At 46.9% G+C, this 42,781-nt stretch carries 41 protein-coding genes (1 of these 41 running past the window's edge); 34 read left to right on the top strand and 7 right to left on the bottom strand.

Annotated elements, in window-relative coordinates:
• Positions 1-78: the 5' portion of a Cys-tRNA(Pro) deacylase gene (gene ybaK, locus R7V76_RS11785; protein ID WP_318092656.1), read on the bottom strand. The gene continues 390 nt to the left of window position 1, outside the view; the window shows 78 of its 468 coding nt (coding positions 1-78); its start codon is at positions 76-78; its stop codon lies off the left edge, out of view.
• On the bottom strand, positions 38-1,420 hold the full coding sequence (locus R7V76_RS11790; protein ID WP_318092657.1) for an MATE family efflux transporter: 1,383 nt from the start codon (positions 1,418-1,420) through the stop codon (positions 38-40). The genes ybaK and R7V76_RS11790 overlap by 41 nt, the downstream gene beginning before the upstream one ends.
• A 197-nt stretch (positions 1,421-1,617) precedes the next feature.
• On the opposite strand from R7V76_RS11790, the gene R7V76_RS11795 reads away from it, so the two are divergent.
• Positions 1,618-2,391: an enoyl-CoA hydratase/isomerase family protein gene (locus R7V76_RS11795; protein ID WP_318092659.1), complete on the top strand. Its 774-nt coding sequence runs from the start codon at positions 1,618-1,620 to the stop codon at positions 2,389-2,391.
• Between the two features lie 59 nt (positions 2,392-2,450).
• Here the strand turns inward: R7V76_RS11795 and R7V76_RS11800 are convergent, their stop codons facing one another.
• Both R7V76_RS11800 and R7V76_RS11805 read right to left on the bottom strand, forming a co-directional pair.
• A complete protein-coding gene (locus R7V76_RS11800; protein WP_290830001.1) occupies positions 2,451-3,602 on the bottom strand; it encodes a cation:proton antiporter in 1,152 nt (383 codons plus the stop codon).
• Positions 3,603-3,718: 116 nt separating this feature from the next.
• Positions 3,719-5,506 (bottom strand): glycoside hydrolase family 13 protein, encoded by a 1,788-nt coding sequence (locus R7V76_RS11805; protein WP_290830003.1) that lies wholly within the window; start codon positions 5,504-5,506, stop codon positions 3,719-3,721.
• Positions 5,507-5,964: 458 nt separating this feature from the next.
• Between R7V76_RS11805 and R7V76_RS11810 the strand changes: the two genes are divergently transcribed.
• The 7 genes from R7V76_RS11810 (at position 5,965) to R7V76_RS11840 (ending at position 15,759) form a co-directional block, all read left to right on the top strand.
• Positions 5,965-7,224: an extracellular solute-binding protein gene (locus R7V76_RS11810; protein ID WP_318092688.1), complete on the top strand. Its 1,260-nt coding sequence runs from the start codon at positions 5,965-5,967 to the stop codon at positions 7,222-7,224.
• A 115-nt stretch (positions 7,225-7,339) separates the two neighbouring features.
• Positions 7,340-8,692 carry a carbohydrate ABC transporter permease gene (locus tag R7V76_RS11815; RefSeq protein ID WP_290830004.1) on the top strand — a complete coding sequence of 451 codons (1,353 nt, stop codon included), beginning with the start codon at positions 7,340-7,342 and terminating at the stop codon, positions 8,690-8,692.
• The gene (locus R7V76_RS11820) at positions 8,692-9,525 is read left to right on the top strand and encodes a sugar ABC transporter permease (RefSeq protein ID WP_012369657.1); all 834 of its coding nucleotides are present in this window, start codon (positions 8,692-8,694) and stop codon (positions 9,523-9,525) included. Before R7V76_RS11815 ends, R7V76_RS11820 begins: the two co-directional genes overlap by 1 nt.
• A gap of 23 nt (positions 9,526-9,548) precedes the next feature.
• Positions 9,549-11,078, top strand: coding sequence for an alpha-amylase family glycosyl hydrolase (locus R7V76_RS11825; protein ID WP_318092660.1), 1,530 nt, complete (start codon positions 9,549-9,551; stop codon positions 11,076-11,078).
• Positions 11,079-11,112: 34 nt separating this feature from the next.
• Positions 11,113-12,141, top strand: coding sequence for a LacI family DNA-binding transcriptional regulator (locus R7V76_RS11830; protein WP_318092662.1), 1,029 nt, complete (start codon positions 11,113-11,115; stop codon positions 12,139-12,141).
• Positions 12,142-12,387: 246 nt separating this feature from the next.
• Entirely contained in the window at positions 12,388-14,688 is a 2,301-nt protein-coding gene (locus R7V76_RS11835; protein ID WP_318092663.1) for a glycoside hydrolase family 65 protein, read from the top strand.
• Between the two features lie 201 nt (positions 14,689-14,889).
• Positions 14,890-15,759 carry a YitT family protein gene (locus R7V76_RS11840; RefSeq protein ID WP_114596456.1) on the top strand — a complete coding sequence of 290 codons (870 nt, stop codon included), beginning with the start codon at positions 14,890-14,892 and terminating at the stop codon, positions 15,757-15,759.
• Positions 15,760-15,821: 62 nt separating this feature from the next.
• Here R7V76_RS11840 and R7V76_RS11845 read toward each other — a convergent pair whose 3' ends face one another.
• The gene (locus tag R7V76_RS11845) at positions 15,822-16,631 is read right to left on the bottom strand and encodes a Cof-type HAD-IIB family hydrolase (protein ID WP_318092665.1); all 810 of its coding nucleotides are present in this window, start codon (positions 16,629-16,631) and stop codon (positions 15,822-15,824) included.
• 193 nt (positions 16,632-16,824) lie between these two features.
• On the opposite strand from R7V76_RS11845, the gene R7V76_RS11850 reads away from it, so the two are divergent.
• From R7V76_RS11850 to R7V76_RS11920, 15 genes are all read left to right on the top strand, one after another.
• A complete protein-coding gene (locus R7V76_RS11850; protein WP_012369663.1) occupies positions 16,825-17,019 on the top strand; it encodes a YjzD family protein in 195 nt (64 codons plus the stop codon).
• A 63-nt stretch (positions 17,020-17,082) separates the two neighbouring features.
• On the top strand, positions 17,083-18,216 hold the full coding sequence (iadA, locus tag R7V76_RS11855; RefSeq protein WP_318092666.1) for a beta-aspartyl-peptidase: 1,134 nt from the start codon (positions 17,083-17,085) through the stop codon (positions 18,214-18,216).
• A gap of 33 nt (positions 18,217-18,249) precedes the next feature.
• Positions 18,250-18,720: a thioredoxin family protein gene (locus R7V76_RS11860; RefSeq protein ID WP_318092667.1), complete on the top strand. Its 471-nt coding sequence runs from the start codon at positions 18,250-18,252 to the stop codon at positions 18,718-18,720.
• Positions 18,713-19,492, top strand: a complete 780-nt coding sequence (locus R7V76_RS11865; RefSeq protein WP_318092669.1) for a phosphatidylserine decarboxylase — start codon at positions 18,713-18,715, stop codon at positions 19,490-19,492. Before R7V76_RS11860 ends, R7V76_RS11865 begins: the two co-directional genes overlap by 8 nt.
• Before the next feature lie 56 nt (positions 19,493-19,548).
• Positions 19,549-20,898 (top strand): ArsB/NhaD family transporter, encoded by a 1,350-nt coding sequence (locus R7V76_RS11870; protein ID WP_318092670.1) that lies wholly within the window; start codon positions 19,549-19,551, stop codon positions 20,896-20,898.
• Positions 20,899-21,049: 151 nt separating this feature from the next.
• Positions 21,050-21,634 carry a YqeG family HAD IIIA-type phosphatase gene (locus R7V76_RS11875; RefSeq protein ID WP_026829034.1) on the top strand — a complete coding sequence of 195 codons (585 nt, stop codon included), beginning with the start codon at positions 21,050-21,052 and terminating at the stop codon, positions 21,632-21,634.
• A gap of 140 nt (positions 21,635-21,774) precedes the next feature.
• Positions 21,775-22,881: a ribosome biogenesis GTPase YqeH gene (gene yqeH / locus R7V76_RS11880; RefSeq protein WP_318092689.1), complete on the top strand. Its 1,107-nt coding sequence runs from the start codon at positions 21,775-21,777 to the stop codon at positions 22,879-22,881.
• A complete protein-coding gene (aroE, locus tag R7V76_RS11885) occupies positions 22,881-23,666 on the top strand; it encodes a shikimate dehydrogenase (RefSeq protein WP_318092671.1) in 786 nt (261 codons plus the stop codon). The genes yqeH and aroE overlap by 1 nt, the downstream gene beginning before the upstream one ends.
• 1 nt (position 23,667) lies before the next feature.
• A complete protein-coding gene (gene yhbY, locus R7V76_RS11890) occupies positions 23,668-23,961 on the top strand; it encodes a ribosome assembly RNA-binding protein YhbY (protein WP_012369671.1) in 294 nt (97 codons plus the stop codon).
• On the top strand, positions 23,958-24,527 hold the full coding sequence (nadD, locus tag R7V76_RS11895; protein WP_318092672.1) for a nicotinate-nucleotide adenylyltransferase: 570 nt from the start codon (positions 23,958-23,960) through the stop codon (positions 24,525-24,527). Before yhbY ends, nadD begins: the two co-directional genes overlap by 4 nt.
• On the top strand, positions 24,517-25,092 hold the full coding sequence (yqeK, locus tag R7V76_RS11900; RefSeq protein WP_318092674.1) for a bis(5'-nucleosyl)-tetraphosphatase (symmetrical) YqeK: 576 nt from the start codon (positions 24,517-24,519) through the stop codon (positions 25,090-25,092). The genes nadD and yqeK overlap by 11 nt, the downstream gene beginning before the upstream one ends.
• The gene (gene rsfS, locus R7V76_RS11905; RefSeq protein WP_012369674.1) at positions 25,089-25,436 is read left to right on the top strand and encodes a ribosome silencing factor; all 348 of its coding nucleotides are present in this window, start codon (positions 25,089-25,091) and stop codon (positions 25,434-25,436) included. The genes yqeK and rsfS overlap by 4 nt, the downstream gene beginning before the upstream one ends.
• Entirely contained in the window at positions 25,436-26,164 is a 729-nt protein-coding gene (locus R7V76_RS11910) for a class I SAM-dependent DNA methyltransferase (RefSeq protein ID WP_318092675.1), read from the top strand. Before rsfS ends, R7V76_RS11910 begins: the two co-directional genes overlap by 1 nt.
• Positions 26,165-26,352: 188 nt before the next feature.
• Positions 26,353-26,970: a helix-hairpin-helix domain-containing protein gene (locus R7V76_RS11915; RefSeq protein ID WP_318092676.1), complete on the top strand. Its 618-nt coding sequence runs from the start codon at positions 26,353-26,355 to the stop codon at positions 26,968-26,970.
• Positions 26,971-26,993: 23 nt separating this feature from the next.
• Positions 26,994-29,129, top strand: a complete 2,136-nt coding sequence (locus R7V76_RS11920) for a DNA internalization-related competence protein ComEC/Rec2 (protein ID WP_318092677.1) — start codon at positions 26,994-26,996, stop codon at positions 29,127-29,129.
• A 35-nt stretch (positions 29,130-29,164) separates the two neighbouring features.
• On the opposite strand, the gene R7V76_RS11925 is transcribed toward R7V76_RS11920, so the two are convergent.
• Positions 29,165-29,326, bottom strand: coding sequence for a YqzM family protein (locus R7V76_RS11925; protein WP_012369678.1), 162 nt, complete (start codon positions 29,324-29,326; stop codon positions 29,165-29,167).
• 102 nt (positions 29,327-29,428) lie between these two features.
• Here R7V76_RS11925 and holA point away from each other — a divergent pair, with 102 nt between their 5' ends.
• Positions 29,429-30,430 (top strand): DNA polymerase III subunit delta, encoded by a 1,002-nt coding sequence (gene holA / locus R7V76_RS11930; protein ID WP_318092678.1) that lies wholly within the window; start codon positions 29,429-29,431, stop codon positions 30,428-30,430.
• A 13-nt stretch (positions 30,431-30,443) separates the two neighbouring features.
• Positions 30,444-30,875 carry a GNAT family N-acetyltransferase gene (locus R7V76_RS11935; RefSeq protein ID WP_318092679.1) on the top strand — a complete coding sequence of 144 codons (432 nt, stop codon included), beginning with the start codon at positions 30,444-30,446 and terminating at the stop codon, positions 30,873-30,875.
• A 112-nt stretch (positions 30,876-30,987) separates the two neighbouring features.
• On the opposite strand, the gene rpsT is transcribed toward R7V76_RS11935, so the two are convergent.
• Positions 30,988-31,248 (bottom strand): 30S ribosomal protein S20, encoded by a 261-nt coding sequence (rpsT, locus tag R7V76_RS11940; RefSeq protein ID WP_012369681.1) that lies wholly within the window; start codon positions 31,246-31,248, stop codon positions 30,988-30,990.
• A 233-nt stretch (positions 31,249-31,481) separates the two neighbouring features.
• Between rpsT and lepA the strand changes: the two genes are divergently transcribed.
• The 9 genes from lepA to mtaB all read left to right on the top strand — a co-directional run bounded on the left by lepA (position 31,482) and on the right by mtaB (position 42,639).
• Positions 31,482-33,305, top strand: a complete 1,824-nt coding sequence (gene lepA / locus R7V76_RS11945; protein WP_318092680.1) for a translation elongation factor 4 — start codon at positions 31,482-31,484, stop codon at positions 33,303-33,305.
• A gap of 67 nt (positions 33,306-33,372) precedes the next feature.
• Positions 33,373-34,518, top strand: coding sequence for a radical SAM family heme chaperone HemW (gene hemW / locus R7V76_RS11950; protein ID WP_318092681.1), 1,146 nt, complete (start codon positions 33,373-33,375; stop codon positions 34,516-34,518).
• A gap of 308 nt (positions 34,519-34,826) precedes the next feature.
• The gene (hrcA, locus tag R7V76_RS11955; RefSeq protein ID WP_214765997.1) at positions 34,827-35,864 is read left to right on the top strand and encodes a heat-inducible transcriptional repressor HrcA; all 1,038 of its coding nucleotides are present in this window, start codon (positions 34,827-34,829) and stop codon (positions 35,862-35,864) included.
• 24 nt (positions 35,865-35,888) lie between these two features.
• Complete coding sequence (gene grpE, locus R7V76_RS11960) at positions 35,889-36,455, top strand: nucleotide exchange factor GrpE (protein WP_318092682.1); 567 nt, start codon at positions 35,889-35,891, stop codon at positions 36,453-36,455.
• Between the two features lie 55 nt (positions 36,456-36,510).
• Positions 36,511-38,337 carry a molecular chaperone DnaK gene (gene dnaK, locus R7V76_RS11965; protein ID WP_012369686.1) on the top strand — a complete coding sequence of 609 codons (1,827 nt, stop codon included), beginning with the start codon at positions 36,511-36,513 and terminating at the stop codon, positions 38,335-38,337.
• A gap of 133 nt (positions 38,338-38,470) precedes the next feature.
• Entirely contained in the window at positions 38,471-39,577 is a 1,107-nt protein-coding gene (gene dnaJ / locus R7V76_RS11970; protein WP_318092683.1) for a molecular chaperone DnaJ, read from the top strand.
• Positions 39,578-39,600: 23 nt separating this feature from the next.
• Positions 39,601-40,548, top strand: coding sequence for a 50S ribosomal protein L11 methyltransferase (prmA, locus tag R7V76_RS11975; RefSeq protein ID WP_290830050.1), 948 nt, complete (start codon positions 39,601-39,603; stop codon positions 40,546-40,548).
• A gap of 4 nt (positions 40,549-40,552) precedes the next feature.
• The gene (locus tag R7V76_RS11980; RefSeq protein ID WP_318092684.1) at positions 40,553-41,299 is read left to right on the top strand and encodes a 16S rRNA (uracil(1498)-N(3))-methyltransferase; all 747 of its coding nucleotides are present in this window, start codon (positions 40,553-40,555) and stop codon (positions 41,297-41,299) included.
• Between the two features lie 5 nt (positions 41,300-41,304).
• On the top strand, positions 41,305-42,639 hold the full coding sequence (mtaB, locus tag R7V76_RS11985) for a tRNA (N(6)-L-threonylcarbamoyladenosine(37)-C(2))-methylthiotransferase MtaB (protein ID WP_318092686.1): 1,335 nt from the start codon (positions 41,305-41,307) through the stop codon (positions 42,637-42,639).
• Positions 42,640-42,781 lie beyond the last annotated feature (142 nt).

Below are 42,781 nucleotides of genomic sequence, written 5' to 3' on the forward strand. Positions count from 1 at the left end.
TTCATCAACAGGATAGGAAAGCAAGTCGAACGGGATGTCAGACTGCTTTAGAAGTCTCGCGACGTTCGTTGTGGTCATGTTGTTCTCCTTTGACGACAGCATATTGAGCCCACTTCCGACTGTTCCAACGTTTTAAGGCAAAGATGCCGCGGAACCACTCGTCGGCAGAGAAGGCGATCCAGATACCAAGTAATCCGAGTCCGTATTGCAAGCCGAGTGTATAACTGAGCACAACTGCGATTCCCCACATCGAGAGAATACCGATGGCGACAGGGAAACGGACATCCCCGGCTGATTTTAATGTTCCCATCAGAACGATATTCATGGCACGGCCCGGTTCAAGAATGACACTCGCCCATAACAACGGAATACCGATGGCGATGATTTCCGGACTTGATGTGAACATGGACAGAATGGATGTCCCGACAGAGGCCAGTGCAACAGCAGAGGCGAAGCTGGCAAAAACAGCGATTTTCAGTGTTTTTATAGCACGAGCATGTGCTGCTTCGAATTGCTGAGCTCCGACTTGGCGGGCGACTAATAATTGTGTCCCTTGTGCGATGGCTAATGTGAACAAGAAACAAAGCATCGTGATGTTTGAGACATAAACGCGTGCAGAGAGAGCTGACTCTCCGATAGTTGCAATGAAGCCGGTAATGATCAGTTGAGAAAACTGATACGATACACCTTCTCCGGCAGAAGGAATGCCGATGTTCATGATACTTTTAATATCGCGTCGGTTAATTTGCACCAAATCTTTTAATTTAAAGCGTAAAGATAGTTTCCGGTAAACAACGAAAAAGAGTAAAACGACGGCGACAGACCGTGCAATGACGATGGACCAAGCGACTCCGGCGACTCCAAGGACAGGAATACCAAACAATCCGAGGACGGCAATAACATTACCGAAGGCACTGACGAAGTTCATCAGTAACGTGACGTACATAGCATTTTTTGTGAAACCGTGACTGCGTAAGATGGCACCGAGTGTAAGAGAGATGGCTTCCAAGAATAAGAAGAGACCAACAATCTTTAAGAACGTTTCGCCATATACGAGTGTTTCTCCTTCTAAAGAGAAGAATCCGAGTAGTTGTTTTCCGAACAAGGCAACAAGAACGGAAATGATTAAACCGATGTATAGGTTAATCGAAAAAGCAGATCGTGCGGTTTGGCGGGCATCCTGAACCCGTTTCGCGCCTAAATATTGACCAATGATGATGGTTGCTCCAACGGATGTGATGTTAAACAGGATGATGAAAATGTTCAGTACCTGATTGGAAACACCGACAGCAGCTGCTGCACTGTCAGAATAATAACTGAGAATCAATGTAGCGATGATTCCGAGGCTCATATGAAGCGCAATTTCAATGAATAGCGGCCATGTAATTTGGAATAATGATTGTTGTTTAACTGTTTTCATAAATTTAATTCCCCTTTAAGTCCTTAAAACGTATTGTCTTTCTGTATCTTTTGGAAACTATACGCCTTCGATTTTCATAATGAAAGAGCAAAAGGTGAGCTTTCATAAAAAAAGAGAGTATTTAAAAGGATTTTCATAAAACATCACGAATACATCATAATGAATGGATGTTCATTTTTGAAATGGAGGGGAATGGAATGAAAACTGAAATCACTTATGCTGTTGAAGAGCAGGTTGCGACCATCACGTTATCACGTCCAGAACGGCTGAATGCGCTCACATCAGCACTTTTAACCGAACTGGCGGAGTCAATCGAAGAGGCGAATCAAGATGATACTGTTCGGGTCATCGTTTTGACGGGGGCCGGGCGCGGATTTTGTGCGGGGCAGGATTTAAAAACCGTACAACCCGGTATGGACCACGGGGACTACTTAAAACAATATTACCATCCTGTCGTTCGGGCATTGGCAACGACGAAAAAGCCGACCATCGCTGCCATTAATGGAGTGGCTGCAGGGGCGGGACTCTCGCTTACATTAGCCTGTGATTTCCGGATTGTACGCGATGATGCGAAATTATCACTTGGCTTCATCAATATCGGATTGGTTCCGGATGCCGGTGCTCCGTACTTCTTACCCCGGTTGATCGGGTCAGCTAAAGCACTCGAGCTTGCCTTATTAGGTGAAACAATTACCGCGCAACAAGCCTATGACTATCATTTAGTGACAAAAAGTGTGGACGCCGGACAGTATGAACAAGAAGTAGCTGCTTTTGCTAAACTTCTTGCGAGCCGACCGACGAAAGTCATCGGATATATCAAACAGTTGCAATCAGCAAGTTCCGAATCGACACTCGAGGATATGCTGGCTCAGGAGATTATTTATCAATCCCGTGCCGGAAAGACAGAAGATCACCAGCAAGCGGTTCAAGCATTTTTAGAAAAAAAAGCGCCCGTTTTCAGCGGTCGCTGATGACAGAGGGAACGATCAATAGGACCTTCCGGCAATCTGCCGGAAGGTCCTATTATGATTCACTTGATTTTTTGTTTGATCTTTTGAGCAGTCGCATGAGTACGATCCGTCAGGCCGGTTGAGATTCGAAATAGCATGATTCCAAGAAAAGCGGAAACAAAAATGTACAATCCGGTCAATGTGACAAAAGCTCCGCTCGCAAGCGTAATGAATAAAATAGAGAATTCTCCGCGTGGTCCTAAACAGAAGCCGGACTCAATCGCATGGTAGTTGGAAAGACCAAACGCTCGTCCCCCTAAAAAACCGACCAGGAATTTAGAAAGAAGTCCCCAAACGACAAGGGCAACGAAAAACCAATCCAAGGGGAGTCCTTCCGTCAATTCAAACGACATGCCGAACGAGATGAAAAACAAGGGTAAAAGTAAATCTTGGAAAGGCGTTACCAGTCTTTTTAAATAACGTGTCTCTTTAATTTCCGTTAATAAAATCCCGACGATAAACGCACCCAGGACTTCGGATAAACCAAACATGATCCCGATTCCTGAAAAAGTCAAAATTAAGCCGATGATTCCGATGCCGGCATCCGGGTGACGGTAAAGAGAATCGACGACTCTCGATTTTTGACGGATGAAGACCGTTAAAAAAATCAGAGCACTGAATAAGAAAATAAATCCAAGAAAAATCGTTCCGACTTTTACGAAGGTGAACTCTTGTGTTCCGAGAACAAACGGGGCACTTGTTAATAAGAGAGGCGCCGCTAAATCTTCGAAGATAAGTAACGAGAGGACAAACCGATTCACGTCTTTGTGTTTATCCGGTTCACGGTCGAGCAGGCGGGCCGAAATCGACGAACTTGTCGCATACAGAACACAGCCAATTAAAAATGCCTCGGGTACCGAAAATCCGAAGGCCAAAGTCAAGAGGAAGGTACCGCCAAACGATAACAGAAGATCAATCAGTCCCGCTTTCCAGATGTTGCGAAACTGGATTAATAAATCAGCGACCGAAAACTTTAGACCGAGCAGGAAAAACAAGACAATGATGCCTGCTTCTCCGCCGAGTTTCAATTCTTCCGGCAAATCATAATAAAGACCAAGTATGATTCCAATCAGGATAAAGGCAAGAATGCTCGGGAGGTGAAACCGTTCACTGAGATAACTGACGACGAACAAGCCGATCAGAATCAATCCCGCATAAAGAAATATTTCCATAAGAGAGTTTTCCCTCCTTTCTTTTTCCTTTACCCTAAATCAAATACCTTAACGGGTTTGTCATAGAAATGAAAAAAGACAGACTTTTGCTGAGGAGCAAAAAGTCTGTCTGAAAATCAAATCACTTGAATGATTGTTCCCGTATACGGAGCGAGCGTCACTTCTAATGAAGGAAGCGGTGTGTTTGAAAAGAGATCCATTCCTTGGCCGGACTGAGGAGCCGGGATCGTCGCCTGATGATTCGAGTTATTGAAATAGACGTAATACGTCCCATCCTGACTCATGCGGCGCATGACGATGGTGTTGGTTTCATCGTCGGCATGGACGAATGAAATCTGTCCGTGATTGGCAAGTGTCTTGTGCTGCTTTCGCAACTGAAGCAGATGTTTTGTGTACATCAACAGATTCAAATCCTGCTCTTCCGGATTCCACGGCATACATTTCCGGCAACCCGGATCCTGATCACCGTCGAGTCCGATTTCATCTCCGTAATAGATGACCGGACTTCCGGAGAAGGTCAGCATGGATAACAGCAACAGGCGCATCTTGTTTTTGTCATTCCCCGCACGGGTCAAAGCCCGTGGCGTATCGTGTGAACCGATTAAGTTAAACGATACTTCGTTGACGTTGACCGTGTTCGAGAATAAGACATGCGACATGTCATTGGCATAGGTGGAAGCAGATGTTTTGTCGAGTGCAAAAAAATTAAGCGCAGCATTCGTGAACGGATAGTTCATGACGGCATCAAATTGGTCACCGAGCAACCATTCCTGTGAATCGTGCCAAATTTCACCGAGAATATACGTCTCCGGATCCGCTTCCTTGACGACAGAACGGAAGTCACGCCAGAAGGCATGATCGACTTCGTTGGCAACATCAAGCCGCCAGCCGTCGATTCCGAATTCTTCGACCCAGTAACGGGCGACATGAAGTAAGTATGCTTTTACTTCCGGATTTTCCGTATTGAACTTCGGCATTTCCGGAACAAACGCAAACGTGTCATAGTTCGGCATCGGTTCGGTTACGAGCGGGAAGTTCCGGAGGTGGAACCAATCCCGGTAAGAAGAATTGCTGCCGTGTTCCCGAATGTCGGCGAATGCTTTATGGTGGAAACCGGCATGATTAAAGACGGCATCCAGCATGATGCGAATCCCATTTGCATGCAGTAAATCAACCATTTCCTTAAACTTTTCTTTAGTTCCGAACTGCGGATCAATTTCCAAATAATCAATCGTGTCGTATTTATGATTCGATTTGGCTTCGAAAATTGGACAGAAGTAAATGCCTGTGATGCCGAGATCCACTAAGTAATCGATTTTATCAATGACGCCTTGAAAATCACCGCCGAACAGATTTGTCGTTGTAGGTGCCGTACTGTTCCATGGAAGGGTACCGGCCGGATCATTCGTCGAATCTCCATTAGCAAAGCGGTCGGGGAAGATTTGATACCAGACTGTATCCTTCACCCAGTCCGGAGCATGGAACACATCAACTTTGTTTAAAAAAGGAACACAGAAGTAGTATCCGGTATCATCTAGCGGCTTTTCATCAAACCAGCCACGTTCGGTAAAGACTTGACTCGAATGTCCGTCGTGAAGCCGGAATCCGTAACGAAGTCGGCGGAAAGGAGGAACGACATCGATGAACCAATAATCGAACAACTCATCTGACCCGCTCCGTTTCATAGGGGTTTCGAAAGTATTCCAATAGTTTGATTTGGACGGATCAAAGTTCCAATCGGCATCATCCGGGTTTTCGGTATGCCAGTCGTACGGATCTCCCCAAATAAGATCGACGTGATCGACATCATTTTTTTTCGTCTGCAGTCGAACATGAATGGTTTTGTCATCATACTTATAGACGAACGGTGACATCGCGCGGTGGAAAACAGCTTCTTTCAGCATTTTGGTCACTCCCTATGTGCAATCGCTTGCATTCTAATATAATTGTCCTCGACCTAAGAATAGTGAAGCGCTTTCTTAAAGTCAATTGGAATTCCAGAAAAAAACAAGAGGAGACAAGGAATCCTTCTATAATAGCGCAATCGATTGCACTTAGTTGTGCAAATCAGATAAATGTAAACGTTTTCTTTTTAAAATCATTTAACTAATGCGCCCGAACGATTTTTAAGAATACTTTTCGAAAATCTTTTTTGAATGTAAGGAAATATTTAAAGAAAAGGACTTGTCAAAAGGATTTTAGATTGTATAATAAAAATGTAAAGGTGATGCAAACGTTTTCATAAAACGCTTACAACCGCTCGGTTGTTATCATAAGAAAATGGTTGTGCCTTTATGCAAACGTTGTGCATCAGAACTTATCATTCGTACGTTAACTTGGGGAGGAATTTTCGAACATGGAAATCAAAAAATTAGTAGCAGGTCTTTCAGTATCTGTCATGGCAATCGGTGCTCTTGCAGCATGTGGCGGCGGAACAGATTCAGGTTCTTCTGATACAAGTTCAGAAGGCGGTAAAAAACCAACGAAAATCGTTATCTGGGAAGATACAGAAAAAGCGGAAACAACTAAAGCCGCTGCTAAAGCATTTGAGGAAAAAGAAGGCGTCAAAGTTGAAGTCAAAGAAGTGAAGATGACAGATCAACAAAAGAAAGTCGCTCTTGACGGTCCTGCAGGAAAAGGTCCGGATATCATTCTTCTTCCACATGACCAAATCGGAACAGTTGTTGACCAAGGGTTGATTGCTGAACTCAAAGACGGTGAAAAAGCACTCGAACCTTTCATCGATACAGCTAAATCAGCTGTTACGTTCGACGGTAAAGTTTACGGTTATCCTAAAGCAGTTGAAACACCGATCCTTCTTTTCAACAAAGATGAGTTAAAAGAAGCACCGGCTTCAATGGATGACCTCTACAAAATCTCAACAGAACAGAAAAAAGACGGTAAATACGGTTTCCTCGCACTTTGGGATAACTTCTACTTCGCACACGGTCCAATCGGTGGATACGGCGGATACGTCTTTAAAGATAACGATGGAAAACTCGATCCTTCAGACATCGGTCTCAACAACAAAGGTGCAGTTGAAGGAATGGATTACATCGGTAAATGGTATAAAGAGGGTCTCTTCCCGAAAGGTTTGATTGGCGGTGGCGGTGGTCAAGCAATGGATCAGTTGTTCGGCGACAAGAAAGCAGTCGCAGTCATGAACGGACCATGGGCAGTCGCAAGCTATAAAGAAAAAGGCATTAACTTAGGTGCTTCAGCACTTCCAAAGCTTCCAAACGGTGAAGCAATCAAAACATTCGTAGGCGTGAAGACGTATGCTGTTTCAGCTTACTCGGAAAACCAAGAATGGGCAGAAAAATTCCTTGCGTCGTTAACGGGTGAAGAAAACGCGAAAGCGATGTTTGAGAAATACAACGAGATCCCACCGGTCACTTCGCTTCAAGAAGATGCAACGATCAAAGACAACGAAGTGGCAGCAGCTGTCTTCGCACAGTCTAAAGACGGTGTACCAATGCCGAACATCGCTGAGATGGGTCAAGTTTGGGAGCCGATGGCAGCAGCGCTTCAACTTGTTGCAACAAACAAACAAGATGCACAAAAATCAGCTGATGACGCTGTAAAACAAATCAAGCAACAAATCGAAGCAAACAATCAATAATCAACTGAATGACTGACACAGAATTAAAGAAAGGGGGATCTTGGATTCCCCCTTATCTTTATGGTTGGAAGAGAAGCCTGAGGTCAGACATGACCTTTGGAAAGGAGAACAGACGATGGCGGCCATTGCGACACCACAACCCACGAAAACACCAAAGCCCAAAACGAATCATCGGACGATTGCAGCAGCGATATCGATTGTTCCAGGGATGGGACAACTGTACAACAAACAATTTTTAAAGGGTGCGACATTTTTTATCGTCGTCCTATCGTATTTTTTAGTTAACTTCGAACTGTTTTTTAAAGGTGCTGGGAACGGTCCCGGAGATCGCGGAGCGATCTGGGGATTGATTACACTCGGTGAGGTAGCAGGCGTAAGGGGGGATCACTCGATCTTCTTGATGGTCGAGGGAATCATTGCATTGATTCTGCTTGTGTTTGGTATCGCCATTTACGTCTGGAACTTTATCGATGCGTATCGAATCGGTAAGCTCCGTGACTTGGAATTAGAAGTTCCTTCTTTGAAAATGCAGTTGCGGAACTTCCGAGATAACGGATTCCCGTACGCGATGCTGATTCCATCGTTGGTTCTCCTTGTCTTCACGGTCGTCTTACCTTTGATTTTCACGTTTTTAATTGCCTTTACGAACTATAAATTCAATAATTCACCACCGGCGAAACTCGTTGACTGGATCGGAATTCAAAACTTCCTGAACATCTTTACGGTCGACATCTTCCGCGACACGTTCGTCAGCGTACTCGGATGGACACTCGTTTGGACGGTCGCTTCGACAACAGGTGTCATCGCAATCGGGATTGGTCTTGCGGTCTTGTTGAATCAAAAAGGACTAAAAGGAAAACGTTTCTTCCGTTCGATTTTGATTTTATCTTGGGCTGTACCGGCATTCATCACAATCCTCATCTTCCGCTCAATGTTCAATGAGACGTTTGGTGTCTTTAATACGACACTATTACCGGCAATCGGTCTTGACAGCGGTGTCGAGTGGATGACAGATCCGACTTACACGCGTTTAGCTTTAATCGGTATTCAATGGTGGCTCGGTTTCCCGTATATCATGACATTGACGACGGGGATTCTGCAGTCGATTCCAGAAGATTTGTATGAAGCAGCAACGATTGACGGTGCGACGTCAGGTGAAAAATTCCGCCTGATTACATTACCGATGATCTTGTTTGCGACAGCACCGATCTTGATTACGCAATATACGTTTAACTTCAATAACTTCAATATCATCTATCTCTTTAACAACGGGGGTCCGGCTGTTCCGGGTCAATCGGCCGGCGGAACAGACATCCTGATCTCCTGGATCTACAAACTGTCGCTTGGTTCGAATCCGCAATACGGATTTGCTGCCGCGATTACGCTGGTGCTGTCGTTCTTCATCATGACGATTGCCGTCATTCAGTTTAAACGTTCAAAATCATTCAAAGATGAGGATATGATCTAATGAGAAAACAAAACCGAATCAATATGGCGTTGTCATACCTCATTTTGACGATCGCCTCGATAATTATCGTGTATCCGCTCCTTTGGGTTGTCGGCACATCGCTTAACCCGGGGAAAAGTATTACTTCGGACATCTTCCCGAGCAATCCGACATTGATTCATTACTTTGATTTATTTGATGCGACACAAACGGATTATGGTATGTGGTATTTGAATACCATCAAAATCGCTGTCATTACGATGGTCGTTTCCGTCGCACTGATTACGTTGACAGGTTATATCTTCTCACGTTACCGGTTCGTCGGACGTAAGAATTCACTGATCCTGTTCCTCGTGTTGCAGATGGTTCCGCAATTCGTTGCCATCATCGCGATTTACGTTCTGTTGAACATGTTGCAATTGTTTGATACGCATTTGGCATTGATTCTTCTGTATGCCGGGGGAGCGATTCCGATGAACACGTATCTTGCGAAAGGATATTTTGATACAATACCAAAAGAACTGGATGAAGCGGCGCGGATGGATGGAGCAGGACATCTTCGGATTTTCTGGCAGATCATTCTTCCACTTGCAAAACCGATGGTAGCTGTTATCGCTTTGTTCAATTTCATGGCACCGTTCAACGATTTCATCCTGGCGTCACTTGTTCTCCGCTCGCCGGAGAAACAGACACTCGCTGTTGGACTGTACAACATGGTTTCAGAGCAATTCGATAATAACTTTACATTGTTTGCGGCAGGTGCCGTATTATCAGCAGTACCAATCGTTCTTCTGTTCTTCGCTTTCCAGCGTTTCTTCGTATCTGGACTGACGGCAGGCGGAACAAAAGGTTAATCAATCAAGGGGGAATCAGCGGCATGAGACGAGGCGTGATGCTTCTCCTCTTGCCGCTTCTCTTGTCTATCGGAATGTTTCCACAGACAAGCGAAGCTGCAGGATGGGAAAAAGAACGAATGTATTTCATCATGGTCGACCGGTTTGAGAACGGTGACAAAAGTAATGACTTGGAAGCAAATCCCGATGATCCAAAAGCGTTTCAAGGCGGGGATCTGGCAGGTGTCACAAAGCGTCTGGATTATATCAAGGATCAAGGTTTTACATCGATTTGGCTGACACCGATTTTTAAGAACCGGCCAAACGGTTATCATGGATATTGGACGGACGATTATTATGAGGTTGATCCCCATTTCGGAACAAAAGAAGAATTTAAAACGTTAGTAAAAGAAGCGCATGAACGGGACCTGAAAGTGGTGCTTGATTTAGTCGTCAATCACCTCGGGCCGAACCATCCACTCGTAAAAGAAAAACCGGACTGGTTTCATAAAGAACAGACGATCATGAACTGGAATAATCAGGCGGAAGTCGAAAACAATTGGCTGTTTGATTTACCGGATTTTAATACGGAAAATAAAGAAGTCGTCAACTATTTGATTGACGTTGCGAACTACTGGGTGGATGAAACCGGAATCGACGGTTACCGACTCGATACCGTCCGCCATGTTCCACCGGCTTTTTGGAAAACATTCATCCCGGCTGTCAAAAAAGAGCATCCGGATCTCTTTTTATTAGGTGAAGTATTTGACGGTGATCCGCGTAAGATTGCGACCTATTCGAAACTGGGATTTGATTCCGTGACGAACTTCCCGTTTTACTATGGAATCAAGGATCAGTTCGCCCGAAAAAATGGTTCAGCGGAAGAATTAGATTCGGTTTATAATCGAGATACTACGTTTAATCCGAAAGCAATGTCCTTAGCGAACTTCATTGATAATCATGATCTGAAACGCTTTATTACGGAAGCGAAAATCGGTGGAGCTGTTGATGAGGAACGACAACTGCGTTTAGCTTTATTCGCTTTATATGCAGCACCCGGCATGCCGATCGTCTATCAAGGAACAGAAGTCGCGATGCCTGGTGGAGAAGATCCGGGAAACCGGATGATGATGGAATTCGATAAAAACGATAAGATGCAGGAATATGTGCAGACGTTAAACAAGATGCGCAAGAACTATCCTGCTTTTGAGACCGGGAAACAGCGCTTGGTGGCTAAAACGGATCATATGGCGGTCTTCGAACGAAAAGTCAAAGATCAGTCTGTCCTATATGCCATCAATTTAGGGGAAAAGAAAACGACATTGCGCGTGAAAGCATCAGAAATCGGTGACGATCAACGTCTGCGGGGGCTGTTGTTCTCTGACGTCGTACGTCAAGACGGAGATGCCTATGAAGTAACGCTCGATGCGGGCAGTGCCAATGGATATGTCGTGGAACGTTCGCAGGTCAACTGGATGTCGCTCGTTGCGATCGGCTCAATCGCTCCGATCCTTGCCTTAATCATTTTATTCGTCCATCGACGACGGATCAATCGGACAAAGGAAACACACTAAAATACATTTGTAGGGAAATGATGAGGTGAAAGGGATGCAAGTAACAATCAAGGATGTCGCAAGAGAAGCGAACGTTGCACCATCTACGGTCTCACGTGTAATTGCCAACAGTCCGCGCATCAGTCAAAAAACAAAAGAACGTGTCCGTCAGGCAATGGAGGAGCTCGGCTACTATCCGAACGTCCATGCCCGGAGTCTTGCCAATCGAACGACTCAGGCCATCGGTCTTGTCATGCCCAGTGCAGCAACAAAAACACTACAAAATCCATTTTTCTCGGAAGTGATTCGCGGGATCAGCACAAAAGCACATCAAAACGGTTATTCGTTGTATATGACGACAGGGGTTTCGGAAGAAGAAGTCTACGAAGGTGTCGTCTCGATGGTTCAGGGTCGTCGGGTCGACGGTGTCGTAGTCTTGTATTCCCGGACAGATGATAAGGTCGTTCAGTTTTTACAGGACTCAAAGTTTCCGTTCGTCGTTGTCGGGAAACCATTCAGTGACTCCTCACATGTCACTTATGTCGATACCGACAACTATCTTGCGGGGCGTGAAGTCACGAAATATTTACATCAACTTGGACATGAGTGCATCGCGTTTGTCGGGGGATCCCAGGATTTAGCCGTCACTCAGGAACGGGTCGGTGGATACAAGACAGCTTTGATGGAGGAAGGTCTTCCAATTAACGAATCATACATCGTCAGTGCACCGTTCATGACGACCGGAGGAGCAGACGCCGTCAAACGATTGATGTCGCTTGAGCACCCGCCGACGGCTGTCGTCGTCAGTGATGATATGATGGCGCTTGGTGTCATGAGTACGTTGAATGAGATGGAAATCAGCGTACCCGATCAGATGGCTGTCGTCAGTTTCAACAATCTGTTCATCGCGGAATTTTCCAGTCCGCCGTTGACCTCCGTTGAAATTAACATCTTCGGTTTAGGATTTGAAGCAACAAACTGTCTGATCGAACAAATGAACGAAGAGGCGACACCCTATGGAAAACGTGTCATCGTCCCTCATTATTTAGTTGTTCGTCAATCTTGTGGAGGCACCGTAAAATAAATGAATGCTGTCCAGGAAAACATCACTTGTCCGTTCGCGGCAGGTGGTGTTTTCTTGTGCGGAAAAAGCACGGGAAAGCTCTCCATCATCCGAAAAGACCGGGCGGATGGAAAAAGATTTTTATTTTCGTGCAAACGATTGCATTAACGATGATTATGTGTAGAATAAAGAATGTAGAGAAAATTAAAACGCTTACAAAAAGATGCCTAAGCATCTATGTGATTAAGAATAAGGGAGCGACTAATCATGAAACGATTGTTTGATATTAATGAGTGGAAAATTACGGAACAGGGTTTTCATCCGGAAGACAACCGGCTTGCTGAATCGATGACAGCGATCGGAAACGGTCATATGGGAATGCGCGGAAATTTTGAAGAAGACTACTCGGGAGACACGCATCAAGGGATGTACGTCGCGGGCGTCTACTACCCGGATAAAACACGGGTCGGCTGGTGGAAAAATGGCTATCCGGAATATTTCGCCAAAGTCTTGAACGCCGTCAACATCATGGGACTTCGTGTTTCGATCAATGGAAAAAATGTCGATTTGAACGAATGGGAAGTTGTCGATTTCAAACGTGAACTCGACATGCAACATGGTATTTTGACACGAACGATGCTGATCCGAAACGGTGTGGAAGAGACGAAGGTTGAATCAACACGTTTCTTCTCGATCGTGGATAAAGAACTGGCTGCACTCCGATATACGGTCACACCCGTTAACTTTGATGCGGAAGTGGTCATTGAATCCTATCTTGACGCGGACGTCGAAAACGAAGACTCCAACTATGATGAAAAATTCTGGCTTCCGGTAGAGCATGGAGCGGAAGAACGATTTGCTTATGTGACATCGAAAACAAAAAAACTGGATTGGCATGTCACAGCGGCCATGATTACCGATGTCGAGGGTGCGAGATGTGAAGTGCTTGAAAGTACATTACAGTATGTCGCAAATCGTTTCACGAAACAGGTACCGGCAGGTGAAGCGGTGACAGCTGAAAAATTAGTAGCGCTCGTTACAAATCGTGACTATGAAATTGAAGACTTATTGGCGCAGGCGATGAAACGTGTCAACAACGCGTTTGATACCGGATTTGATGGCGTACTTGCTGCACATGAAGCAGCTTGGTTGAAGCACTGGGAAGAAGCGGATGTGAAGATTGAAGGCGATGTTGAAGCCCAACAAGGGATTCGTTTTAACATCTTCCATATGTTCCAAACGTATACAGGTGAAGATTCCCGACTGAACATTGGACCAAAAGGCTTTACCGGAGAAAAATACGGTGGTGCGACTTATTGGGATACAGAAGCATACTGCCTAAACTTCTATCTTGCGACATCGAAGCCCGACGTGGCTTGGAACTTATTGAAGTACCGTCATAACCAATTGCCGCAAGCGAAAGAAAATGCGGATAAAAATGTCGGGATGAAGGGTGCGTTATACCCGATGGTGACGATGAACGGGGAAGAGTGTCACAATGAGTGGGAAATCACACATGAAGAAATCCACCGGAATGGTGCGATTGCCCATGCGATTTATAACTATACGAACTACACAGGAGATACTTCCTACCTCGGACAATACGGATTTGAAGTACTTGTTGAAATCGCACGTTACTGGGCAAGTCGCGTCAACTACGTCCCGCATAAAGATGTCTATATGATTCTTGGTGTCACGGGACCAAATGAGTACGAAAATAATGTCAACAACAACTGGTATACGAATTTGATGGCTGCCTGGTGTCTCGAGTACGCTCAGACGGTCTATCGTCACCTGGAGCAGGAAGAACCGGCACGCCTTGAGGAATTAATTCATCAATTAGCTATCACAGATGAAGAATTAGCTCACTGGGCCGAGATTGATCAAAAAATGTATTATCCGAAAGACGATTCGGTTCCAGATGTGTTCATGCAGCAAGATGGTTTCATGGATAAGGAACAGATTATGGTCGCGGACCTTGATGCAAAACACCTCCCGTTAAACCAAAATTGGTCATGGGACCGTGTTCTGCGTTCTGTCTTCATCAAACAGGCCGATGTTTTGCAAGGACTCTATTTCCTGACAGACCGTTTCTCAATTGAAGAGAAGAAGAAAAACTTTGATTTTTATGAGCCGCGGACGGTCCATGAATCATCACTTTCACCGTGTATCTACTCGATTATCGCGGCAGAAGTCGGTTATGAAGAAAAAGCAATGGAACTTTATCAACGTTCGGCACGGCTCGATCTTGATAACTACAACAACGATACAGAAGATGGTCTCCACATCACATCGATGGTCGGATCGTGGATGTCGATCGTTCACGGATTTGCCGGACTTCGTGTCGAGCAGGGGACACTGTCCTTCAAGCCAATGTTGCCGAAAGGCTGGACCAGTTATTCGTTCCGCATGCAATGGCGCGGACATCACATTCTCGTTCAGGTCAAACAGAACGAAGTGTGCATTGAACAAAACGCAGGTGAAGCCTTTACGTTACAGCTTCATGGCGAACCGGTTGAAGTCCCGGCAGAAGGTGCGGTTACCATTCCAGCTTCGATGACTGTTTAAGAAAACTAAAAAAAGACTAATCTTTACTGGGTATGAAACGAGGTGGCGGATGTCAAATCTGCCGCCTTTTTTCGTCTGAGGAAGAATGTGTTCAACTTCTGAAAATGAGAGCGTTACCAAAAAAAGAAATACAATTCTTTCATCATCTTGACTATCCGGACACATTTGTTATGTGCTAAAGTGTTCCAAGATAGTTTACGAATGAGAGGAGAACAAGGTGTGACAGCGGTTGTAAAGGAAAGTATGTTAAAAGTGATTGTTGCCTCGATTGGCGGATTCGTCATCGCAGTAGCGATGAACTGGTTCTTGATTCCAAGTGGTGTTTACTCGACAGGATTTACGGGACTTGCCCAGATTTTAACGCAGGTGTTACAAGGAACGGCGTTTGCTTTCGGGGAAAACGTCTGGTTCTTAGTTTTGAATCTGCCATTGATTGTTTTAGCATGGATTATGCTCGGACGCAGTTTTACCATCATTACATTGATTTCCGTTTTGGCGACAACGATTTTTATCGGACTTATTCCTCAGTATGCTGTCATTCCGGGTGATCAAACACTCAATGCCGTATTTGGCGGGGTCTTACTGGCAATCGGAACCGGAATTACGATTAAATTCGGTGCATCTACGGGTGGCTTTGATATCGTGGCATTGATTTTTGCCCGTTTCTCCGACCGGAGTGTGGGGTTATACCTGTTTGTATTGAACTTTTTGATTGCAATCCTTGCAGGTGCATTGTTTGGTTGGTCGACGGCACTGTATACGATTGTCTTCATTTATGTCACGTCGAAAGTCGTCGATGAAATTCATACAAGCAATCAACGGTTGACGATTTTCATCATTACGAATCATGCCGACGATATCACGACGGCACTTCATCAACACATCATTCGAGGAATTACGCAGATGCCGGCCATCGGGACCTACTCACGAGCTGAGAAGTCGACGCTGATGATGGTCATCGAACGGCATGAGTTGCGCGATATTGAACGGATTTGCCGCGATGCGGACGAAACGGTGTTCATCAACGTCGTCGCGACAGACTCTGTCGTCGGTTACTTCCGTAAAGGGTAAGGTGAAACAACAAAGCCGGCTTTTCTGTCTGATAGACAGAAAAGCCGGCTTTGTTCATGAGATTAAATCAGACCGAGCACATGTTTCAGGTAATAAGCGATCCCGTCTTCCTGGTTCGATTTCGTCGTACCGTTAGCAACCAGTTTTAGTGCTCCGATGGCGTTGCCCATCGCGACACCATGCCCGACATACTCGAGCATTTCCAAGTCATTTTCTTCATCGCCAAAAGCAATGATCTGTTTTTGTTCGATTCCGAGATGACGTGAAATTTGGTGTAAGCCGATTGCTTTACTCGTACCTTTTCGCATGACCTCGACCATATATTCCGGTTTGACCCATTGACGGTTCAAGACCGTTTCCGCATGAATGCTTGAAAGTTCGGACCGGATGTCCTGGACATGTTCACCTTTCGCATGAATCAGAAGCGATGTCGGTTCGTGTTGCAGAACTTTTCGTAAATCACCGGTCGTTACGGATAAAGCGTGATCTGTATAGAATTCATAAATTCCGACCGGATCGTTTTGGAAGTACACATGATCGGTCACCTCACACACGATATTTTGTGTTTTCGAGTCCGATACCGACTCCAGGATGTGCTGGACGGTTTTCAGCGGGATTGGATGATGGCTGACTTCAAAATGTGAATCATGCGGATGGTGAACCAGTCCGCCGTTAAAATTGACGATCGGTGTCGTCAATCCGAGTTCATCGTAATAGCGTTTCGCGTGCCGGAAAGGACGTCCGGTGGCGATGACGACTTCGTGGCCGTTCTCGCGTGCCGTTCTCAACGCGTGTAAGTTGGTCTGACTGATGGTTTTGTCGTCGCGTAATAATGTGCCGTCCAAATCGACGGCGATCAGATGACGTTGCATGGGATACTCACTCCACTCTGGATTCATTACGCTTACTGTAGCATAATCAATCGAAAAATATCTAAAATTGTCTGCTTTTTGAATTGAGGAAAGCGTTTAAAAAAATTGGAGAAAAGCTGTCTGTTCCCTTAAAAAATGATATACTACGAAACGTAGGACATTAAAAAGTAAGCTAAGAAATGGAGGGGGAAGAATGCGTTTTCTCGTTACATTCTTCTGGTCGTTCTTACTCGTGAACACAGCTGTGTTCATCGTATCAGCGGTCGATGCAGTCACGTATAACTTCGGATTCGCGACAGCTATGTCAGTCGTGACTTCACTTGTCGTCTTCGCACTTGATGCAGTCAACGAAGATCTTGGTCTTGGTCAAGGGACAAAGGCAGAATAAGATGAAAGCGAGCTGTCGTCATTTGGACGACCGGCTCGCTTTTTATGATTTAGGAGGCAAGTGATGATAGTACTTAAAAATGTGACAGTGGCCGGTGAAGCGACGGATGTACTGGTTGGTGCGGGAAAAATTCTTGCCATCGGTTCCTATGTAGTGGATGAACGGCTGATTACGCAGACGATTGACGGGACGGGCAAACAACTGATTCCTGGTCTGCTCGATGGACACGTCCATCCGATTGGTGGGGGCGGAGAAGGTGGTTTTGCAACACGGACACCGCCGCTTTCGGCGACTGATTTTCTCGAAGCAGGTGTCACGACCGTCGTCGGATTGCTTGGAACAGATGGCTGGACACGAACCGGAATCGATTTGCTCGCACACTTGCGCGGCTATACGAGCCAAGGAATCCGTTCTTTTCTCTTGTCAGGCAGTTACGCGGTCCCGCCGGTTTCGATTACGCCGTCGATTGCGGAAGACATTCTGTTGATTAATGAAGTCATCGGAATTGGTGAGATTGCGATCAATGATCATCGTTCCACACAACCGACGGTCCATGAGTTGTCGCGTCTTGCTTCGCAAGGACGAATTGCCGGTCTCTTAAAAGGAGTCCGGGGAACGATGAATGTTCATATCGGTGACGGGAAACGTGCCCTTGCTCTGCTCGAAGAAGTAGTCGAAACGACGGATATTCCGATCACCCAGTTTTTGCCGACGCACATCAACCGCAGTGAACGGATTTTTGAAGCCGGCTTACGTTGGGCGAAACAAGGTGGCAGAATTGATTTTACGACCTGTACGACGGAAGCATTCATTAAAGAAGGGGAAATTCCAGCGGGACAGGCGCTTCAACGTGCTCTTGCTGCCGGTATTCCTTTGAGCCGGATTACGATGTCCAGTGACGCCGGCGCGAGCCTGCCTGCCTTTGATGAAAGCGGGAAACTGCTTCGTCTTGAAACCGGAAAACCGACCTCGATGTTGGATGCGGTCCGTGAAGCGGTGAAGCATGGCGTGCATTTCGGGGACGCGATTCAGACGGTCACGTCAAACGTCGCCGAGGCCTATGGCATTTCCGGGGGGGACATCCGACCAGGGGAACGTGCCGATCTGTTACTGATTGATGACGCTTTGCAAATCGATACGATTCTTGCAGAGGGGCATGCTATAATGATTCAGAAAAAATGGCTGTTGCCAAAATGACGGAGGGATACTGTGTCAAAGAAATCTAACCGTGTGAAACCAACCAAAAAACCGCAGTCGAAAGCCAATTGGATTACGGCTGGTGTGATTGCGCTGATCGTCTTAATCGGGGCGACGATGTTACTGTTTACGGATCGAGAGGATACCGCCTCTAAAAACGGAAACCTAACCGCGAGTCAGGTGTCGGATAAGCTGAAGTCCGGTGATGAGTTTTATACGTATTTTTATCAGACGGGATGCGTACACTGTGAAAAAGTAAAACCATACTTAGTACCGCTCGGTGAAAAACAGGATATTCCATTTGAACAGATTGACTTAGCCGTCGAACAGTCGGCTTGGGACACGTTCGGGATCGAAGGAACACCAACTGTCGTTCACTTCAAAGATGGAAAAGAAGTCAGCCGCGTATCCGGAGAGCAGACAGAAGACGCATATAAAGAATTTTTCGCAGGGAAAGCCGTGAAAAATTCCGAGGAAGAATCGTCAGGTGATCTAAATGATTAAAAAATGGTTCTTTACGCAACTGTTTGAACTGAATGGCCATCCGGCCGTCGCAAGACAATTGCGGCGCTTGGCGATGAGTCCGGTCAGCCGCCCGCTGATTCGACCGTTCGTTAAAATGTATGACTTACAGATGCAGGAGGCGGATCAGCCGCTCGAGTCGTATAAGACGCTGCATGATTTGTTTGTCCGGAACTTAAAGGAAACCGTCCGTCCGATTGACGAGTCGACGCACGCTGTCGTCAGCCCATGTGACGGTGTCTTATCCGTTGTCGAGGATTTGACGGAAGACAGTCGTTTTACCGTTAAAGGACAGAGATATTCGGTATCTGAGTTGCTCGGTTCGCATCATGAAGCCGATCACTACATCGGAGGAAAGGTATTGATTTTTTACCTCAGTCCGCAGAACTATCACCGGGTGCATGTACCAATCGACGGAACTGTCCGGACGAGCTACACACTCGGCCGTGATTCAGCACCGGTCAATGATCTGGGACTTGAATACGGAAAACGGCCGCTGACGCGAAACTACCGCCGGGTCACCCGTATCACGAACGGGAACCATGCACTGGAGCATGTGATGGTCGGTGCTTTGAACGTCAACACCATCGTCCGGACGAATCAAAGCCGGGAAGTCAAACGCGGTGACGAATTCGGCTATTTCTCATTTGGTTCAACGGTCGTCTTGATTTGCCCGAAAGATGCGATGACGTTAGAATCAAACATTAAAGGTCCTGTTTTAATGGGACAACGCATCGGTTATTGGAATTCATGAATGAAGACGCTCCCGTCACGAAGGGAGCGTTTCGTCATGCTTAGGAGGAATCTGTCATGCAGGTTTTATTGTTTACGGGAGCGTCGAGTTCGTCGCTTCAAATTTACGGGGCCTTATTCATTTTTTTAGTGACCTATGCTTTGATCATCAGTGAAAAAATCAGCCGGGCAATCGTCGCACTGTTAGGTGCGCTCGCGATGGTGATATTCGGGATCGTCCGCTTGGAATCTGCCTTGTTTGAATATGTCGAATGGGGAACAATCGTCTTATTGATCGGGATGATGATTTTAGTGACGATTGCCAATCAATCGGGATTGTTTGAATATATCGCAATTCGGGCGGCTAAGAAAACAAAGGGAGATCCTGTGAAAATCCTGATTTTACTGTCCGGATTAACGGCGCTCGGATCTGCCTTTTTAGACAATGTTACGACAGTTCTGTTGATTGTTCCCATCACGTTTTCGATTACGAAGGTCTTAAAAATCAAGCCGTTCCCGTTTCTACTCGCGGAAGTTTTATTTGCCAACATCGGCGGAACGGCAACGTTGATTGGTGATCCTCCGAACATCATGATCGGAGCAGCCAATCCGCATTTGACGTTCAATGCCTTTTTGTTGAATCTCGCACCGGTGATCGTATTGATCACCGTCGTGACGATTGGTATTTTGTACATGATCTTTCGAAAACATTTGCATGTGGAACCGGAAGATCAGCAAAAATTAATGGAAATTGACGAAAACAGCTATATCATCAGCCGGAAGCTGGTTATGCGCAGCAGTATCGTCCTGTTGAGTACGATTGCTTTGTTCATTATTCATCCGTTGCTCAGTCGAATCGGTCTTCATCTCGAAGCACCGGCAATTGCGATTCTTGGCGCAACCGTCTTGATGCTGCTGACGATTGAAAACAACCATCAATTGGAGGAAGTATTCGCCCGGGTCGAGTGGACGACGATCTTTTTCTTCGCCGGACTGTTTATTCTCGTAGGCGGAATTCAGGAAGTCGGAATCATCCGTTTCCTGGCGGAGAAAACGATTACGCTGACAGGCGGAGATATCCAGACGACGGCAACAGCCGTTCTTTGGTTATCCGGTGTTGCCAGTGCGACGATTGATAATATTCCGTTCGTTGCGACGATGATTCCTTTAATCAACGATGTTGCGGCAGGAATCGGATTGTCACCGGACAGCCCGCAAGTCGACGTTCTTTGGTGGTCGTTGTCGCTCGGAGCGTGTCTTGGCGGAAACGGGACATTAATCGGGGCATCGGCCAATGTAATTGTCGCGGGGCTTGCGACGCGTCAAGGGGAGAAGTTTACGTATGGACGATTCCTGCTTTATGGAGCGCCGATCACCATCGTGACACTGATTATCTCGCAGCTCTATTTATGGATCCGCTATTATTGAACAGAAATGACGAAACGGAAGAGACCTGTGCTCTTTCGTTTTCTTTTGGTCGTCGCTCTATCAAATGGATTGTGCTATAATCGAACGATAAGAACATAACTGTTTCTTAAACTTAACTATAGAGCTAGACCATTATCTGGAGGTTTTATTCTTGTTTAAACGACTTTATCCAAAACATTTTGTGGCGTCGATCTATGATATCGACTTAGAGATGTTAAAACGAAACGGTGTCAAAGCAATTTTGACGGATCTTGATAATACACTTGTTGCTTGGAATATTGCCGATGCTCCAGACGAATTGGTGTCATGGCTCGATATGGTGAATAACCAATACGGATTTGACGTCATCATCGTCTCGAATAACAACGGCGATCGAGTCAAGAAATTCGCGGATCCACTTGGCTTACATTATATTGCACCGGCACGTAAACCGTTACCGATTGGTTTTAAACGCGCGTTGACGGAATTTGGTTATCACGCGAAGGAAGTGGTCTTCCTTGGAGATCAACTGTTTACAGATGTGTTAGGTGCAAATTCAGTAGGTATCGAAGTTATCCACGTGCAACCCGTCGTCAAGACAGACGGTGTCGTCACAAAATTTAATCGCTTGATGGAACGATTGATTTTCCGTCGGATGAAACGTAAAGGCATCTACAAATTGACGCAACGTGTCAAAGAAGATCCGGCAGCGTTAAAACACCCGATTGAAACGCTTCGTCAAGATAAACAGCAATGACCCTGTCATACCGGTAGATGAAAGGATAGGCAGCAGTCGCAACATGTACGGCGAAAGGTCGGAAGTTACGCTCTTGGAGTGGCGTGCAGGGCGCCACGTTGAATAGAGAAGGGAAAGTCCCGATGCGGCTCAACACACACATGGAAGAAATCAATTGCGCAGGCTGTGGTGTCGCGATCCAAACAGAGGATCCGAAAGCACCTGGTTATGCGCCTAAATCTGCACTTGACCGTGAAATGGTCATTTGCCAACGTTGTTTTAAACTAAAGCATTACAACCAAATTCAAGACGTCGCATTAACGGACGATGATTTTGTCCAAATCTTAGATGGAATCGGTCAAAAAGATGCATTAGTCGTTAAAATCGTCGATATTTTTGATTTTAACGGAAGTTGGTTACCTGGATTACACCGGTTTGTCGGAAAAAATGATGTGTTGCTTGTCGGAAATAAAGCCGACCTGCTCCCGAAATCACTTAATCCGAATCGTCTGATGAACTGGATGCGCCAAACATCAAAAGAACTTGGTCTGCGTCCGGTCGATGTCCATCTGATCAGTGCGAAAAAAGGACACGGTGTGGATGAATTGGCGGAAAAAATCGATTATTACCGTAAAGGACGCGACGTTTACGTCGTAGGTTGTACGAACGTCGGTAAATCGACATTGATCAACCAAGTCATCAAACGTTTCGGTGAAGAAGAAGAAGCTGTCATCACAGTCAGTCACTTCCCGGGAACGACACTTGATTTGATTGATATCCCGCTCGATGATAACTGTAATTTGTACGATACACCGGGAATCATCAATCATCACCAAATGGCACATTATGTGGATGCAAGAGACTTGAAATTGATTACGCCGAAAAAAGAAATCAAGCCGCAAGTCTTCCAAATTCATCCGCAACAAACGTTGTTCTTCGGTGGTCTGGCACGTCTTGACTACATGGAAGGCAACAAACGGTCATTCGTCATCTATATGTCAAATGACTTAAAAGTACACCGGACGAAGCTCGATAAAGCAGACGATCTGTATGCGAATCATAACGGAGAATTGTTATCTCCGCCGAATGAGAAGACGCTTGAGATGCTTCCGCCGCTCGTTCGACACGAGTTCAGTCTACGCGACAATATGAAAACGGATATCGTTTTCAGTGGACTCGGTTGGGTTGCGGTTCACGGAAAAGGCGGCCGAGTCGCTGCCTATGCACCAAAAGGTGTCGCTGTCTCCTTACGTGAGGCGCTCGTCTGATGCAATTTGCTGTCATCGGTCATCCGATTGCCCATTCGCTTTCACCCATGTTGCACGAAACATGGCTGAATGCGGCTGGGCTTTTCGGTTGTTATACCATGGTAGATGTTGAAGCGGATCAATTGGAAACATTCGTTCAGCAGGTAAGAGCACGCCAGTTTGACGGAATCAATGTGACGATTCCGCATAAGTCGGCCATCATTCCTTTTCTCGACCGTCTGGAACCGGCAGCAGTACGCGCCGGTGCCGTCAATACCGTGTATTGGGACGGGAATGACCTGGTCGGTGCGAATACAGACGGCACCGGGTTTGCCCGTGCTCTGGCCACGCGAACGCATGCGAAAAACAGTTTAGTGATTGGTGCCGGCGGAGCGGCCCGTGGAATCATTCCGATGCTTCCCGGTCACGTCACGGTCATGAACCGGACGAATCAGACGGCTGAACGCGTGGCAGCTGAATTTGGACAATCTGCTGTTCCGTGGTCAAGGACGCTTGATTTGACGCCGTATGATGTCATCATCAATACGACTTCTGTCGGGATGGCTCCTGCCATCGATCAGACGCCGATTGAATTGACAGCGACGACAGCCTTGATTTGTGATATTATTTATCGACCGACCCCGACCCGTCTATTGCGGGAAGCGACCGCAAACGGGCTTGATACACTAGATGGTGTCTTAATGTTTGTATTACAAGCGGCTGAAGCGTTTGAACGCTTCACCGGTCATCCGCCTGATCTCGCGCTTGGCGAGCAGGTGATCAGAAAGCAATTGGAGGAATTTTAATATGTTAACAGGTAAACAAAAACGGTATTTACGCGCAACGGCCCACGACTTAAGCCCGATTTTCCAAGTCGGGAAAAACGGTGTCGGTGAAGCGATGTGTGCGGACTTGATGGACGCCCTCGAGAAACGTGAACTCTTGAAAGTTCAGGTCCTGCAAAACTGTGCCGATGCTCCGAAAGATGTCGCGGCTGAGCTCGTTGACGGAACGAATGCAGAACTCGTTCAAGTCATCGGAAAAGTCATAGTTCTCTACAAGGAATCGAAAGAGAATAAGACACTTCAATTACCACGATGAAGATTGGTCTGATGGGTGGAACATTCGATCCACCCCATATCGGTCATCTGTTGATTGCGGAACAAGCAAAAGAGCAGCTTCAACTGGATGCGGTCTGGTTTTTGCCGGCAAAACTTCCGCCGCATAAACAATCGACCGTGACGAGTGCAGCAAAACGGTTGCAACTTGTCCGGGAAGCAGTCCGGGATAACACGGAGTTTTCGGTATCGGAGATTGAGTTTGAACGGGAAACGAAATCGTACACATTTGATACGATTCAGGAGCTGAAGAGGCGTTATCCCGAGCATGCGTTCTTTTTTCTGATTGGTGCGGATTCACTAGTCAGTTTAGGAACATGGCACCGGTCGGAAGAGTTGTACAAGGAAATCGAGTTCGGGGCAGTCGCACGTCCGGGCAGTCGTTATCTGATTCCGGAAGGTGCGCGTGTCACAGCAGTCGATATGCCGTTGCTTGAAGTCTCTTCGACCGATATCCGGCAACGGGTGGCGAGAGGACGCAGTATCCGTTATCTCGTTCCGGAACCGGTCCGACAATTAATCGAGGAGTGGAAACTCTATGCGACTTGAAGAAGCGAAACAAATCATTAAGGAAACATTGCCTGAAAAACGCTATATCCATACGCTAGGTGTCGTCGAAACCGCTATTCAACTGGCACGGAAATATCGAGTTCAAGAGGATCAAGCTGCTTTGGCAGCCATGCTACACGATTATGCGAAATATCGGAATGTGTCCGAGATGCAGAACGTGGCAGTAGAACTTGGACTGGGTAAATTACTCAATTATGATGAAGAATTGTTGCATGCACCGGTTGGGGCAGAACTCGTGAAGCGGGAGCTCGGCGTGGAAGACGCTGATATTTATCAAGCCATCGCCAACCATACGACGGGTGCTCCGAACATGCCGTTGCTCGATCAAGTCATTTTTGTCGCAGATGCGATTGAACCGAATCGTCATTATCCGGGTGTGGAACAGCTTCGGCAAATTGCGCAGGAAGATTTGACGCAAGCTGTCATAGCGACACTTGTCCAGACAATTTCATTTTTATGCAAAAAACAAACAGTGATTTTTCCGTTGACGATTGAGACGTATAATGCGTTCGTGCCGGAAAAACGAAAGGGGACCGTCCTATGACAGTCGAACAAGAATTAAAATTAATCGTAAATGCAATTGATGATAAACGTGCCGAGGACATCGTCGTACTCGACATGTCGAGTATTTCACCGATCGCGGATTACTTCGTGATTTGTGAAGGGAACTCAGAAAAACAAGTGCAAGCCATCGCGCGTGAAGTAAAAGAAGTCGCGCACAAAAATGAATTACCGATCAAACGACTAGAAGGAATGGACGCGGCACGCTGGGTCCTCGCAGATCTTGAGAACGTTGTCGTTCATGTTTTCCACCGTGATGACCGTGATTACTACAACCTTGAGAAGCTATGGGCAGACGCTCCTAAAGTCGAAGTCGAGATTGACTAATGGCGTACGAACAGTTTGCGTATGTCTATGACGAACTGATGCAGGATGTCCCGTATCCGGAATGGGTCGCGTGGGTGCTTGAACAGGTTGAGCCCGGCAAGCGGGTCGCGGATATCGGTTGCGGAACCGGAACGGCGACCTTGTTACTGGCCGACCATTATGAGGTCACCGGCGTCGATCTATCGGAAGAGATGCTTGAAATTGCACAGGAAAAAGCAATGGAGACAAATCGGCACGTTGATTTTTGGGTACAGGACATGCGGGAACTGGAATTGCCGAATCCGGTGGATGCGATTACGATTTTATGTGATTCGTTGAATTATTTGCAGACGGAAGCAGACGTCAAACAGACATTCGACAGTGCAGCACGTTTGTTGACGGACGGTGGGAAACTGTTGTTTGACGTTCATTCTCCGTATAAGATGGAGACGTTATTTAACGGGAAAACGTATGCCACCCATGCCGAGCAGAGTTCGTATATCTGGTTCGCGGACCCGGGGGAAGAGCCGTTATCGGTCGTTCATGAACTGACCTTCTTTATTGAAGGAGAAGACGGCCGTTACGACCGTGTTGACGAGACTCATCATCAACGGACGTATCTGCCGGAACAATACATTACCTGGCTACGCGAAGCGGGCTTCCGTGTATGTGCCGTTACCGGTGATTTCACATCCGATGCACCGACTGAAACAGCAGAACGTATTTTTTTCGTTGCTGAAAAAATATAAAGTATCCAACCATCAACAGAAGTCATGTTGATGGTTTTTTGATGTTGTTTTCGGTTGAACCCTCGGATGATTTAATCAAAGGGAAGAATAAACGCAGTTAAGAGAGGCACGTCACCGGATAATGAAGATTAGTCCTGTTCAGAAGCAGCGGAAAGACTGATACAGTCGAGAAAACAGGAGGGATATGGATGACGATTCCACGCTTGCAACAGGTAGCGACGCTGGCGGTTGTTCTGTTGCTGATTGTTGTCTTATTCGTTCCGCTGCCTTCATGTTCCAACGAAGCATTGGTTGAAAAACCGGCTGTCGTCGAACGGGAACAGGAAGCACGGGCAGAAGAGCAGTCGGCGGATCAGACGCTGATCCGGAAAAAAATCATGGTTGATATCAAAGGGGCGGTTAAACGGCCCGGTCCATACACTTTTCGACTCGGTGATCGCGTTCAAGATGCCATTAAACGGGCGGAAGTGACGGCGGAAGCGGACATCAAACAACTTAATCTGGCAGCACGTTTAATTGACGGTCAGGAAGTGATTGTTCCGACCAGGAAAAAAACCAAGGCATCTAAGAAAGCGGCACCGGAAACGTCTGAACAGGCGGAAATTCCGAAAGGACTGCTCGATTTAAACGCAGCGACGGAAGAACAGCTACTGGAAGTGCCGGGAATCGGTCCTGCGAAAGCCGGTGCGATTCTACAATATCGGGAAGAAAAGGGCGGTTTTGCAACGTATGAAAATCTTGGAGAGGTAAAAGGTTTCGGACCAAAGACACTTGAAAATCTGAAAGCTTATCTCATCGTCTACTGATGCCGCTGTTTCCGTTGTTTTTTATGATCGGACTCATTGCCTTAAAGGAATCCCTGTGGCTGGTTGCGGTCTGTTCAATGATTCTTGTACTGAAGTCCTGGTCGATGTCGAGGTATTCTGTTTTGCCACTTTTAGGACTGACTGTCGTGTTTTTACTGAGTATGCCGACAGAACAGCCGCTTGCACCAATCACAGTCATCGATATTCTGGACGCGAAACAGAACGGTGACCGAATTCGCTATCTCGCAAAATCCCGTAATCAACAAATCGTTGTCGCCGCCACATTGGATGAAAAAACAGACCGCGACTATGAACGGATTGGACAACGCTGTGAAGTCGAGTTGGAAGAGCGGCCGGTGTTGCCGAGAGTGAATTTGGGCGGATTTGATGAAGTCCGTTGGATGCGCACCGAACAGTTACGGGGGAAATATGATGTCGTGAAGTGGGGCAAATGCACTGAAACTCCCGGATTTGGAGCGAACGGGCGGCGGATTCGCCAGCAGTGGATGACACGGATCGAACAACTTCCGGTTAAACAAGCGTTGTATGTGGAAGCTTTAGTATTAGGCGAAGACCGTTTAATGGACCAGATGACGATGGAACGCTTTAAAAAGTTCGGACTCCTGCATGCGATCGTCATCTCCGGTTCACATATTGCCTTTTTAATTTTAACGATCTTGTGGTTATTAAAAAAACTGCGGTTGACGCGGGAGCGGAGATTTGAATTTTTATTGTTGACTCTGCCGTTATATGGATGGTTGACGGAATGGAGTGCCCCGGTCACACGGGCAGTCTGTGTCGCGATGGTATTGCTGTTTTGTCACCGGATAAACCGGCGCCCGGATCCTTTGTGGGTTGTCAGTTTGATTGGTGCGCTTCAATTGGCGGTTTCGTATACGTCTTTGTATGATGTCGGATTTCAACTGACTGTCGGACTGACGATTTTTCTGCTCCTGTCCCGTAAGATGTGGGAAAAAATCAAACGTCCTTGGAACTGGCTGTTGATCAGTCTCTGGGCTCAAATCATGACAAGTCTTGTGCTGCAGCTGGCGCAGCAGACGGAAGTTTCGTTGTGGTCGCCATTATTGAACATCCTTCTTGGCGGGTGGATAGAATGGGTGATTTTACCGCTGTCTTTCCTGGTCGGTGCCGCAGTACTGATTTCGTCGTCCGATAATCTGATCCGTCTGCATGGTCAGGCGACATCTTTTCTCGATCAAGCATTGGCTTGGGCGGAAAATTTGCCTGTCCCGACGGTTGCTGTTCATCTTTTTTCATTGCCTGTGCTTCTGATCGTGACAGGAACAGTCCTTAGCGGCTGGTGGTTAGCCGAACGAAGATGGTTCGGGCATCTGGTCCCGGTGGCCTGCCTGCTCGTAGCAAGCCTCTATATGGACCATCAGACGCCGGAGCGAATTACCTTTCTTGATGTCGGACAGGGTGACAGTACGGTCATCGAAAAAGCGGGAGAAACGTTTGTCATTGATACAGGAGGAGCGTTTTCCTTATCCGTCCGTCCGCCGTTACGGCCGTTTGATCCTGGAGGACAAATCGTCGCCCCGTTTTTACATACGCGGGGAGAAACACATATTGAAGGATTGGTTGTCACACATGCAGATCATGATCATATCGGCGGATTGGTCGGTGTCTTGCGGAAAATTCAAATAGACACGGTTTATATGGGACAGTTTGATAATCAAGATCCGAAACGGCGCGCATTGATTGATCAGATTGAAGCGACAGGAACACGGATTCAATTCATTCGTTCGGGACAACGGATTCGTCCCTGGCTTAAGGTGGTGGCTCCTGTAGCAAGCGAAGAAGAGGAAAATGACCGGTCGGTCGTATTGCTTGCCAATGTTGCCGGAAAACACATTTTACTGACGGGGGATGCGAGTATCAATCAAGAGGAAACATGGTCTGTTCCCAAAATCGACATTTTAAAAGCCGGTCATCATGGTTCGAAAACATCGACCGGAGAACAGCTTCTGCAGAAAACGGATCCGGATCTGGTTATCATTTCGGCAGGGCGGAACAACCGGTATGGTCATCCTCATCCGGAAGTACTGGAACGAACAAGGGACCGGACCGTCATGCGGACCGATCAATCGGGAATGATAACTTGTTCTGCAACGGGCTGTGAACCTATGCTAAAATAAAAAACAGCAACCCCCCAAGGTTGCTGTTTTATTGATTATAGGCTTAAGAATTTAATGACAACGCCAATGATGAACAAGACTGCGAAAAAGCCGAACGATGCGCCAAAACCGACCGCTGAGTCAAGCGCGTCATTACGTTTTGACTGAATATCGTTTTCAAACGCATTCTCACTTGGTGGACGTACTGAATGTGCCATGCTGCATTCCCCCTAAAAATAGATTCCGCTTCTAGTATAGCGGAATAAAAGAGGATTATCTATGATGAAGTTAAGAACAAACTGTGAAATGTGGTGGGGAAGATGAAAACACCTTGGCTTGTCAACGGAAAACTGGCGAATCTTTATTTATTATATGGAACGGAACGACATCTTTTGGAAGAGTGGGAACGTGAAATCGTCAAAGCCGCTTTACCGGACGGTGAACGCTTTGATTACATGAAAATTGATTTAAACGATCAACCGCTCGACGCCGTCCTGGACGAAGCGGAAACCGTCCCTTTTTTAAGTGATTACCGTGTCGTCATCGCCAAACCGGCTACTTTTTTAACGGGTGCAAAAGATAAGAAAACACATAATGTGGAACGGTTAGCGGAATACATTGTTCAACCTGCCGATTACGCAGTGGTCGTGTTGATCGTCGAGGCGGAAAAACTGGATGAGCGGAAAACAATCGTCAAACGGTTAAAAGACCGCGCTGTTATACTCGAGGCGAAGAAACCGACGACGGAAGAACTGTTTCGTTTCGTAATGGATGCAGTTAACGATAAAGGATACCGGATGGACCGACCGGCTATCGAACGATTGATCTTTTTGACAGGTGAGATGTGGGCGACACTGACACATGAACTGGATAAACTCATGCTCTACGCCGGGGATCATCCGACAATTGAACTGGAGGATGTTAACCTGTTGGTACCGCGGACACTGGAGGATAATGTATTCCAATTGACGGATTATTTGATGAAGCGTCAGCTGGAACCGGCGATTCGATTGATTCGGGATCTCGAAAAACAGGGACAGGAAGTCTTGGCATTACTCGGGTTGATGGCACGCCAGTATCGGATGATGCTGTTGTCAAAACGTCTGGCGGAACAAGGGTACGGGGAGCGGCAAATCGCGTCAAAAGTCGGAGCTCATCCTTATGCTATCAAACTGGCCTTACAGGCGGGGAAACGGTTTACGTTCGCGCAACTGGAGCAGGCGTTGGTCGCTATTACGACGACAGATGAAGGGATGAAGACGGGCAGAGGGGACAAACGAATTTTGTTTGATGCCTTGATTGTGCGGCTCGCTACATTATAGGAGGCAAAAACAGATGGAGATTCGAATCATTCAAGCAGCTGAAGTCATTTCACTTCGACATGAAGTATTGCGCCCGAACCAACCAATTGAGATGTGTACGTATCCGGACGATCAACGGGAAGGCACCTTTCACCTCGGAGGGATCAAGGACGGACACATCGTCGCAGTCGGTACTTTCATACAGCGTTCCCATGAGACATATCCGGAATTGACCTATCAATTACGGGGGATGGCGACAAGTCCTGCTGTTCGTGGTGAAGGGTATGGAAAAGCGTTGTTGGAAGAGGCACGGAATCGACTGAAAGCACAAGGGGAAGACGGGTGGTGGTGTAACGCCCGACTCGTTGCTGTTCCTTTTTATGAGCGACTAGGTTTGACGATGGCAAGCGAATCATTTGAGATTAAAGGAATTGGTCCGCATCATATTATGGTGGATCGTTTCTGAGAAAAAGCAAAACCATCTGACAAGACCGTCGGATGGTTTTTAAACATAAAAAAATCACCACCGGAGCAGGCTCCAGATGGTGATTCAATCACTGTATTCCTTCAAGGAAGAATTAAAGTGCGTTTACGAGACGAGCGAGACGTGATTTGTCACGACCAGCTTTGTTGCTGTGGATAAGACCTTTAGCAGCAGCTTTGTCGATTTTCTTAGACGCTGTGTTGAAAGCTACGAGCGCTTGCTCTTTGTTGCCTTCAGTAGCGAAAGTTTCGACTGCTTTGATAGCTGAACGCATAGACGATTTACGTTGTACGTTAGCGACGCGGCGTTTTTCAGCTGTTTTAACACGCTTGATTGCTGATTTAATGTTAGCCATGGATGATTCACCTCCAAGAAAACTCATTCGAGATTTATATTCGCATATCTGCATTTATCGTTCAACAGAACAAACACAATTGTAGCAAACGTTTTTCTTAAAAGCAATAACAGCTCCTGTGTTTCTTTCGATTTTTGTTTTTTGGGAAAACAAAACGAGATGGTACACCCCGTGTGATTTTTGGTATAATGAAGCGTATGTACGTTTGACTATAAGGTAAGGTGACTATAAACATGAATAATGCAGATCGTTTAAAGCGGCAAAAAAGTATTCGAAACTTCTCGATCATCGCCCATATCGACCATGGGAAATCGACACTTGCAGACCGCATTTTAGAAAAAACAGGTGCTTTGACATCACGTGAGATGAAAGATCAGACACTGGATGCCATGGATCTCGAGCGCGAACGCGGGATTACCATTAAATTGAACGCCGTTCAATTAAAGTATACGGCAAAAGATGGTGAGGAATATATCCTCCATCTGATTGATACACCGGGACACGTCGACTTCACGTATGAAGTTTCCCGTTCTCTTGCAGCTTGTGAAGGGGCGGTTCTCGTCGTTGATGCGGCGCAAGGGATCGAAGCTCAAACACTTGCCAATGTATATTTGGCACTGGATAATGATTTGGAAATCCTGCCGATCATCAATAAGATTGATTTGCCTTCAGCAGACGTCGAACGTGTTCGTCAAGAGATTGAAGACGTAATTGGTCTGGATGCTTCTGAAGCTGTTCCGACATCCGCGAAAGCCGGTATCGGGATTGAAGAAATCCTCGAACAAATCGTGGCGAAAGTTCCGGCACCGACCGGTGACCCGGAAGCGCCGCTCGAAGCATTGATTTTTGATTCCTACTATGATGCTTATCGTGGTGTCGTCGCGTCAATTCGTGTCGTCAACGGTACGGTAAAGGTCGGTGACAAGATCCGGATGATGTCGACCGGAAAAGACTTTGAAGTCTTGGAACTTGCTGTCTCGACACCAAAACCGCTTCGTCAAAAAGAATTAACGGTCGGAGACGTTGGAACGTTATCGGCTTCTATTAAAACAGTAGGCGATGTCCGCGTCGGGGATACGATTACCTTGGCCAAGCAACCGGCGACTGAAGCTTTACCGGGATACCGGAAGATGAACCCGATGGTGTACTGTGGTCTCTATCCGATTGATGCGGCACGTTACAACGATTTACGTGAAGCACTCGAGCGTCTTCAATTAAGTGACGCAGCCCTTGAATTCGAGCCGGAAACATCACAGGCACTCGGATTCGGTTTCCGTTGTGGATTCCTTGGAATGCTTCATATGGAAATCATTCAGGAACGGATTGAACGCGAATTCAACATTGATATGATTACGACGGCGCCGTCGGTTATCTATCATGTTACGACAACGGCAGGAGAAGTGTTGCATGTTGATAACCCGTCGAAGATGCCGGAACAGCAAAAAGTCGAGTTCATCGAAGAGCCGTATGTTAAGGCAGCCGTCATGACACCAAACGATTATGTGGGTGCCATTATGGAACTTTGTCAAAAGAAACGCGGAACGTTCATCGATATGGAATATATTGATACGACACGCGTTAAAATCACGTATGAACTGCCGTTATCGGAAATCGTCTACGATTTCTTCGACCAGTTGAAATCGAGCACAAAAGGTTATGCGTCGCTTGATTATGAATTGATCGGCTATCAGCAGTCACGTCTCGTCAAGATGGATATCTTATTAAACAATGAAAACGTCGATGCACTGAGCTTCATCGTTCACCGTGATTTTGCGTATGAACGCGGGAAAGTCATCGTTGATAAATTAAAAGCACTCATTCCGCGGATGCAGTTCGAAGTACCGATTCAAGCAGCCGTCGGAACGAAGATTGTTGCCCGTTCGACAATCAAAGCGTTGCGTAAAAACGTTCTCGCCAAGTGTTACGGCGGAGACATCTCGCGTAAACGTAAATTGCTCGAGAAGCAAAAAGAAGGTAAGAAACGTATGAAGATGGTAGGCTCGGTAGAGGTACCGCAAGAAGCCTTCATGTCGGTTCTGTCGATGGATGAAGATTAAAGAAGACACAAAGGGGGCGTTTCTGGCGCACCCTTTTTCTGTTTAAGGAAAGAAAGGATGAGGCGAAATGACACCACGCGCCGCATATGTCCACATTCCATTTTGTGAGCATATTTGTTATTACTGTGACTTTAATAAAGTCTTTTTAAAAAATCAGCCGGTTGCAGAATATCTGGATGCATTGGAACGGGAGATCGAACTGACGTTACAACACTATCCGACGGATCGGCTCGAAACGATCTTCATCGGTGGAGGAACACCGACTGCCTTAAATGAAGCTCAGATGCAACGATTGATGGATATCATTTCGAAGCACCTTCTGCCGCTGACGGATGCGACACTTGAGTATACCGTCGAATCGAATCCGGACGGCGTTTCGCCGGAAAAACTCGATATCATGAAAGCGGGCGGCGTCAACCGGGTCAGCTTCGGTGTCCAGTCATTTGACGACGGATTACTCGAACGAATCGGCCGGACGCACCGGGAAGCGAAAGTCGCCGAGACGCTCGATCATGCGGCAAAGCGCTTTGACAACATCTCGGTTGATTTGATGTTCGGCTTACCGAACCAAACGCTCGAGCAAGTCCGGTATGATGTCGAACGGGCATTACGTTTGCCAATCACGCATATCTCATCGTACTCATTGATTCTTGAGCCGCATACTGTTTTTGCGATTCAAGAACGAAAAGGCAAGTTGCCGTTACCGACGCAGGATTTAGAGGCGGATATGTACCGTTTGATGATTGAAATGATTGAAGCCGGCGGATTAAACCAATATGAGATTTCGAATTTTTCTCTGCCGGGCCGGGAAAGTCGGCATAATCGCGTCTACTGGGAAAATGATGAATATTACGGATTTGGTGCCGGCTCCCACAGTTACATCAACAAAACACGGCGGGCAAACATCGCACCGATTCCACACTACATCAAAGCGGAAGGATTGCCGGTCCGTAATGAAACACCGTTGACGGAAGTCGAACGGATGGAAGAAGAGATGTTTCTCGGCTTACGGATGAAAGAAGGGGTGTCGGAACGGCACTTCGAAGAAAAATACGGGTATTCGCTCGACCGGGTCTTCGGTCAGACGATTGCGAAACTATTGCCGCGCGGACTCGTCGAACGGACAGCGACTCATCTCCGTCTGACGGACGCCGGTGTCCCGCTCGCCAACGAAGTATTTGCCGAGTTCATCGGCGAAGCAGAAGTGGAATAACAGAACAGCAGGAAATAAAACGGCGCCGATACGAAAGTATCCGGCGCCGCTTTATTTTTTCGGTTTTCGTAAAAAGTAGGCGGTCGTGCCGATGATCGCGATGAACACCCAAACGAACACTCCAGCCATTGCAAACAGTTCGAGCATAGATCTCATCCTTTTCGTCGTTTGTTTCACTGTATCGCAGAATGGGAAAGTCTTCAAAGGGTTCAGCAAATTGGTTGACATCATTTCCAGGATTCCTTATAGTAAAGATGTAATTAGCACTCGTTAAAAGTGAGTGCTAACAAAATAAGGTGGTGAAGAAGGTGCTGACGGATCGCCAATTGTTGATTTTACGTGCAATCGTCGATGATTATATCAAAACCGCTCAACCCGTCGGCTCACGGACGCTCTCGAAACGGAGTGACGTGACGTTCAGTTCCGCGACCATTCGAAATGAGATGGCGGACCTCGAAGAAATGGGATTGATTGAAAAGCCGCATACTTCTGCAGGTCGAATTCCATCCGAGCTCGGATATCGATTTTATGTCGATCATCTGATTCGTCCGGAAAGCATCTCACCGCAAGAGGCAAAAGCGTTAAAATCGTTATTTGCCCATTCCGTGAATGAAAATGATCGGTTAATCCGACATACAGCGGACTTGTTGAGCGAATTGACACATTATACGACGCTTGTATTAGGTCCAAAAGAAGAAGGACAACGTCTCCATCATTTAGAACTGATTCCCTTGGCGGAAGGACGTGTCGTCATCGTTCTTGTGACAGAAACCGGTCACGTCGAACATAAGACACTTCAGCTCGCGGAAGCCCTCTCACGTGAGGCGGCCAGCCGCTTGATGGAACGGTTGAACCAAACGCTGCGCGGAACGCCGCTCAGTCAGTTGCGTCTCCGTCTGCTCGAAGAAATCAGACGATTCCGTTCCGAACATTCGGAACAGACGACCCTGCTGTCAAAAGCACTCGATATCGTCTTGACGGATCAGCATGAGGAACGTCCCTTGATTTATCTCGGGGGAAAAGCCAACATGTTTGATCAACCGGAATTTCAGGATGTCGCAAAACTGCGTCCGGTTCTCGAGTTGATCGAACAGCAGGAAGCCTTGTTTGATTTCTTGAGTCCGAGTCTAGATAATCAGATTTTGATTACGATCGGCAGTGAAAATAACGTCGATGCCTTAAAAGACTGCAGCGTGATTCGTGCCCATTATTCCGTTGATGGCGTCTCACTTGGCACACTCGCCCTGATTGGGCCAAAACGGATGGATTATAATCGAGGCATCAATTCGATCATTCATCTTTTACAAGCATTCCAAACCGAGTTGCGTAAGAACAGCTTGGATTGAATATAGAAAGGGGCTCGATTCAGAGTGGAAGAAAATAAGCAGAATCAAAACCTCAATACTGAAGAAACAACCGAGCAACAAACAGAAGCAGAAACAGTTGAAGTAACAGAAGAAGAAGTCGTTCAGGCGGATCTCGTTGAAGAACCGGCAACCCCCGACTTCGAAGCACAACTTGCGGAAGCAAAAGCATCAGAATTACGCCTTCGTGCGGATTTTGACAACTTTAAACGCCGGAACCGGATTGAAGCCGAAAACCGTGCGAAGTATTCTTCTCAGACAATCGTCGAGAAATTGCTTCCATTGGTCGATAACCTTGACCGTGCACTTCAAATCGAATCGGACAACGAAGAGACAAAATCTGTCCTTGCCGGTGTCGAGATGGTCAAACGTCAATTGGTGGAAACACTTCAAAATGAAGGCGTCATCGAGATTCCAGCAGTTGGGGAAGCCTTTGATCCGAACCTGCATCAGGCAGTCGTTCAGGAGCCGAGTGAAGAACACGAATCAGGTGTCGTCACAGCGGAATTCCAAAAAGGATACAAATTACACGATCGTGTCATTCGTCCAAGTATGGTCAAAGTCGCAGAATAAGCTACATTTCGATCTGATGTAACACTACTAACTATTCGAAGGTGAGGAATTTATCATGGCAAAAATCATTGGTATTGACTTAGGAACAACAAACTCATGTGTCGCAGTAATGGAAGGCGGAGAGCCTGTCGTTATCGCAAACGCTGAAGGAAACCGGACGACTCCATCTGTCGTTGCTTTCAAAAACGGCGAGCGTCAAGTCGGGGAAGTCGCAAAACGTCAAGCGATCACAAACCCGAACACAATCATGTCGATCAAACGTCATATGGGTACAGACTATAAAGTCGAAGTAGAAGGCAAAGACTACACACCACAAGAAGTATCTGCCATCATTCTTCAAAAACTCAAAGCACAAGCGGAAGACTACCTTGGTGAAAAAGTAACGGAAGCGGTCATCACGGTTCCTGCTTACTTCAACGATGCAGAACGCCAAGCAACAAAAGATGCAGGAACAATCGCTGGTCTTGACGTCAAACGGATCATCAACGAGCCGACGGCAGCAGCACTTGCTTACGGTCTTGAAAAAGGCGAAGACCACACAATCCTCATCTATGACTTAGGTGGCGGTACATTCGACGTTTCGATTCTCGAACTCGGAGATGGTGTTTTCGAAGTCGTTTCAACTGCCGGTGACAGCCGTCTTGGTGGAGATGACTTTGACCAAAAAATCATCGACCACTTGGTTGCAGAATTCAAAAAAGACAACGGCATCGATCTTGCCCAAGATAAAATGGCGCTTCAACGTTTGAAAGACGCTGCTGAAAAAGCGAAGAAAGACCTCTCAGGTGTCTCTTCCACACAAATTAGTCTTCCGTTCATCACGGCTGGCGCGGCAGGTCCACTTCACCTTGAAATGACATTGTCACGTGCGAAGTTCGATGATTTGACAGCTGATCTCGTAGAACGGACGATGGCACCAACTCGTCGTGCTCTCAGCGATGCTGGCATGACACCAGACAAAATCGACAAAATCATCCTCGTTGGTGGATCAACACGTATTCCTGCGGTTCAAAAAGCCGTTCAAGACTTCACAGGCAAAGAATCGTTCAAAGGGGTTAACCCGGATGAAGTCGTTGCCCTCGGAGCAGCTGTTCAAGGTGGCGTATTGACAGGGGACGTCAAAGACGTTGTCCTTCTCGACGTCACACCACTCTCACTCGGAATCGAAACAATGGGTAGCGTGATGACGAAATTGATCGACCGTAACACGACGATCCCGACTTCAAAATCACAAGTCTTCTCGACTGCTGCTGACAACCAACCAGCTGTTGACATTCATGTTCTTCAAGGTGAACGTCCAATGGCGTCAGACAACAAAACGCTCGGTCGTTTCCAATTGACGGATATTCCGCCAGCACAACGCGGTGTGCCGCAAATCGAAGTTAAATTCGATATCGATGCAAACGGAATTGTTAACGTATCAGCGAAAGATCTTGGTACGAACAAAGAACAATCGATCACAATCCAATCATCAAGCGGTTTGACTGAAGCAGACATCGACCAAATGGTCAAAGATGCAGAAGCAAACGCAGATGCTGACAACAAACGTAAAGAAGAAGTAGAACTTCGTAACGAAGCGGATCAACTTGTCTTCGCAACGGATAAAGCAGTCAAAGATCTTGGCGAGCAAATTGACGCAGCTGATAAAGAAAAAGCGGAAGCGGCAAAAGAAAAAGTAACAACTGCACTCGCAGGAACAGACGTCGAAGCGATTCGTTCTGCAAAAGACGAATTATCAACGGTTGTTCAAGAATTGACGCAAAAAGTCTACGAAAACATGGCTCAACAACAAGCGGGCGCTGAAGGTGCGCAAGCTGGCGGACAAGATGACAATGTCATGGACGCTGAATTTGAAGAAGTCGACGATAAAGACAACAAATAAGTAACCGACCGATTTTTCGGGCGCTAGAGAGAGCCAAAGCGTAATCCGCGCTTTGGCTCTTTCCATGTCGCCTGAAGTTCGGTAAAATCAAACAGTATGAAATGAATCGGACCTAAAGAGAGGAAGAATGCACGTGGAAAAACGCGATTATTATGAAGTGTTAGGCGTCGCGCGCGATGCCTCAGCAGCAGAGATTAAACGAGCTTACCGAAAACTAGCCCGGACGTATCATCCGGATGTCAATAAAGAGGCGGATGCCGATCAAAAGTTCAAAGAGTTATCGGAAGCCTATGAAGTTTTGTCAGATGACAACCAACGTGCCCGTTACGACCAGTTTGGTCACCAGGATCCATCGCAAGGCGGCGGTGGCTTTGGCGGAGCAGAAGGCTTCGGCGACATCTTTGATATGTTCTTCGGCGGCGGACGCCGTCAAGATCCGAATGCCCCGCGTAAAGGACAGGATTTACAATATGTCGAAGAAATCGACTTCATGGAAGCTTTCTCTGGTGTCGAGAAAGTCATTACGATTCCAGTCGAAGAAGATTGCGGAACATGTCACGGTTCAGGTGCTAAACCGGGAACACATCCGGAAACATGTAAACGTTGTGGCGGATCAGGACACATCAACGTCGAGCAAAACACGATGTTCGGACGTGTCGTCAATCAAACTACATGTTCGACATGTCACGGTCGTGGACAAATCGTCAAAGAACCATGTGAAACATGCCGTGGAGCAGGTCGTGTCCGTAAAAACAAAGATGTTCGTGTCAAGATTCCAGCCGGGATTGACAACGGTCAACAGATTCGCCTGGCAGGTAAAGGGGAAGCCGGCGTCAACGGCGGACCATTCGGAGATCTGTACGTCGTCGTTCGTGTCCGCGAACATGAATTGTTTGAACGGGTCGACGATCATATCGTGATGGATATGCCTCTTACGTTCACACAAGCGACGCTTGGCGATGAAATTGAAGTGCCGACGGTTCACGGAAAAGTCAGCTTAAAGATTCCGGCCGGAACACAAACCGGTTCACGATTCCGTCTGCGCGGCAAAGGGATGCCAAACGTCCGTTCAGGCCATCACGGGGATCAATATGTCAACGTCGTCATCATCACGCCAAAAAATCTGACAGACCGTCAAAAAGAACTACTCCGTGAGTTCAATGAGATCAGTGATGAAAAAGGTGTCGAAGAACAACACGAAGGCGTATTCAGCCGGATCAAAACATTCTTTACAGGGTGATCACTAAAGGAGCGTGACAGGAAATGAAATGGTCAGAAGTCTGTGTCCATACGACACAAGAAGCAATCGAAGCAGTCTCGAACATCTTACATGAAGCAGGAGCAAGCGGTGTCGTCATCGAGGACGTCGAAGATTTCGAAATGATGTCACACCGTGAAGATAACTTCGGTGAGATTTGGGATGAGAAGAAGCGCGACGAATATCCGGACAGCGGTGTCCTCGTCAAAGCGTATCTTGCGGAAAGCAGTGATTTGACGGATACGATCAAAGGAATCGAACGTGACATTCAGATGCTGACGAAATTCGGTCTGACGATTGGAGCAGGAACTGTCACGCTGACACAGGTCGATGAAGAAGACTGGGCCCATTCGTGGAAACAGTTTTATAAACCGGTTAAAATCAGCCGTCATTTGACGGTCGTACCGATGTGGGAAGAGTACACACCGCAACCGGATGAGAAAATCATCGAGCTCGATCCAGGCATGGCATTCGGGACAGGAACACACCCGACGACCGTCCTCTGTATTCAAGCCATTGAAAACTATCTTCAAGACAACGATCGTGTCGTCGATGTCGGGACCGGTTCGGGTGTTCTCGCGATTGCAGCGGCCAAACTCGGTGCCAAGGATGTTTTTGCGCTTGATTTGGATGAAGTCGCGGTTCGTTCGGCAACCGATAATGTGGCGCTAAACAAAGTCAGCCAGCAAGTGACAGTCCGTCAAGGCGATTTGATGAAAGAACTCAAAGAGCCGGTCGAATTGATCGTCGCAAACATCCTGGCCGAAGTGATCTTGTTATTCGTCAATGACGCCTATGAACTGACATTACCAGGCGGTCACTTCATCGCTTCCGGTATCATCGGTCAGAAAAAAGACATGGTGCGTGACGCGATGGTCGCTGCCGGATTCACGATCGTTGAGACGACGAAACTCGAAGACTGGGTCGCGATTATCGCGAAACGCGAGGCGTAAACCGATGCAACGATATTTCGTCGAACAGACCGCCCGTGCGGGGAATTTTTTTACTTTGTCGAAAGACGATGCCCATCACATGAAAAATGTCATGCGGATGGACGTCGGTGATGAAATTTTAGTATTAGACGGAACGGGATTGTTCCGTTGCCGGCTCGAGCAGCTGGATAAGCAAACAGCCGTCGCGGAGATCGTCGAAGAACTGCCGATCGATACGGAACTGCCGATTCATGTGACGATTGCCTATGCCCTGCCGAAAGGTGATAAAGTGGAGCTCGTTGCCCAAAAAGCGACAGAGCTTGGCGTCAGCCGGCTGCTTGTGTTTGAGTCGGCCCGCTCGGTCTCGAAATGGGATGCGAAAAAGATTCCGAAGAAGCTCGAACGTCTTCAAAAAATCAGCAAAGAAGCAGCAGAACAATCCTACCGGGCACACTTGCCGACGATTGAGTATGTGACGTATGATGAAGTTCTACAATGTGCTACCGACTATACGGCGTGTCTGATTGCCTATGAAGAATCGGCAAAAGAGGGAGAGGCGGCAGCCTTTGCTTCGACGTTGTCCCGGCTTCAGTCAGGCGACTCTTTATTGGTTGTGATCGGTCCGGAAGGTGGACTGACGGAAACAGAAGTAACGCGATTAACCGCTGGCGGATTCGTGCCGGCATCACTCGGACGACGGATTTTGCGGACGGAAACGGCACCACTCTACGTCCTATCCGCCGTATCGTATCATTTTGAATTGAAAGGGTGAGTGAAATGGCAACGGTTGCCTTTCAAACGCTTGGTTGTAAAGTCAATCATTACGAGACAGAAGCCGTCTGGCAACTGTTCAAGGATGCGGGATATGGGCGTGTCGACTTTGCAGATCATGCCGACGTTTACGTCGTCAATACATGTACAGTAACGAATACCGGTGATAAAAAGAGCCGCCAGGTCATACGGCGGGCAATCCGTCAAAATCCGGACAGCGTCATCTGCGTCACGGGATGTTACGCCCAGACATCACCTGCGGAAATCATGGCGATTCCAGGCGTCGATGTCGTCGTCGGCACACAGGACCGTCATAAGATGATCGGTTATATCGAACAGTTCCGCGAAGAACGGATGCCGATCAATGCCGTCGGGAACATCATGAAGGCGAAAGTCTATGAAGAACTCGATGTGCCGGCCTTTACCGACCGGACACGGGCTTCCCTGAAGATTCAGGAAGGATGCAATAATTTCTGTACGTTCTGCATCATTCCTTGGGCACGGGGTCTGATGCGTTCCCGCCAACCGGAAGATGTCTTGAAACAGGCGCAACAACTTGTCGATGCCGGATATAAGGAAATCGTTTTGACCGGTATTCATACAGGCGGTTACGGGGAAGACTTAAAAGACTACAATTTGGCGAAGTTGCTGAAAGCGCTCGAGTCCGTGACAGGTCTTGAACGGCTCCGGATTTCGTCCATTGAAGCGAGTCAAATCACGGATGAAGTGCTGGATGTTCTGAAAGATTCGCCAATCGTCGTCCGCCACCTGCACGTTCCGATTCAATCGGGGTCGGATACGGTCTTACGCCGGATGCGCCGGAAATATACGATGGCAGAGTTCGGAGAACGGATTACACGTCTGAAAGAAGTTCTGCCGGACTGTGCGATTACGTCTGACGTCATCGTCGGTTTCCCGGGCGAGACGGAAGAAGAGTTCATGGAGACATTTAACTTCATCAACGACCATAAGTTCAGCGAACTGCATGTCTTCCCGTACTCGAAGCGGACCGGAACACCGGCTGCGATGATGGACGATCAGGTTGATGAGCAGGTGAAGGAGCAACGTGTCGCACGTCTGATTGCGTTGTCGGATCAGCTGGCAAAGGAATATGCGTCGAAGTACGAAGGAGAACTGCTGGAAATCATTCCGGAAGAATTTTCGGAAGAGGCAGGCGGTCGTCTTGTCGGTTATACAGACAATTACTTACGTGTCGCGATTGAAGGCGACGAATCACTGATTGGTCAACTCGTTCGCGTCAAAATCAGCAAAGCGGGTTATCCGATGAATGACGGACAATTTGTCCGCGTCATGGAAACGTTAAAAAAGCAAGCGATTTAAAAGGGATTCGCCTTCCGGTTATGATATGCTCCCACAAAAGTAGACAGTTGAAATAATAAAACTGTCCACTTTTGAAGGGAGCTTTTTCTGTGTATAAATATAGATATTCAGCTGCTGAAAAATTAATAATTATCAAGAAATG

The sequence above is a fragment of the Exiguobacterium artemiae genome, from assembly GCF_033342815.1.
GTDB classification, from domain to species: Bacteria; Bacillota; Bacilli; order Exiguobacteriales; family Exiguobacteriaceae; genus Exiguobacterium_A; species Exiguobacterium_A artemiae_A.

Coding starts and splice junctions, on each gene's coding strand:
- R7V76_RS11790 (WP_318092657.1), bottom strand. CDS start 1,420: ATGAAAACAGTTAAACAACAATCATTATTCCAAATTACATGGCCGCTA.
- R7V76_RS11795 (WP_318092659.1), top strand. CDS start 1,618: ATGAAAACTGAAATCACTTATGCTGTTGAAGAGCAGGTTGCGACCATC.
- R7V76_RS11800 (WP_290830001.1), bottom strand. CDS start 3,602: ATGGAAATATTTCTTTATGCGGGATTGATTCTGATCGGCTTGTTCGTC.
- R7V76_RS11805 (WP_290830003.1), bottom strand. CDS start 5,506: ATGCTGAAAGAAGCTGTTTTCCACCGCGCGATGTCACCGTTCGTCTAT.
- R7V76_RS11815 (WP_290830004.1), top strand. CDS start 7,340: ATGGCGGCCATTGCGACACCACAACCCACGAAAACACCAAAGCCCAAA.
- R7V76_RS11820 (WP_012369657.1), top strand. CDS start 8,692: ATGAGAAAACAAAACCGAATCAATATGGCGTTGTCATACCTCATTTTG.
- R7V76_RS11825 (WP_318092660.1), top strand. CDS start 9,549: ATGAGACGAGGCGTGATGCTTCTCCTCTTGCCGCTTCTCTTGTCTATC.
- R7V76_RS11830 (WP_318092662.1), top strand. CDS start 11,113: ATGCAAGTAACAATCAAGGATGTCGCAAGAGAAGCGAACGTTGCACCA.
- R7V76_RS11835 (WP_318092663.1), top strand. CDS start 12,388: ATGAAACGATTGTTTGATATTAATGAGTGGAAAATTACGGAACAGGGT.
- R7V76_RS11840 (WP_114596456.1), top strand. CDS start 14,890: ATGAGAGGAGAACAAGGTGTGACAGCGGTTGTAAAGGAAAGTATGTTA.
- R7V76_RS11845 (WP_318092665.1), bottom strand. CDS start 16,631: ATGCAACGTCATCTGATCGCCGTCGATTTGGACGGCACATTATTACGC.
- R7V76_RS11850 (WP_012369663.1), top strand. CDS start 16,825: ATGCGTTTTCTCGTTACATTCTTCTGGTCGTTCTTACTCGTGAACACA.
- iadA (WP_318092666.1), top strand. CDS start 17,083: ATGATAGTACTTAAAAATGTGACAGTGGCCGGTGAAGCGACGGATGTA.
- R7V76_RS11865 (WP_318092669.1), top strand. CDS start 18,713: ATGATTAAAAAATGGTTCTTTACGCAACTGTTTGAACTGAATGGCCAT.
- R7V76_RS11870 (WP_318092670.1), top strand. CDS start 19,549: ATGCAGGTTTTATTGTTTACGGGAGCGTCGAGTTCGTCGCTTCAAATT.
- yqeH (WP_318092689.1), top strand. CDS start 21,775: ATGGAAGAAATCAATTGCGCAGGCTGTGGTGTCGCGATCCAAACAGAG.
- aroE (WP_318092671.1), top strand. CDS start 22,881: ATGCAATTTGCTGTCATCGGTCATCCGATTGCCCATTCGCTTTCACCC.
- yhbY (WP_012369671.1), top strand. CDS start 23,668: ATGTTAACAGGTAAACAAAAACGGTATTTACGCGCAACGGCCCACGAC.
- nadD (WP_318092672.1), top strand. CDS start 23,958: ATGAAGATTGGTCTGATGGGTGGAACATTCGATCCACCCCATATCGGT.
- yqeK (WP_318092674.1), top strand. CDS start 24,517: ATGCGACTTGAAGAAGCGAAACAAATCATTAAGGAAACATTGCCTGAA.
- rsfS (WP_012369674.1), top strand. CDS start 25,089: ATGACAGTCGAACAAGAATTAAAATTAATCGTAAATGCAATTGATGAT.
- R7V76_RS11910 (WP_318092675.1), top strand. CDS start 25,436: ATGGCGTACGAACAGTTTGCGTATGTCTATGACGAACTGATGCAGGAT.
- R7V76_RS11915 (WP_318092676.1), top strand. CDS start 26,353: ATGACGATTCCACGCTTGCAACAGGTAGCGACGCTGGCGGTTGTTCTG.
- R7V76_RS11920 (WP_318092677.1), top strand. CDS start 26,994: ATGATCGGACTCATTGCCTTAAAGGAATCCCTGTGGCTGGTTGCGGTC.
- R7V76_RS11925 (WP_012369678.1), bottom strand. CDS start 29,326: ATGGCACATTCAGTACGTCCACCAAGTGAGAATGCGTTTGAAAACGAT.
- holA (WP_318092678.1), top strand. CDS start 29,429: ATGAAAACACCTTGGCTTGTCAACGGAAAACTGGCGAATCTTTATTTA.
- R7V76_RS11935 (WP_318092679.1), top strand. CDS start 30,444: ATGGAGATTCGAATCATTCAAGCAGCTGAAGTCATTTCACTTCGACAT.
- rpsT (WP_012369681.1), bottom strand. CDS start 31,248: ATGGCTAACATTAAATCAGCAATCAAGCGTGTTAAAACAGCTGAAAAA.
- lepA (WP_318092680.1), top strand. CDS start 31,482: ATGAATAATGCAGATCGTTTAAAGCGGCAAAAAAGTATTCGAAACTTC.
- hemW (WP_318092681.1), top strand. CDS start 33,373: ATGACACCACGCGCCGCATATGTCCACATTCCATTTTGTGAGCATATT.
- dnaK (WP_012369686.1), top strand. CDS start 36,511: ATGGCAAAAATCATTGGTATTGACTTAGGAACAACAAACTCATGTGTC.
- prmA (WP_290830050.1), top strand. CDS start 39,601: ATGAAATGGTCAGAAGTCTGTGTCCATACGACACAAGAAGCAATCGAA.
- R7V76_RS11980 (WP_318092684.1), top strand. CDS start 40,553: ATGCAACGATATTTCGTCGAACAGACCGCCCGTGCGGGGAATTTTTTT.
- mtaB (WP_318092686.1), top strand. CDS start 41,305: ATGGCAACGGTTGCCTTTCAAACGCTTGGTTGTAAAGTCAATCATTAC.